The sequence below is a fragment of the Spartobacteria bacterium UBA695 genome (assembly GCA_002298145.1).
GTDB lineage: Bacteria > Verrucomicrobiota > Verrucomicrobiia > Chthoniobacterales > Chthoniobacteraceae > UBA695.
The window spans coordinates 1-55,544 of sequence record DBMP01000026.1 but is presented as its reverse complement, the minus strand read 5'-3'; the positions used below and the strand labels follow the sequence as shown (position 1 = coordinate 55,544).

General features: G+C 63.2%; 52 protein-coding genes and 1 tRNA gene (1 of these 53 running past the window's edge). 28 read left to right on the top strand and 25 right to left on the bottom strand.

Annotated features, from left to right (window positions below; all coding sequences use genetic code 11):
* From B2828_RS15495 to B2828_RS15465, 7 genes are all read left to right on the top strand, one after another.
* Positions 1-245: the 3' end of a GNAT family N-acetyltransferase gene (locus tag B2828_RS15495; RefSeq protein WP_479634677.1), read on the top strand. Its footprint begins 1,354 nt before the window's first position; the window shows 245 of its 1,599 coding nt (coding positions 1,355-1,599); the start codon falls outside the window, past its left edge; the stop codon is at positions 243-245.
* A complete protein-coding gene (locus B2828_RS15490; RefSeq protein WP_479634676.1) occupies positions 242-1,405 on the top strand; it encodes a radical SAM protein in 1,164 nt (387 codons plus the stop codon). The genes B2828_RS15495 and B2828_RS15490 overlap by 4 nt, the downstream gene beginning before the upstream one ends.
* Before the next feature lie 296 nt (positions 1,406-1,701).
* A complete protein-coding gene (ilvB, locus tag B2828_RS15485) occupies positions 1,702-3,534 on the top strand; it encodes a biosynthetic-type acetolactate synthase large subunit (RefSeq protein ID WP_479634675.1) in 1,833 nt (610 codons plus the stop codon).
* Between the two features lie 74 nt (positions 3,535-3,608).
* On the top strand, positions 3,609-4,145 hold the full coding sequence (locus B2828_RS15480) for a hypothetical protein (protein WP_479634674.1): 537 nt from the start codon (positions 3,609-3,611) through the stop codon (positions 4,143-4,145).
* Between the two features lie 29 nt (positions 4,146-4,174).
* Complete coding sequence (locus B2828_RS15475; RefSeq protein WP_479634673.1) at positions 4,175-5,866, top strand: hypothetical protein; 1,692 nt, start codon at positions 4,175-4,177, stop codon at positions 5,864-5,866.
* A gap of 4 nt (positions 5,867-5,870) precedes the next feature.
* On the top strand, positions 5,871-7,217 hold the full coding sequence (xseA, locus tag B2828_RS15470) for an exodeoxyribonuclease VII large subunit (protein ID WP_479634672.1): 1,347 nt from the start codon (positions 5,871-5,873) through the stop codon (positions 7,215-7,217).
* Positions 7,214-8,035, top strand: a complete 822-nt coding sequence (locus tag B2828_RS15465) for a pyrroline-5-carboxylate reductase family protein (protein ID WP_479634671.1) — start codon at positions 7,214-7,216, stop codon at positions 8,033-8,035. Before xseA ends, B2828_RS15465 begins: the two co-directional genes overlap by 4 nt.
* 135 nt (positions 8,036-8,170) lie before the next feature.
* Here B2828_RS15465 and B2828_RS15460 read toward each other — a convergent pair whose 3' ends face one another.
* From B2828_RS15460 to B2828_RS15440, 5 genes are all read right to left on the bottom strand, one after another.
* Positions 8,171-9,166, bottom strand: coding sequence for a dihydroorotate dehydrogenase-like protein (locus B2828_RS15460; protein ID WP_479634670.1), 996 nt, complete (start codon positions 9,164-9,166; stop codon positions 8,171-8,173).
* Between the two features lie 51 nt (positions 9,167-9,217).
* Positions 9,218-12,778 (bottom strand): pyruvate:ferredoxin (flavodoxin) oxidoreductase, encoded by a 3,561-nt coding sequence (gene nifJ / locus B2828_RS15455; protein WP_479634669.1) that lies wholly within the window; start codon positions 12,776-12,778, stop codon positions 9,218-9,220.
* Between the two features lie 196 nt (positions 12,779-12,974).
* Positions 12,975-13,550 carry a polysaccharide biosynthesis/export family protein gene (locus B2828_RS15450; RefSeq protein ID WP_479634668.1) on the bottom strand — a complete coding sequence of 192 codons (576 nt, stop codon included), beginning with the start codon at positions 13,548-13,550 and terminating at the stop codon, positions 12,975-12,977.
* A 20-nt stretch (positions 13,551-13,570) separates the two neighbouring features.
* On the bottom strand, positions 13,571-15,724 hold the full coding sequence (locus B2828_RS15445; RefSeq protein ID WP_479634667.1) for a GumC family protein: 2,154 nt from the start codon (positions 15,722-15,724) through the stop codon (positions 13,571-13,573).
* Positions 15,725-15,851: 127 nt separating this feature from the next.
* Positions 15,852-17,201 (bottom strand): hypothetical protein, encoded by a 1,350-nt coding sequence (locus B2828_RS15440; RefSeq protein WP_479634666.1) that lies wholly within the window; start codon positions 17,199-17,201, stop codon positions 15,852-15,854.
* 198 nt (positions 17,202-17,399) lie between these two features.
* On the opposite strand from B2828_RS15440, the gene B2828_RS15435 reads away from it, so the two are divergent.
* The 3 genes from B2828_RS15435 (at position 17,400) to B2828_RS15425 (ending at position 21,106) form a co-directional block, all read left to right on the top strand.
* Entirely contained in the window at positions 17,400-17,927 is a 528-nt protein-coding gene (locus B2828_RS15435) for an adenine phosphoribosyltransferase (RefSeq protein WP_479634665.1), read from the top strand.
* Positions 17,928-18,008: 81 nt separating this feature from the next.
* Positions 18,009-20,711 (top strand): hybrid sensor histidine kinase/response regulator, encoded by a 2,703-nt coding sequence (locus B2828_RS15430; RefSeq protein WP_479634664.1) that lies wholly within the window; start codon positions 18,009-18,011, stop codon positions 20,709-20,711.
* A gap of 176 nt (positions 20,712-20,887) precedes the next feature.
* Positions 20,888-21,106 carry a helix-turn-helix domain-containing protein gene (locus tag B2828_RS15425; RefSeq protein WP_479634663.1) on the top strand — a complete coding sequence of 73 codons (219 nt, stop codon included), beginning with the start codon at positions 20,888-20,890 and terminating at the stop codon, positions 21,104-21,106.
* A gap of 25 nt (positions 21,107-21,131) precedes the next feature.
* Here the strand turns inward: B2828_RS15425 and B2828_RS15420 are convergent, their stop codons facing one another.
* On the bottom strand, positions 21,132-21,740 hold the full coding sequence (locus B2828_RS15420; RefSeq protein WP_479634662.1) for a transglycosylase SLT domain-containing protein: 609 nt from the start codon (positions 21,738-21,740) through the stop codon (positions 21,132-21,134).
* A gap of 91 nt (positions 21,741-21,831) precedes the next feature.
* Here B2828_RS15420 and priA point away from each other — a divergent pair, with 91 nt between their 5' ends.
* The 5 genes from priA to B2828_RS15395 all read left to right on the top strand — a co-directional run bounded on the left by priA (position 21,832) and on the right by B2828_RS15395 (position 27,720).
* Entirely contained in the window at positions 21,832-24,048 is a 2,217-nt protein-coding gene (gene priA / locus B2828_RS15415; RefSeq protein WP_479634661.1) for a replication restart helicase PriA, read from the top strand.
* A 79-nt stretch (positions 24,049-24,127) separates the two neighbouring features.
* Positions 24,128-24,592 carry a MarR family winged helix-turn-helix transcriptional regulator gene (locus tag B2828_RS15410; protein WP_479634660.1) on the top strand — a complete coding sequence of 155 codons (465 nt, stop codon included), beginning with the start codon at positions 24,128-24,130 and terminating at the stop codon, positions 24,590-24,592.
* Complete coding sequence (locus B2828_RS15405) at positions 24,585-26,654, top strand: FUSC family protein (protein WP_479634659.1); 2,070 nt, start codon at positions 24,585-24,587, stop codon at positions 26,652-26,654. Before B2828_RS15410 ends, B2828_RS15405 begins: the two co-directional genes overlap by 8 nt.
* Positions 26,651-26,860 carry a DUF1656 domain-containing protein gene (locus B2828_RS15400; protein ID WP_479634658.1) on the top strand — a complete coding sequence of 70 codons (210 nt, stop codon included), beginning with the start codon at positions 26,651-26,653 and terminating at the stop codon, positions 26,858-26,860. Before B2828_RS15405 ends, B2828_RS15400 begins: the two co-directional genes overlap by 4 nt.
* A gap of 17 nt (positions 26,861-26,877) precedes the next feature.
* Positions 26,878-27,720 (top strand): efflux RND transporter periplasmic adaptor subunit, encoded by an 843-nt coding sequence (locus tag B2828_RS15395; RefSeq protein ID WP_479634657.1) that lies wholly within the window; start codon positions 26,878-26,880, stop codon positions 27,718-27,720.
* 12 nt (positions 27,721-27,732) lie between these two features.
* Here the strand turns inward: B2828_RS15395 and B2828_RS15390 are convergent, their stop codons facing one another.
* Positions 27,733-27,987 (bottom strand): hypothetical protein, encoded by a 255-nt coding sequence (locus tag B2828_RS15390; RefSeq protein ID WP_479634656.1) that lies wholly within the window; start codon positions 27,985-27,987, stop codon positions 27,733-27,735.
* 86 nt (positions 27,988-28,073) lie between these two features.
* Positions 28,074-29,225, bottom strand: coding sequence for a DEAD/DEAH box helicase (locus B2828_RS15385; protein WP_479634655.1), 1,152 nt, complete (start codon positions 29,223-29,225; stop codon positions 28,074-28,076).
* Positions 29,226-29,398: 173 nt separating this feature from the next.
* On the opposite strand from B2828_RS15385, the gene B2828_RS15380 reads away from it, so the two are divergent.
* Positions 29,399-29,689, top strand: coding sequence for a hypothetical protein (locus B2828_RS15380; RefSeq protein WP_479634654.1), 291 nt, complete (start codon positions 29,399-29,401; stop codon positions 29,687-29,689).
* A 265-nt stretch (positions 29,690-29,954) separates the two neighbouring features.
* On the top strand, positions 29,955-30,287 hold the full coding sequence (locus B2828_RS15375) for a hypothetical protein (protein ID WP_479634653.1): 333 nt from the start codon (positions 29,955-29,957) through the stop codon (positions 30,285-30,287).
* Positions 30,288-30,459: 172 nt separating this feature from the next.
* Here B2828_RS15375 and B2828_RS15370 read toward each other — a convergent pair whose 3' ends face one another.
* Genes B2828_RS15370 through pyrH form a run of 3 tightly spaced genes read right to left on the bottom strand, consistent with a single transcriptional unit; the run spans position 30,460 to position 32,314 of the window.
* On the bottom strand, positions 30,460-30,969 hold the full coding sequence (locus tag B2828_RS15370; RefSeq protein WP_479634652.1) for a hypothetical protein: 510 nt from the start codon (positions 30,967-30,969) through the stop codon (positions 30,460-30,462).
* 9 nt (positions 30,970-30,978) lie between these two features.
* Positions 30,979-31,539: a ribosome recycling factor gene (gene frr, locus B2828_RS15365; protein ID WP_479634651.1), complete on the bottom strand. Its 561-nt coding sequence runs from the start codon at positions 31,537-31,539 to the stop codon at positions 30,979-30,981.
* 37 nt (positions 31,540-31,576) lie between these two features.
* A complete protein-coding gene (gene pyrH, locus B2828_RS15360) occupies positions 31,577-32,314 on the bottom strand; it encodes a UMP kinase (RefSeq protein WP_479634650.1) in 738 nt (245 codons plus the stop codon).
* A gap of 168 nt (positions 32,315-32,482) precedes the next feature.
* On the opposite strand from pyrH, the gene sppA reads away from it, so the two are divergent.
* The 7 genes from sppA (at position 32,483) to B2828_RS15325 (ending at position 37,098) form a co-directional block, all read left to right on the top strand.
* Positions 32,483-33,493 (top strand): signal peptide peptidase SppA, encoded by a 1,011-nt coding sequence (gene sppA, locus B2828_RS15355; RefSeq protein WP_479634649.1) that lies wholly within the window; start codon positions 32,483-32,485, stop codon positions 33,491-33,493.
* 87 nt (positions 33,494-33,580) lie between these two features.
* Positions 33,581-34,396 carry a lysostaphin resistance A-like protein gene (locus tag B2828_RS15350; protein ID WP_479634648.1) on the top strand — a complete coding sequence of 272 codons (816 nt, stop codon included), beginning with the start codon at positions 33,581-33,583 and terminating at the stop codon, positions 34,394-34,396.
* Positions 34,393-35,283: a thiamine-phosphate kinase gene (locus tag B2828_RS15345; protein WP_479634647.1), complete on the top strand. Its 891-nt coding sequence runs from the start codon at positions 34,393-34,395 to the stop codon at positions 35,281-35,283. The genes B2828_RS15350 and B2828_RS15345 overlap by 4 nt, the downstream gene beginning before the upstream one ends.
* Complete coding sequence (gene tsaE, locus B2828_RS15340; RefSeq protein WP_479634646.1) at positions 35,243-35,653, top strand: tRNA (adenosine(37)-N6)-threonylcarbamoyltransferase complex ATPase subunit type 1 TsaE; 411 nt, start codon at positions 35,243-35,245, stop codon at positions 35,651-35,653. The genes B2828_RS15345 and tsaE overlap by 41 nt, the downstream gene beginning before the upstream one ends.
* The gene (gene tsaB, locus B2828_RS15335; RefSeq protein WP_479634645.1) at positions 35,650-36,267 is read left to right on the top strand and encodes a tRNA (adenosine(37)-N6)-threonylcarbamoyltransferase complex dimerization subunit type 1 TsaB; all 618 of its coding nucleotides are present in this window, start codon (positions 35,650-35,652) and stop codon (positions 36,265-36,267) included. Before tsaE ends, tsaB begins: the two co-directional genes overlap by 4 nt.
* Positions 36,268-36,323: 56 nt before the next feature.
* Positions 36,324-36,611 carry a hypothetical protein gene (locus B2828_RS15330; RefSeq protein WP_479634644.1) on the top strand — a complete coding sequence of 96 codons (288 nt, stop codon included), beginning with the start codon at positions 36,324-36,326 and terminating at the stop codon, positions 36,609-36,611.
* A gap of 64 nt (positions 36,612-36,675) precedes the next feature.
* Positions 36,676-37,098 (top strand): DUF5069 domain-containing protein, encoded by a 423-nt coding sequence (locus tag B2828_RS15325; RefSeq protein ID WP_479634643.1) that lies wholly within the window; start codon positions 36,676-36,678, stop codon positions 37,096-37,098.
* Between the two features lie 106 nt (positions 37,099-37,204).
* On the opposite strand, the gene B2828_RS15320 is transcribed toward B2828_RS15325, so the two are convergent.
* Positions 37,205-37,804 (bottom strand): hypothetical protein, encoded by a 600-nt coding sequence (locus B2828_RS15320; protein WP_479634642.1) that lies wholly within the window; start codon positions 37,802-37,804, stop codon positions 37,205-37,207.
* Between the two features lie 194 nt (positions 37,805-37,998).
* On the opposite strand from B2828_RS15320, the gene B2828_RS15315 reads away from it, so the two are divergent.
* Entirely contained in the window at positions 37,999-39,222 is a 1,224-nt protein-coding gene (locus B2828_RS15315) for an aspartate kinase (protein WP_479634641.1), read from the top strand.
* A 71-nt stretch (positions 39,223-39,293) separates the two neighbouring features.
* Here B2828_RS15315 and B2828_RS15310 read toward each other — a convergent pair whose 3' ends face one another.
* A complete protein-coding gene (locus B2828_RS15310; RefSeq protein WP_479634640.1) occupies positions 39,294-39,914 on the bottom strand; it encodes a LysE family translocator in 621 nt (206 codons plus the stop codon).
* Entirely contained in the window at positions 39,893-40,627 is a 735-nt protein-coding gene (locus B2828_RS15305) for an HAD family hydrolase (RefSeq protein WP_479634639.1), read from the bottom strand. Before B2828_RS15305 ends, B2828_RS15310 begins: the two co-directional genes overlap by 22 nt.
* A 110-nt stretch (positions 40,628-40,737) precedes the next feature.
* Between B2828_RS15305 and aat the strand changes: the two genes are divergently transcribed.
* Complete coding sequence (aat, locus tag B2828_RS15300) at positions 40,738-41,298, top strand: leucyl/phenylalanyl-tRNA--protein transferase (protein ID WP_479634678.1); 561 nt, start codon at positions 40,738-40,740, stop codon at positions 41,296-41,298.
* Positions 41,299-41,302: 4 nt separating this feature from the next.
* Here aat and B2828_RS15295 read toward each other — a convergent pair whose 3' ends face one another.
* The 6 genes from B2828_RS15295 to B2828_RS15270 all read right to left on the bottom strand — a co-directional run bounded on the left by B2828_RS15295 (position 41,303) and on the right by B2828_RS15270 (position 47,680).
* On the bottom strand, positions 41,303-42,085 hold the full coding sequence (locus tag B2828_RS15295) for a PP2C family protein-serine/threonine phosphatase (RefSeq protein ID WP_479634638.1): 783 nt from the start codon (positions 42,083-42,085) through the stop codon (positions 41,303-41,305).
* Between the two features lie 9 nt (positions 42,086-42,094).
* Positions 42,095-42,727: an FHA domain-containing protein gene (locus tag B2828_RS15290; RefSeq protein ID WP_479634637.1), complete on the bottom strand. Its 633-nt coding sequence runs from the start codon at positions 42,725-42,727 to the stop codon at positions 42,095-42,097.
* A 15-nt stretch (positions 42,728-42,742) separates the two neighbouring features.
* On the bottom strand, positions 42,743-44,221 hold the full coding sequence (locus B2828_RS15285) for an FHA domain-containing protein (protein ID WP_479634636.1): 1,479 nt from the start codon (positions 44,219-44,221) through the stop codon (positions 42,743-42,745).
* A gap of 54 nt (positions 44,222-44,275) precedes the next feature.
* A complete protein-coding gene (locus B2828_RS15280) occupies positions 44,276-46,243 on the bottom strand; it encodes a bifunctional serine/threonine-protein kinase/formylglycine-generating enzyme family protein (RefSeq protein WP_479634635.1) in 1,968 nt (655 codons plus the stop codon).
* 23 nt (positions 46,244-46,266) lie between these two features.
* Complete coding sequence (locus tag B2828_RS15275; protein ID WP_479634634.1) at positions 46,267-47,127, bottom strand: VanZ family protein; 861 nt, start codon at positions 47,125-47,127, stop codon at positions 46,267-46,269.
* Positions 47,128-47,281: 154 nt separating this feature from the next.
* On the bottom strand, positions 47,282-47,680 hold the full coding sequence (locus B2828_RS15270) for a hypothetical protein (RefSeq protein WP_479634633.1): 399 nt from the start codon (positions 47,678-47,680) through the stop codon (positions 47,282-47,284).
* 413 nt (positions 47,681-48,093) lie between these two features.
* On the opposite strand from B2828_RS15270, the gene B2828_RS15265 reads away from it, so the two are divergent.
* Positions 48,094-49,848 carry a hypothetical protein gene (locus tag B2828_RS15265; protein WP_479634632.1) on the top strand — a complete coding sequence of 585 codons (1,755 nt, stop codon included), beginning with the start codon at positions 48,094-48,096 and terminating at the stop codon, positions 49,846-49,848.
* A gap of 12 nt (positions 49,849-49,860) precedes the next feature.
* Here B2828_RS15265 and B2828_RS15260 read toward each other — a convergent pair.
* The 3 genes from B2828_RS15260 to B2828_RS15250 all read right to left on the bottom strand — a co-directional run bounded on the left by B2828_RS15260 (position 49,861) and on the right by B2828_RS15250 (position 52,420).
* Positions 49,861-49,932: transfer RNA gene (locus B2828_RS15260), tRNA-Lys, on the bottom strand.
* Between the two features lie 105 nt (positions 49,933-50,037).
* The gene (locus tag B2828_RS15255; protein ID WP_479634631.1) at positions 50,038-50,793 is read right to left on the bottom strand and encodes a sulfite exporter TauE/SafE family protein; all 756 of its coding nucleotides are present in this window, start codon (positions 50,791-50,793) and stop codon (positions 50,038-50,040) included.
* A 238-nt stretch (positions 50,794-51,031) separates the two neighbouring features.
* Positions 51,032-52,420 carry a sugar transferase gene (locus B2828_RS15250; RefSeq protein ID WP_479634630.1) on the bottom strand — a complete coding sequence of 463 codons (1,389 nt, stop codon included), beginning with the start codon at positions 52,418-52,420 and terminating at the stop codon, positions 51,032-51,034.
* Positions 52,421-52,459: 39 nt separating this feature from the next.
* Here B2828_RS15250 and B2828_RS15245 point away from each other — a divergent pair, with 39 nt between their 5' ends.
* Positions 52,460-53,161 (top strand): type I 3-dehydroquinate dehydratase, encoded by a 702-nt coding sequence (locus B2828_RS15245; RefSeq protein ID WP_479634629.1) that lies wholly within the window; start codon positions 52,460-52,462, stop codon positions 53,159-53,161.
* Here B2828_RS15245 and B2828_RS15240 read toward each other — a convergent pair.
* Both B2828_RS15240 and rimO read right to left on the bottom strand, forming a co-directional pair.
* A complete protein-coding gene (locus tag B2828_RS15240) occupies positions 53,130-53,786 on the bottom strand; it encodes a PAS domain-containing protein (RefSeq protein ID WP_479634628.1) in 657 nt (218 codons plus the stop codon). The two genes, B2828_RS15245 and B2828_RS15240, sit on opposite strands and share 32 nt — an antisense overlap.
* A gap of 89 nt (positions 53,787-53,875) precedes the next feature.
* Positions 53,876-55,294, bottom strand: a complete 1,419-nt coding sequence (rimO, locus tag B2828_RS15235; protein WP_479634627.1) for a 30S ribosomal protein S12 methylthiotransferase RimO — start codon at positions 55,292-55,294, stop codon at positions 53,876-53,878.
* Positions 55,295-55,544 lie beyond the last annotated feature (250 nt).

Genomic DNA, 55,544 nt, shown 5'->3' with positions numbered 1-55,544 from the left:
TCTGCTACGTGGGCCGCCTGAGCGTTATTCCGGAACACCAAAACCGAGGCCACGGCCGCGCCATGATGCAAGCGCTGCACGCGGCGTTCCCCAAATGTAAGGCGTTCGAGCTTTTCACCGGCTCGCAAAGCGCCAGAAACCTGCACCTTTACCAATCACTCGGCTACGTCCAGACGGGCACCGAGCTTTCTCCCGACGGCGTGACAGTCGTGACGCTGCGCCGCGAAAACAACCACCGCCAATGATCAACTTCACCCGCCTCCTCTGCGACGTCGCCCAACCCGCCGACGGCCTCCGTTACGGCATGGGCCACGGCGCGCCCACCAGCGCCGCCGAACGCCGCCCCATCGTCGTCTGGAACATCACCCGGCGCTGTAACTTGAAGTGCGTCCACTGTTACTCGGACTCCGACGCCCGCGACTACCCCGGCGAGCTGACCTGGGAGCAATCCAAAGCCGTGGTCGATGACCTGGCCCGCTTCGGCGTTCCCGCGCTGCTCCTTTCCGGCGGCGAACCGCTCATCCACCCCCGCTTTTTCGACCTCTCGAAATACGCCACCGAACGCGGCCTGCGGCTCACCATTTCCACCAACGGCACCCTCATCACGCCCGAAATCGCCGTCCGACTGCGCGAAATCGGCTACTCCTACGTCGGCATTTCCTTGGACGGCATCGGCGAAACGCACGACCAATTCCGGGGCAAGCCGGGGGCATTCGCCAAGGCGGTCGCGGCCTTCAAATACTGCAAAGAAGCCGGGCAAAAAGCGGGCCTGCGCCTAACCCTGACGCGCCACACCGTCACCGACATCGACCGCATTCTGGACTTCATCGAAGCCGAGGACATCCGGCGCGTCTGCTTCTACCACCTGGTCTACAGCGGCCGCGGCGTGAACCTCTCGCTACTGGAGCCGGGGGAGATCCGCACCGCGCTGGACAAAATCATGGACCGCGTGGAAACCTGGCACGCCGCCGGGCTCGACCGCGAGGTCCTCACCGTCGACCAACCCGCCGACGGCCCCTACCTCCTCGCCCGCCTGGCCCGGGACCCGGCTCGGCACGCCCTCGCGCTCAAATTGATCCAGTGGAACGGCGGCGGCAACAACAGCAGCGGCATCGGCATCGGCAACATCGACACCCAGGGGAACGTCCATCCCGATCAATTCTGGCAGGATCACACCTTGGGCAACGTCAAAGAGCAGCCGTTTTCAGAAATCTGGAGCCGCACCGACGACGCCATCTTGAACGGCCTGCGCACCCGGCCCCGGCCCGTCGGCGGGCGGTGTGCCACCTGCCGCCACCTGGACATCTGCGGCGGCGGCTTCCGCGTCCGGGCATGGCAGCGCTACGGCAACCCATGGCACGAAGACCCCGGCTGCTACCTCAGCGACGAAGAAATCGCCCAGTAAAAAAAAGAGGAAACGCAGTTTCCAGACGGGATGCAAGGGGCAAGCCCCTTGCCGGGGACTGGGGCAGAGCCCCGGAATCCAAACCCATCCGCAAGGCGGGCGCAAAAAAACCCCTCTTGCGCAGCCGCGCCCCCTCGCCCCCCGCCTTGCACACAATGGAGAGCGAAGCGACTCCGCCAAGCGCCCTGGCGCTTATCCCCAAGAGGCCCAACCTCCCGCCCCACCCCTAGCAAACGTCATTTCCCGGCAAAATTCCCCCCGCGAAGCCGCGCTTGATTGAGGGGCGTTTCCTCTCTATGCTTAGCAACCTTTTCCCTATGACCACGCCGACCAACCCATCCTCAACTTCCGAAACTCCCCTCCTCACCGGCGCGGAGATTCTGGTAAAATGTTTGGAACGCGAGGGCGTGGACACCATTTTCGCCTATCCGGGCGGTGCCAGCATGCCCGTCCACCAAGCCCTCACCCGCAGCAAGCAAATCCGGACCATCCTCCCGCGCCACGAACAAGGCGGAGCCTTCGCCGCCGAGGGCTACGCGCGCGTCACCGGCCGCGCGGGCGTCGTCATGGCCACCTCGGGCCCCGGGGCGACGAACCTGATCACCGGCATCGCCGACGCCTATCTCGACTCCGTCCCCCTGATCGCCATCACCGGCCAGGTCGCCAGCCCGTTAATCGGCAAAGGCGCCTTCCAGGAAACCGACATGTTCGGCATGTCCCTGCCCGTGGTGAAGCATAACTACCTCATCCTCGACACCGCGGATATCCCGCGCGTCATCAAAGAAGCCTTCTACATCGCCCAGAGCGGCCGCCCGGGCCCGGTCTTGATCGACCTGCCCAAGAACATCCAGGAGGCCAAGGCCCCGCTGGTATTCCCGGAATCGATCGACCTGCCCGGCTACAAACCCTTCCCCAAAGCCGACGAGGAGTCCCTCCAGGCAATGCTCGACCTCATCGCCGGAGCCAAACAGCCCGCCATCTACTGCGGCGGCGGCATCATCTCCGGCAACGCGTCCGAGGAGCTGCTGGAATTCGCCGAACGCACCGGCATCCCCGTCGCCACCACGCTCATGGGCGTCGGCGGCTTCCCGGAGAACCACCCCCTGGCCCTCAAATGGCTCGGCATGCACGGCACCGTCTACGCCAACAACGCCGTCAACGAAGCCGACGTCGTCCTAGCCATCAGCGTCCGCTTCGACGACCGCGTCACCAGCAAAGTCGAGCGCTTCTGCGAACGCTCCACCATCGTCCACCTCGACATCGACGCCTCCGAGATCAACAAAAACAAGCCCGTGCACCTGGCCATCCAGAGCGACGTCAAGTACGCCCTGACCCGGCTCAACTGCCTCTTGGAAGAGCGCGGCGTCACCCGCAAAGCCGCCCCGGCCACCTACCCGGCCTGGTACGCCAAGATCGACATGTGGAAACAGCAGTTCCCGCTGACCTACCGCAACACCGAGCGGGCCATCATGCAGCAGCACGTCGTCGAGCTCCTCTGCGAGATGACCAACGGCGAAGCGATCATCACCACCGGCGTCGGCCAGCACCAGATGTGGACCGGCCAGTTCTACCATTTCCGCAAACCGCGCACCTTCCTGACCTCCGCGGGCCTCGGCACCATGGGCTTCGGCTACCCCGCCGCCATCGGCGCGAAAGTCGCCCGGCCCGACCTCGAAGTCATCGACATCGACGGCGACGGCTCCTTTTTGATGAACATCCAGGAGCTCGCCATGGCGCACATCGAGCGCATCGCGGCCAAGGCCATCATCCTCAACAACCAGCACCTCGGCATGGTCGTGCAGTGGGAAGACCTGAAATACGGCAGCAACCGCGCCCACACCTACCTGGGCGACCCCTCCCACAAAGAGCAGATCTACCCCGACTACGTCGCCATCTGCGCCGGTTTCGGCGTCAAGTGCGAGCGGGTCGTGCGCAAAGCCGACCTCAAGCCCGCCATCGCCCGGATGCTGGAGGCCAAGGAACCGTACATCCTGGACGTCCTGGTCCCCTACACCGAGCACGTCCTGCCAATGATCCCCGGCGGAATGAGCTACAAAGACGTCATCACCAACCCCGTGAACTCCAAACTCAAGGCCGAGGACGGAGCCAAGCTCCCCACCGCACTGTAAAACCCCAAGCCACTCTTTGAGGTTTACATTCGCGCCAAACCCGCTTCTCTTTTCAGCCTCCTTTAACCAAACCCATGGATCTCATCTCCAACCTCCGCTCGCTCCTGCACCTTAAACCGAAGGAACTCATCGTTCCCGGCGACATTCCCGCCACGCTGACCAACTGCGGCGGAGGCGTCGCGGGGGCAGAGCAATTCCCGGGGGTCATGGATTACTTCGCCCGAGAGCTGATCCGCATTTTCCCAGAGCAGTTGGAAGAAGGCAAAGTGGACTGCATGGTAGCCGCCTCCTGCCCGGAGAGCATGGTCCTCACCGCCCACCTCGCCCACCTCACCGGGTCCCGGTTCGCCTCGATCCAGGTGCTCGAAGGCGTACCGAAGCTGACCCGCCACTACCTCGTGCCGAAGGAAAAAGTGGTGCTCGTCATCGACGAGTGCAAAAACTTCATCCCGCTCAACGAAGCCATGGCCGCGCTCTCCACACACAAGGTGCAGGTAGTCGCCGTGGCCTGCGTGGTGAACTCCACGGGCCGCACGGAATTCTCCTTCCTGGAGCGGGTGCCGATCCTCTCCCTCTACCACGGGACCCTCGCCTCCTCCCGGGCCCACTAAGCGCCCCCAAGCTTTTCCCCCGCAGCCTTATGGCCTCGAAACGCTCGCTGCCGGATTACGCGCTGGTATTCGCGTTCGCCCTCGTGGTGCATCTGCTGGTGCTGACGCGGTTCGCGGGGTCGCCCCTCTTCCCCCCCTTCATGGGGGAGCCGAAATTTTACGCCGACTGGGCGGAGCAGATCGCCGCCGGGCATTGGGCCGACCAGCAGGCCTTCCCCGGGATGCCCGGGTACGCTTACCCGCTGGCCGGGCTGTTTTCCCTCGGGGCCAACTACTACGCGGCAGGGCTGCTGCAAATCCTGTGTGAAGCCGCGATCGCCGCGCTGATCTTCCAAATGGCCGCCTGGCTCTACCCGGGCGCGAGGGGCCGCTGGGCGGGGATCCTTGCCGCCGTCGGCTGGACATTCTTCCAACCGGCGCAGGCCTTCTCCCTCGTCCTGACGCCCGCCATCTGGGGCGTGCTGGCCTTCTGGGGGCTCTTTTTCTGGAGCATGAAGACCGAGAGCGTCTCGCGCTGGAAGCCCTGGCTCGGCATCGGCGCGTTCGCGGGACTCGTCGCCACGGCGGTTCCGGCAGTGCTCGCTATTCTACCGCTTTCGCTGGCCGCCGCCGCTCGCCGCCTGCGCGCACCCGCCGCCATCGCCGCCGCAGCCGCCAGCCTCGGGCTCGGGGCGCTCCTGGGAACGGCCCCGTGCTGGGTCTACAACCGCGTCATTGCCAAAGAGCCCGTCTGGTTTTCCGCGCAATCGGGCTTGAACGCCTGGATCGGCCACCGCCCGCAAGCCAACGGCTACCCCGAGCTGCCGCCTGAATTCAAACGCGCCGAGAGGGCCGCGATCCTGAAAGAATCAGTCCGTATTGCCCAGGAGGCGACGGGTCGCACACTAACCCGGGGCCAAGCCTCGCAATTCTGGGCGGACAAAGCCACGGCCTTTCTGCGGGAACACCCGGGGCAGCGGATCGTCATCGCGCTGGTCAAGATGCGCAACTTCTGGAACGCCGCCCGCCATGACGACCTGGGCGTGCTCCAGCCCTTTACCGAGCAGCGCATCGTCACCCCAGGCCTCGGATTCGGGATCGTCGCCCTCTTCGCCCTCGCGGCGCTCCCTTTCTCCTGGCGGCGCTGGCCCGCTTCGCGCTGGGTGCTCGGGGCCGTCCTGTTGCAAATGCTGGCCCTCGTGACGGTGTATGTGACCGAGAGCGGCCGCCTCCTGGCCGTGCCCGGGCTGGTGCTGCTGGCCAGCGGAACCGTCGTGGGTCTGGCGCAAACACTGGCCTCCGGCGAGGTCCGGCAGGCTTGGAAATACGCCGCAGCCCTCCTTGCCGCCACAGTTTTGGTTTTTGCCACCAGCAACCAGACCAAGAGCTGGCAGGAAATCTACCAGGAAGGCCAGGCCGCTCTGCAAGGAGGCGACCTCAACGGCGCCTACAGCAAACTGGATCAGGCTTGGAGAACGCGTCCCGGCGTCGCAGATCCGCTCAATGCCCTAGGCGTTTTCTATCAAATAGGAGACAAAAAGGACCTCTCCCTGGCGGCTTTCACCGATGCCCTCAAGATCGATCCGGACTACTCCGAAGCCCTCGTCAACCTGGGCAAACTGGAATTAGCCGAAGGCAACACGGCCTCCGCCAAAGCCCGGGGCGAAGCCGCCCTAAAACTGGAGCCCTACAACACGGCGGCAAAGGAGTTCCTGAAAACCTGCCTGGAGAAGTCACAATAACCCCATGCCCGAGGAACCGCGCATTCTCTCCGTCTCCGAAGTAACCCAGCAGGTTCGCGGCCTGATTGAGGGAGGGATCGGCGACGTCTGGGTGGAGGGGGAGATCAGCAACCTGCGCAAACAGGCCTCGGGGCACCAATACTTTACCCTGAAGGACGAGCGCTCGCAGCTCTCGTGCGTCTTGTTTTTCCGGCCAGGGCTGCGCCACGCCTCCATCCCGCTCTCCGAGGGGATGCTGGTCCACGCCCGGGGGCAGATGACCGTTTACGAAGCGCGCGGGCAATACCAGCTCAACGTCCGGCTGATCCAGGCGGCGGGAGCGGGCCTGCTGGCGGCGAAGTTCGAGGCGCTCAAACGCAAGCTCGCCGCCGAGGGGCTCTTCGATACCGCCCACAAGCGGTCGATCCCGAAATTCCCCAAGGCCGTCGGCATCGTGACCTCCCCCACCGGAGCGGCCATCGCCGACATGCTCAACATTCTCCACCGGCGCGCGCCGTGGATTCAGATTTTGATCCACCCCGTGCGCGTGCAGGGGGCCGGAGCGGGCGCGGAGATCACCGCGGCGGTCGAGGAATTCAACCGCGGGGAACTCCCCCCGGTGGACGCGCTCATCGTAGCTCGCGGCGGCGGCAGCGCGGAGGATTTGTGGGAATTCAACGACGAGGCGCTTGCCCGGGCGATCTACGCCTCGGCCCTGCCGGTCATCAGCGCCGTGGGGCACGAGATCGACTTCACCATTGCCGACTTCGTGGCCGATCTGCGCGCGCCGACGCCCAGCGCCGCCGCCGAGCTGCTGGCTCCGGACGGCGCCACGCTACTGCGCCATTTTGGCCAGCTCCAGGCCTCTCTGGAGCGCTGCCTGCGCGACGAACTGCGCGACGGGGCCCGCCGCCTGGAGCTCCTGCGCGGCAGCCCGCTTTTCCGCGAGCCGCAGACCCGCCTCCGCGAGTGGATGCAGGAAAATGACGATTTTGCCGAACGCCTGGCCCGTCTGGCCGCCGAACGCCTTGCAGGCGAACACCGCCGCGTCGAGGTCCTCGGCTCGGCCCTGCGCGAACACCGGCCCGACCAGGGGATACGCCTCCGTCAGGGGCAGCTCGAAGCCCTGAGCGAACGCCTCCAGCGCGGTTGCTCCGGGGCGTTGGAGAACTTCGCCCACCGGCTGGAAAAAGGGCGCGACCTGCTCCGCGTGCTCGGGCCGCAATCCACGCTGGCCCGGGGCTACAGCATCACGCGGACGGCCTCGGGCGAAATCGTGCGTGGTGTGGCCCAGGCTCCCGCAGGAACGGAGCTGATGACGCAACTGGCCGACGGAACCCTCCGCTCGAAAGTCGAGGAGGACCCGGCATGAGCTTCGAAACCACGCTCCCTTTCCTTGGCGGCGCTCCGCTGGGGATCTTTGGCGCGGGGCATCTGGGCCGGGCTTTCGCTCGGGCGCTTTTGGCATCCGGGTTTCCCTCGGATCAGTTGGCCATCTGCCATCGGGGCTCCCCAGAGACCACCCAAGCCCTCGCCGCCGACGGACTTTCCGCCCAGGTGGCCAGCCGCGAAACCGTCACGGACCGTTCGCGCATTCTCTTTTACCTCGTTCGCCCGCAGAGTTACCTCGCGCTGGGCGACCAGGAACCGCCCAAGGAAAGCCTGCGGGTTTCTTTTCTGGCCGGGATTCCTCTCGCCAAGCTGCCGGGAGCCGCCAGCGGAGCCCAATGGGTTCGCGTGATGCCCAGCTCCCCGGACACGATCCTCGGCCGGAACGGCATTGCGGCGATCTACCCGGCGCATCCCGTGGTTGCCGAGATCCTTTCCACCCTGAAGCTGCGGCTCATTCCGCTGGCGAGGGAGGAGGATTTTCACGCCTTTACCGCTCTCGGGCCTTGCCTTCCCCTGGCGCTCACGCTGTGGGAGAGCCTCGGGAAACCGATCGACGAGCCGGAACTGGCCGCACTGGGCAAACGCCATGGGCTGCCGGATTATGGTGCGGTGATCACATGGGCCCAGGAGGTCCGTCCCCGTGATTTTTCCGATGCAGACCAGGAGACCTATCTGCGCCAAGCCGCAACGCCGGGCGGCATCACCGAGGCGATTTTCAACGCGATTCGCGCGGGAGTTTCGCTCCCGGACGCCCTGAAAAAGGGCATCGAACGCAACCGCGCGCTGGCCCAATCCTGATCCTCGGGAACCGCCCCGCCGCCTGGGGCAATCAAACGCTCTATCCGGCAAAAAAGCCGGCTTCCCAACACAGAAAACCCCAGGTCAGCCGCGGCCACCCTGGGGTTTTCTAAAAACTGCAAACTGCCGGTTAAATTACGGCTGCCAGCTCTTCAAGATGCGGAGGTAGTTTCCGCGCTCGAAAGCGGTAGCGTCCGGGCAGTGCTTGAGGTTCATCGTGCCGGTCATCTGGGCAAGCGAGTCGTACTCGTGCTCTTCGAGCCACTTGGTCAGGTCGGTCAGCACGGTGCCGAGGTAATCCGCCCCGTTCTGCAACAGCGCGGAAACCAGCTGCACGCCGTTCGCCCCGGCCATGATGGCGCGGATGGCGTCGGCTGCGGTATGGACCCCGCCGGTGACGCCGTAGGAGATCCCTTCGATCTGGGCGCTCAGAACGGCCAGCCACCGGAGGCGCAGGCGCAGTTCGGCGGAGGTCGAGAGTTCCAGCACGGAGTCCGTATCGAGGTCCTCGATGTTGATGTTCGGCTGATAGAAGCGGTTGAAAACGATGACGCCGTTGGCGCCCGCGTTCTTCAGTTCGCTAACGAAGTTCGGCAGCGAGGAGAAGAAGGGCGAAAGCTTCACCGCGATGGGAAGGGTGACTTCCTTGCGGATCGCTTTCACCAGGTCCAGCGCGCGCGCTTCCACGTCGGCTCCGGTCTTGGTGGGGTCGGAGGGCAGATCGTAGTAGTTAAGCTCCAGGGCGTCGGCTCCGGCTTCCTGAATCAGCTTGGCGTAGCTGGTCCAGCCACCGGGGGTGATGCCATTGAGGGAGGCGATCACGGGGACGCTGACGGTTTCTTTGATTTTGCCGACGAGCGAGAGGTATTCCTCGCAGGTCTCCTCGAAGTCTTCCTCGTTCGGGAAGAACGTGGTGGCTTCGGCGAAGCTTTCGGTGTGGCTCTCGACGTCCCGCTCGACGGCGAGACGTTCGAGGTTGATCTGCTCCTCAAAAAGCGAGTGCATGACAATCGCCCCCGCACCGGCGTCTTCGAGGCGCCGGATGGTGGCGAGGTCGTCCGCCAGAGGGGACGCACCGGGCATGAGCGGGTTTTTGAGCTTTAGGCCAAGGTAATCAGTTTCAAGATTCATGGAGTATATCTCCTTCTAGTGTTCTTTTAAGTTCGTCCTTGCGGTTTCTGATTACTTGCCTTCGGCGAGCTTTTGGAGCACGGCGAGGCGTTTCTCAACGAGGTCCTGCGCATAGGCTTCGAATCCGGCCACGTTTTCGGGCTTGGTGCGGAAACGAAGTTCGTTGCGGAGGTACTCGCCGACCTTGGCTTTCGGCGCGGCGCTGTCGATCTGAAGCGCGGGCAGCCCTTCGGCGGTGCGGCGTGGGTCAAAGCGGTAGAGCGGCCAAATACCGGTGTCGACGGCCAGGCGTTGCTGATCCAGGCCGCGGCTGAGCGCGTAACCGTGGGCAATGCAGTGGCTGTAGGCGATGATGAGCGAAGGTCCGGCGTAGCTTTCGGCTTCCTCGAAGACCTTGACGGTCTGGGCATCCTTGGCTCCGAAGGCGACGCGGCCGACGTAGATGTTGCCATAGCTGATGGCCATCATGCCGATGTCTTTCTTCGGGCTGTGCTTACCGGCGACGGCGAACTTGGCCGTGGCGCCGAACGGGGTCGACTTGGAGGCCTGGCCGCCGGTGTTGGAGTAGACCTCGGTGTCGAGGATGAGGATGTTAACGTCAGCCCCCGAGGCGAGGACGTGATCCACGCCGCCGTAGCCGATGTCGTAACCCCAGCCGTCGCCACCCAGGATCCAGGTGCTCTTGCGCACGAGGTAATCGGCGACGTCTTCGAGTCGGCGGGCGTCGAGGCCCTCGATTCCGGCGATCTTGGCCTTGAGGGCCGCCACGCGCTCGCGCTGGGCGGCGATGGAGGCTTCGTCACGGGCGTTGCCGTTGAGGAGGTCGGTGACGAGCGTATCGCCGATCTGCGGGGCCAGCTTGGTGATGAGCTGACGGGCGATGTCCTGCTGCTTGTCGATGGCCCAGCGGAAGCCAAGGCCGTATTCGGCGTTGTCTTCGAAGAGCGAGTTCGACCAAGCCGGGCCGCGGCCGTTGGCGTCGGTGGTGTAAGGCGTGGTGGGCAGGTTGCCGCCGTAGATGGAGGAGCAGCCCGTGGCGTTGGCGACGACCAGGCGGTCGCCGAAGAGCTGGGTCAGCAGCTTGATATAAGGCGTCTCACCGCACCCGGTGCATGCGCCGGAGTATTCGAAGAGCGGCTCTGCGAACTGGCTCGTCTTGACGTCGGCCTTGATTTCGGTGCGGCTCGGCAGCGGGAGGGTGTTAAGGAAGTAGTCGTACTGGGCGATTTCCTTCTCGCGCTCGGGGATGAACTCCATGGTCAGCGCCTTGTGGCTCGGGTCGGCCTTGGACTTGGCCGGGCAGACCTGGGAGCAGAGGGTGCAGCCGGTGCAATCCTCGGGAGCGACCTGGATGGTAAAGCTCTGGCCTTCCACACCGCGGAATTTGACCGATTTGAAGCCTTCCGGGGCGCTTTCGAGCAGGCTCGAATCGTAGTGTTTGGAGCGGATGGCAGCGTGCGGGCAAACAAAGGCGCACTTGTTGCACTGGATGCAGATGGAGGAATCCCACACCGGCAGGCGGTCGGCGATGTTGCGTTTTTCCCACTTGGTGGTGCCCACGGGCCAGGTGCCGTCCGGCAGGAAGGCGCTGCTCGGGAGCAGGTCGCCCTTGCCGTCCATGATGGTGGCGGTGACGGTCTTGACGAAGTCGGGCGCGGCGTCCGGAACGGTCGGCGGGCGGTGGTGGCCGTTAAGTTTGTCCTTGGGAACCGAAACTTCAAAGAGGCCGCCCAGGGCCTGGTCTACGGCGATGAAGTTCTTCTGCACGACGTCCTCGCCTTTGCGGCCGTAGGTCTTGCGGATGGATTTCTTGATCTGCTCGATGGCTTCCTCGCGCGGCAGGATGCCGGAGATGGCGAAGAAGCAGGTCTGCATGATGGTGTTGGTGCGCCCGCCGGTACCAGCGGCGCGGGCGACGGCGGAGGCGTCGATGACGTAGAACTTGAGTTCCTTGGCCACGATCTGCTTCTGGACTTCCAGCGGCAGGTGATCCCAAATGGTCTCCGCGGAGTGCGGGGTGTTCAGGAGGAAGGTGCCCTTCGGGGCGGCGTAGGCCAGGACGTCGAATTTCTCGACGAAGGTCGCCTGGTGGCAGGCCACGAACTGGGCGCTCTTGATGAGGTAGTGGGCCGCGATCGGGCGCGGGCCGAAGCGCAGGTGGGAGATCGTCATGGCACCGGACTTCTTCGAGTCATAAACGAAGTAGCCTTGCGCGAAGTTGGGCGTCTCGCCGCCGATGATCTTGATGGAGTTCTTGTTAGCACCCACGGTGCCGTCAGCGCCGAGGCCGAAGAAGACGGCGCGGTGAACGTCGGGGGCTTCGAGGTCGAAGGTGTGGTCCCATTCGAGCGAGGAATGGGTGAGGTCTTCGTAGATGCCGATGGTGAAGTGGTTCTTCGGCTGTTCCTTGGTGAGTTCGTCGAAGACGGCCTTGGCCATAGCCGGGTCGAATTCTTTGGAACCGAGGCCGTAGCGGCCACCGATGACGATGGGCTCGACTTCAAAGTTGCTGATGCCCCGGGAGCGGGCTTCGACGAGCGCGGTGACGACGTCGAGGTAGAGCGGTTCGCCAAGGCTGCCGGGTTCCTTGGTGCGGTCGAGGACGGCGATGCTCTTGACGGTGGCGGGGATGGCCTTGACGAAGGCGGCAACGTCGAAGGGACGGTAGAGACGGACTTTGAGGACGCCGACTTTCTGGCCTTGTTCGTTGAGCCAGTGGGCGGTCTCTTCGGCGGTTTCAGCGCCGGAGCCGATGGCGACGACGAGGCGGTCGGCCTCGGGGTGCCCGGAGTATTCGTAAATGTGATACTGGCGGCCGGTGAGCGCCGCGAATTTGTCGAAGAGCGCCTGCACTTTGGCGGGAACGGCGTCGTAGAATGGGTTGCAAGCTTCGCGGGCCTGGAAGTAAACGTCGGGATTCTGAGCGGTGCCGCGAATGGTGGGACGATCGGGGGTGAGCGAGCGGGAGCGGAAGGCGTGAATGGCTTCCTCGTCGATCATGGCGCGAAGAACGTCGTCTTCGAGCGGATGGAATTTGGCGACTTCGTGGGACGTGCGGAAGCCGTCGAAGAAATGCATGAAGGGAACGCGCGTTTCAAAGGTGGCCGCGTGGGCGACGAGCGCGATGTCCTGGGCTTCCTGGACGGAGTTGGAAGCGATCATGGCGAAACCGGTCTGGCGGCAGGCCATGACGTCGGAGTGATCGCCGAAAATGGAAAGGGCGTGCGTGGCAAGGGCGCGCGCGGTGACGTGGAAACAGTAGGGAAGGAGCTCGCCCGCGATCTTGTACATGTTCGGGATCATCAAGAGCAATCCCTGCGAGGCGGTAAACGTAGTGGTGAGGGCTCCCTGGTTCAGCATTCCGTGTACGGCTCCCGCCGCACCGGCTTCAGATTGCATTTCAACGAGGCTCGGAACGGCGCCCCAGAGGTTCGGACGCGCTTTGGCCGACCACTCATCGCACGATTCCGCCATGGGGGAGGAAGGGGTGATGGGGTAGATGGCGATGGTTTCACTCAGCCGGTAGGCCACGGAGGCCACGGCTTCATTGGCGTCGAGGGTTGATACTTTCTGGGATCGTACCGAGGAACTCGGCTCTAGATTAACGCTCATTTTCTTACTCAAGCGCAAACGGGCCCGTAAAGCTAGTCCTCAAATTGGCATTCACTCCCCCTGCTTTGCTTTGGCCAGCTCGGGCCGGAAGGAGGCGGACGGGAGGGAGGGCGTGCCGTTACGACGCAAAAACGGCGCCGCTTTTCGTGGCGCCGTTTTCTCGAAGCGAATCTGCCCAAGGCGGTTATGGCCGGCCTTACCAGGTGAAGACCCCGGCCTGCGGGATGTAAATCTGGTCCCCTGGCAGGACTTTGACGTCCAGGGAGGGGTCTTTGGAAAATTTGGTGGTGTCGTAGACGCTGACTTTCCCGCCGCGCACGAGTTTGACGTGTTTGCGGTCGGCAAAATCGCTGAACCCGCCCGCCCCGGCGATGGCCGCCATGATGTTGAGGTCGGGGGTGTACTGCAGGCGACCGCTGGACTTGACTTCGCCGGTCACGTTTACCAAGCGCATGTTGCTCTGGACGCCCACGGTCACGACCGGATGGGTGAAGATTTTCTCTGAAACCAGGCGCGATTCGATGGCCTTCTGGGCGGTGGAGGAGTCCATTCCAGATACTTTGACCTTGCCGATATAGGCGATGTTGAGCATGCCGTCTTCGTCGATGGTCTGCGAGGCGCTCACGACGCTGATTTCATCGCCGGGAATGCCCGAGACGCGAATATCGACGGTGTCGCCCGCGCGAAGCGTGGCCTGCTGGGCCTGGGCCGCGGCGCTGCTGAACGCGAGGCAGAGGCCGAGGAAAAGGGAGGCGAAAAAGGGAACTTTCATCTCTATATATAGTCTCCGGTTTAGTAATCGCCAGGCTTTTGAGGTACTGGGGCGGCTGCGGTTTCGGCTGGCTTTTTGGCCGGTTTGCGTTTCCGCCGCTCGGCATCGGGGGTGTAGTAGTCGTAGTACTGTGTGTAGTACTGGTAGCCCGAGTCGTGCTTGGTTTCAACGTTGTTGAGGACGATGCCGAGCAGGTGGCCGCCGACGTTCTCGACGGCGGATTTGACGCGCTGGAGCATGGCCCGCGGGAACCGGCGGTACTGAACGACCATGATGGCCATGTCTACTTCGCTGGCGAGCACGGAGGCGTCGCTGACGCCCAGGATAGGCGGGGAATCGAAAAAGATCAGGTCGTAGCGGGTGCGCAGCACGCTGATCAGGTCGATCATGGCCTGCGAGTTCAAGATGCCAATGGCGTCATCGGGCAGGTTGCCGCTGGGCAAAAACGAGAGGTTCGGGACGCCGGTTTTGAGGATGCACTGGTCGATCGAGCGCGCGCCGGTGAGGACGTCGGTGAGGCCGACTTCGTAGTCGACATCAAAGAAGGTGTGCTGCGAGGGACGGCGTAAGTCGGCGTCGACGATGAGGACGTTGTACCCGCCCTTGGCGCAGGTGACGGCGAGGTTGTTGAGCGTGGTCGATTTGCCTTCGCCCGGGCCGCCGGAAACGATGGTCAGGGTCTTGGCGTTCGGGTTCTTGCTGTTGAATTCGACGTTGGTGCGCAGGATGCGGTAGGCCTCGGCGTCGGGGGCGTCGTTTTGCAGTTTGATTAACGAGCTGATGTTCTTCGGGATTACCGCCAGGACGGGCAGGCCGAGGTAGCGCTCGACGTCGTCGAGGGTTTTGACGCTGGTGTCGAGGTATTCGATAAAGAAGGCCAGGACGACGCCGAAGAAGAGGCCGATGAAGATGGCCACGCCCATGATCATGAGGACGTCGGGCTTGGAGGGGTAGATGGCCGGTTCCGCTTTTTCCCAGATGTTCGCGGGAATGACGGTCATTTTCAGCTGGACGCTCTGGGTGGAGAGGCGGGTCTCGGACTGCTCCAGCACGCGCTTGGCTTTGATGTAATCGCTCTTGACGTTGATGTAGTCCTGGCTCTGGTTGGCCGTTTCGTTAAGGCTCTTTTTGTTGGCGTCCATCTTCTCCCGCAGCGAGGCGAGGTTCGCTTCGTTGACGTTCAGGCGGATGGTAAGGGAGGCGCGGACGGCCGCGACGGCGTCGGTCAGCTGTTTGGAGAAAACGGCTTTCTGCGCGCGCAGCGATTTGAGGCGGGGATGGTTCTCTCCCAGGCCGCCATTGAGCAACCGGGCTTCTTCGGACGAGGCGTCCTGGTAGAGGGGGAGGACTTTGGAGATGGTGGGGTCCTGAAGGTTCAAGGAGGTGAGCGCGGTCATCAGCTCTTCTTCTTTGAGCTTCGAGATCTGCTCGATCTGCGCTTTCATCTCGGCACTCCGGGTTTTGGTGTCGTTGAACTGCTTTTCGTCGTCGGAGAGCACCTGCTGGGTGGTGGTCTGCGTGTCGATGGACTCGGGGTTGGGATCAACGATGCCTTGCTTGGCGCGGATGCGCGCCATTTCGGCCTGGGCGGCTTCGACGGCTTTGCGCTGGGTGGCCACTTCCTCGCGCAATTGTGCGAGGGCGGCATCGCGAATTTGCATCTGGTCGTCCTGGCGCACTTTTCGGTAGACGACGGAAATCATGTTGGCGATGTTGGCCGCTTCAACGCGGTCGCCGGAGTAGACGCCGATTTCAATCAAATCCGTGTTGCGGACGGTGTCGAGCTTGAGCATGCCGCGGAGCAGGCGGCTGTAGACTTCCTCCTTGGGCAGGATGTTGCCGCCTTCCTGGGAGCTCCAGGTTTCGACCAGCTTCAGCTCGTTGATGACCGGGTAGAGGATTTCCTTGCTCTGGATGATCCGGAACTGGGTGGCTTGGAGGTTCGGGTCGCGATAGGGCTGGTAGGGGGTTCCGTTGTCGAAGACCTGGAACTGGTTGTTGTCCGCCTTCACTTCCATGATGACATGGGAGTAGTACTGCCGGGGCAGGAAGAAGCAGGTGACGCCAGCCGTGACCAGGACGAGCAGGAAGGTGATCACCAGGATCGCCCAGCGAACTCGGATAACTCGCCAATAGTCTAGAAAATGAAGGCTAACTTCGCTGCTGTCGTTCATATCAGGGATGGTGTGGAAAACGGAAACGTCCGGGACTGGAAAGCGCCCGGGAGGCATTGGGCTCCGGGCGCTTTAAAATGGGGTTCGCTAAGCTAAAGTCTAGTCACGAACCAAGAAATCTTTCACCTCAATACTGGTAGGAGGCTCCGATGGAGTAGACGTTCTTGGAGTATTGGACGTAATCAGAGGGTGAGTTCTTTTCGATGCGGTTGTAGTTGGCGAAAACGCTCAGGTCTTTAGTAACAGCATAACTCGCGCCCACCGTCCCGATAATCGAGAAATACGAGTTACTCACGGTGACGTCGTTGTCTCCCTGCAAGGCGTCCGCGTTCTCGACATTGATGCTCAAGTTGGCGCGAAGCCGGGAGGTGACCGACTGGTTCAGGGTGATGCCGGTGCGGAAGCTCTTGGAAGCGCCCGTGCTGCTGTTGGAGTCGTTGTAGCCGTAGCGAAGATTCCACCCCAGGAGCGTGGTCCGGGTCAGGATGTAGTTGGCTGTGGTTTCAACGTAAGGGGAGGTATTGGAGGTCCCGCCGTCGTTGACGCGGGTCTGCGAACCGAGCCGGATGGCGCTGGAAAGGCGACGGCTCAGGGTGAAGTCGGCACCAACCAAGGCGTAGTAGGTTTGCGAATCCGAGCCGGAGTGATCGTAGGTATCCTGGCCGACGCGACCTTCGAGAATGGCGGTCACGTTGCGCGACCAGCTGTAGCGGACCGATTCGCCGATGATCTGGTTGATGTGGTTGGAATCTTGATAATCCGAATCGGTGTAGTAAGTCCCGTAGGCGACGTAGGTCGTATCGAGGGAGATGCGGGGCGTCCAGCGGTAGAGCAAGTCGACTTTCATGTTGCCCGTCAGATACGGTTTGCCGTTGGAGTCCGTCAGGCCGTTCAGGGAGTTATAGGAGCTCTGGGTCTGGTAGACGGCACCCAACTGCACTGACAGCTGGGTTCTCGGAGAAAGCCGGTAGGCGTAGATCGTGTCCAACCCGAATACAGGGGTTAGTTTATCGCCGTCGCGGTCCCAGACATACTGTGCGCCAGCGTTGGCATCCAAGGAAAGGCCCGTGCGGCCCTGGGAGAGAAGGAGGCTGACGCCTTCGGAAAGGTTCGTCATCATGCTCCCCTTAATGGGGTTCAACCCGGAAGCGCCGCTGCTGCTATAGATGTTGTCATCGTAGCTTTGCTGGACGGTGGTATTGAACTGAACCGCGGGGCGGTCAAAGTGCCCCTGGCCAGGGGTGAAGTTTAACGGAGCGTTGCCGTAACCGCCCGGTATGGAGAAGCCTTCGGAGATATCCGCAGTTTCTTCCGGTGTGGAGGTTAAAATATTAGCCTGGGTGGTTCCGCTGGCAGCGGCCCCGGATGAACCGCCGCCGCTGGTGGTACCAGTAGCAACAGGACCAGAGGCATCCTGAGCGATAGCGTAAGTGGCGCCAAGAATCAACGCGAGAAAGGCGGGGGTTCTTTTTAACATAGGAGTAAAAAAGGGGCTAAGATGAACCAAACAGAGCTTCAATACTGGACCCGTGAGCCATAATCAAACTATTCTTTGGTTTTTATCAGGTTTTCACATGTTCTTAACCAAAGGCCGATAAAGGCCAAATGGGCCTCAGTGGCTGGAAGATGAATAAGTTCTCGCCGTTTTCCGATCCCCTCCTTATATTGCGCCCCCATGACCGAGACCCTCTCTCTCCTGAGTGCGGCAGTTCGCGACGTACACGACTTCCCAAAACCTGGCATCCTGTTCAAGGATATCACGCCTATTCTCTCTGACGGGCATTTATTTCGGCTGGCGGTGGATTGTTTTGTGGATGCCAATGCCGGGAAAAAAATCGACAAGATTGTGGGCATCGACGCCCGGGGGTTCCTTTTCGGAGCCGCGGCGGCCTACCGCATGGGGGTCGGATTTATTCCAATCCGGAAGAAAGGCAAGCTCCCCTTCGAAACCGAAGCGGTGACCTACTCGCTGGAATATGGGCAATCCGTGGTCGAAATGCACGTGGACGCCATCCGCCCCGGCGAGCAAGTGGTCTTGATCGACGACCTGCTGGCGACCGGCGGCACCGCGGCGGCCGCGGCCTGCCTGATCGCCAAGCTTGGCGGAACGTTGCTGGAAGCCCAGTTCCTGATTGAGCTGGAATTTCTGGCGGGCCGTAAAGCCCTGGGTCCGGTTCCGACCCGCTCGTTTTTGAAATATTAGTGAGATCTCCCTTCACCGGCTCTCCCTCTTACCCAATCCCCCCAAACCATTTCGGTCCCTTTTTTTTAAAGAGATCCCAGGATGCCATCCACGATCGGCCAACTGATTCACAACACCCGCGAATGGTTGCTTGAAAAGCAGGGGCTTCGCGCCAAGCTGCTTTGCTGCCTGCTGGGCAGCACGATCGCCATCGTCTGCCTCTCGATGCTCCTGACGCTGGCCTTCCGGTACATCGTCCCGGACGCGGGCGGGCGAAATTTCTGGGTCTACCTGCGGCTCGCCGGTTACTGGGTCAGCGGCATCCTGGCCATCGGCGCCTTGATCGCCTCCACTTGGTACACGCTGCACACCTTCCAGGAACAGCTGGCCCTTGCCGAGGAATCCGAGGAGCGCACCCGGTTCATCATTGAGGCGTGCCCGGATGTGATCCTGATGGTGGACAGCCAGGGGATCATCGAGAGCTGCAACCAGGCGGCGGAGATGGTCTTTGGCTACCCCCGCAGCCAGTTGATCGGCGAAAAAATCACCAAGCTCGTCCCGCAGCGCCATTTTCTGCTCGATGTGGCCGCCATGGGGCGCGAGGCCTTCATGGCCTTTGCCGAACGGCGCAATGCAGTGCGCTTCCCGGTGGAGATCGCCGTCTCGGAGGCACAATACGAGGGCAAACGGCGGTTCGTCATCCTCATCCACGACGCCTCGGAGCGGCGCTACTCGGATGAGAACGTCCACCATATTTCGCTCTCGGTCTCCTCGACCACCGGCGTGGAGTACGTGCGCACGCTGGTCCAGCAGCTTTCGCTGGCGCTCCAGAACGACTACGCCTTTATCGTTGAAAAAGACCTCCGGCCCGAAGCGGAATTCTGTTCGCTCACCCTCGCCGAGCAGGGCCGCCTTCGGAGCAAGACCAACTACGGCCTGACCGGAACCGTCTTCGCCGAGGCGCTTAAAACCGGCGGCTTCACCTCCATCCCACAGGGCGTGCGCGCCCAGTACCCGGGGGATAACCTCCTGGCGACTCTCAAGGCCGAGGCCTTCATCGCCACGCCGCTCATCGACCAGAAGGAACGCGTGGTCGGCCTGATCGGCATCATCGGCTGCATGCCCGCCACGCAGATCGGCATCGCGCGCCAGACGCTCCAAATCTTCGCAGCCCGCGCCGCCGCCGAGATCGAGCGCAAACAGGAGGTCGAGGGCCTGGCCTCCGAGAAGGACAAGCTGGAGGGGGACGTCTCGGCCATCCGCGACACGGCGGAAAAGGACCGGGAACGTTTCGAGGACGAGATCGCCGCCGAGCAGGAGCTGCTGGCCGTCACGCTGCGCTCCATCCGCGAGGGCTGCATTACCACCGACAACGACGGCCACATCGTCACCGTCAACCCGGTGGCCGAGCGCCTGACGGGCTGGACAGAACGGGAGGCGGCCGATAAGCCGCTCAACGAAGTCCTTAAACTAACCACCATCCGGGGCAGCCGCCCGCTCGACACGCTCCGGCTATCCGAAAAAGCGCTGCAAACCGAGCCGCAATCGATGGTCGTGGCCCGCGACGGCATCCAGCGTTGCGTGGAGCTGAGCGCCGCGCCGATCCGCACGCGCAAGGATCTGAAACTGGGCACCGTCCTGGTCCTGCGCGATGTGACGGAACGCCAGTTCCTGGAAGAAGAGCGCCACAAGGCGGAAAAGCTGGAGTCCATCGGCATCGCCGCCGGGGGCATCGCGCATGACTTCAACAACCTCCTCACCGCCGTCATTGGCAATCTCTCGCTTTCGCTCATGGGCGACCCCCAGGGGACGGTGAAGGACCGCATCGAGGCCTCCAAGAACGCCGCCTTGCGCGCCCAGGATCTCGCCCGGCAGCTACTGACCTTTGCCAAAGGCGGCGCACCGATCAAACGCACGGCCTCCCTGCGGCAGCTCGTTCTCGACACCATCGGGTTCTCCCTCTCCGGCACGAATATCCGTTCGGACTTCACGCTGCCGGACGACCTCTGGCCCGCCGACATCGACGCAGGGCAGATCAGCCAGGTCATCAGCAACCTGGCCGTCAACGCAGTGCAGGTCATGGAGCGGGGCGGCACGCTCTACGTGAGCGGCACCAATGTCGTCGTGGATATTCACAACGCCCCGCCGACACTGGAGCCCGGGCGGTATATCAAAATCTCCGTCCGCGACGAGGGCCCCGGCATCCCCGAGGAGATCCAGAAGAAGATTTTCGACCCCTACTTCACCACCAAACCGACCGGCAATGGCCTTGGGCTGGCCACGTCGTATTCCATCGTCAAAAACCACGACGGCTTCATCGGCGTGGAATCGCAACCCGGGCGCGGGGCCACCTTCAACGTTTACCTGCCCGCCTCGGAGAAGGAAGTCGAGCCGGAGGTCAAAAAGCCCAAGCAGATCCTTCGGCGCAACGGGCGCATCCTGGTACTGGACGACGAAGAGGTCATCTGCGAGCTGATCTCCTACACGCTTAACTCCGTGGGCTACTCGGTAACGCCCTCCTACGACGCCGAGACCACCCTGCGGCTCTACAAGGAAGCCATGGAGGCGGGGAAACCGTTTGACCTGGTCATCATGGACCTCACGATTCCCGGCGGCATGGGTGGGCGGGAAGCCATCCAGGAACTGCGCAAAATCGACCCGAACGTCAAAGCCGTCGTCTCCAGCGGCTACGCCATGGACCCGATCATGACCCAGTGCCGCGACTACGGCTTCTGCGGATCGATCCCGAAACCGTTCGACCTCAACCAGCTCGAAGCCTCGGTACAGGAAGCGATGTCCTCGTAGTTTTCTGCGGGCGGCTCAACAACACACCGGGAGAATCAGACTCCCGGTGCGCGGTCGTGTTTTGGGGGCGGGCTTATCAGGGCGGAAGCATCTTTGCAGAAATAAAAGTGCCTTTGCAATAAAAAAAGCCCGATATACCGGGCCTTGATTTCAAAAAAATAAGCCACACTCCGAGGGTGCCTGTTCCCAAACAGTTTGGTAAAAATCTAGCGCGCCTACGGGTTGAGCTTTGTTTGACACAGCTCCAACTGGCCACAGAGGCAGAGATCAGCCGCTCTTATTTACAAGACCTCGAAAAAGGACAGTTTCAGCCAACGCTTTCTGTAATCCTTCGCTTGAAGAAGGCGCTGAGATGCTCTTGGGAGAAACTAATGGAGGGTGTGGAGGAGGAGTAGCGCGGCTTCCGCCCCGTGCCTCGCCCTATTTCCGCTCCGCCTGCGCTTGGTAGTAGGCCTGGCGCTTGAGGATGGCCTCGACGTAAGCCTGAGTGCTGGGGAAGTCGATCCGCGAACGCAGGTCAGCAGCGGTCGTGGCCTCGCCAAGCTTGGTCTCGGCCACCCACCGGTCCACGCGCCGCCCCCCGGCGTTGTATTCCGCTAAAGCAAACGGCACCGGGTCATCCTTGGCCCCCCAGCGAATCAGCTTCTGTTTGAGGTACCAAGACCCGATCTCCAAATTCGTCCGAGGTGAAAAAAGGTCCGTAGGCTGGAAGGTCTCGACCTTATGCCAGCGTGCCCAATCCCGCGCGGCGGCTTCGCTCACCTGCATGAGCCCGCGTTCGCCGCTGGCACCGGTTTTGTGGGGATGAAACTGGCTCTCGCGCCAGACCAGCGCCTTCAAAAGCAGCGGATCAACCCCGTTTTTAGCCGCCGCATCGGCGATCATCGCGTCATAGCTCTCGAAACGCCCGAAACTAAGCCAGTCCGTCACACTATAAAGCGGGTCATCCGAACGCACCAGCGCCACCCCCACCGCCACGCCAACGGCGAAGAGGGCCAAAAGGATCAGTTTGAGAACGAGACGGAGCATTCGCGGAATTTTAGAGGGCTGTAAGGTGAACCAATGTAAAGCGTGTGGAAAAAACTTCACCTCAAATGACATTCACGGCAACTTTCCCGGAATGAAATTCGCGCGCGTGATCGTCGACCAGTCCGGGGGAGCCGCCCTCGACTACGCCATTCCGCCCGAATGGGAAAGCCGGGTGCAAACCGGCTCCCGCGTGACCGTCCCCGTGCGCCACCAGGAGCGCCAGGCGACGGTGGTGGAGCTGCTCGACGAATCGAACGTCCCGGGTATCCGCCCTATTTCCAAAGTCGTCGGCGACCGCCCGATCCTGAGCGCCAACCTCCTCCGGCTGGCCCGCTGGATGGCTGTCTACTACTGTTGCCCGGTGGAAACCGCCATGCGGGCGGTGCTGCCCCAGGTGATCCGCAAGGGGGCCGTCGGCTTCAAGCAGCGCCTCTCCGCGCAGCTGGCCCGCGAAATCGCTCCCGAGGTGCTCGCCGAGCTGGAACGCCGCGCGCCCAAGCAGGCCTCCATCGTCGAGACCCTCGCCGAGGCGGGCACGCCCCTGGCCGTTACAGCGCTCCTGAAAATGGCCGGAGCCGACCGCGCCGCGCTCACCGCCCTCCACCGCAAGGGCCTCGTGGCGGTGGAAAGCGAGCGAGTGGAGCGCGATCCCCACGAGGGAGAGACCTTCGTGGCCGCCGCGCCGCTGACCCTCAACGAAGAGCAGGCGGCGGTGTTCGAAAAAGTCTGCGCCTCCATCGAGAAACCGGAGAAGCCGCTCCTGCTCCACGGCGTCACCGGCAGCGGCAAGACGGAAATTTACCTCCAGGGCATCCAGCGCGTGCTCGACCGGGGCCAGAGCGCCATCATGCTCGTACCCGAAATCGCGCTTACCCCGCAGACCGTCGAGCGCTTTAAAAGCCGGTTCGCCGCGATGCAGCACGAGGTGGCGGTGCTCCACAGCCATCTTTCCGAAGGCGAACGCCACGACGAATGGCACAAGATCAACAACGGCCGGGCGCGAATCGTCATCGGGGCCCGCAGCGCCATCTTCGCCCCGCTGGAGAAGCTCGGCCTCATCGTCGTGGACGAGGAGCACGAGAACTCCTACAAACAAGAGGACCCGCCGCGCTACCATGCGCGCGACCTCGCCGTGCTGCGCGGGTCCTTCGAGCATTGCGCCGTGCTGCTCGGCAGCGCCACGCCGTCGCTGGAGAGCTTCCACAATTCCGTGATCGGCAAGTACCAGCTCCTGCGCATGGCCCAGCGCGTGGACGACCGCAAGATGCCACTCATCCGGATCATCGACCTGCGCCTCGACTCCAACGGCGGCGAGGCCCCGTCGATCATTTCCGAGAAGCTGCGCCAGTCCATCGACGAGCGCCTCGCGCGCAAAGAGCAGTCGATCCTGTTCCTCAACCGGCGCGGCTTTTCCACCTCCCTCTCCTGTCCTGCGTGCGGGTACGTGGCCGAGTGCCCAAACTGCTCCGTGGCCCTCACCTTTCACCGCTCCGAAAGCCGCCTCATCTGCCACATCTGCGGCCACACCGCCGTCGCCCCGAACCGCTGCCCGGAGTGCAAGGAGGCGGGGATCAAGTTCGCCGGGTTCGGCACCGAGCGCGTGGAAGAAATCGTCGCGAAGCTTTTCCCCAAGGCCGTGGTGCGCCGGATGGACGCCGACACGATGACCCGCAAAGAGGCCTACCGCGAAGTGCTCACGGCCTTCCGCACGGGCAAGATCGACATCCTGCTCGGCACGCAGATGATCGCCAAGGGGCTTCATTTCCCGAACGTCACGCTGGTCGGCATCGTCAACGCCGACACCGGCCTGCACATGCCCGATTTCCGCGCGGGCGAACGGACCTTCCAGCTCCTGACCCAGGTGGCCGGGCGCGCGGGCCGCGGCGACGTGGAGGGGGAGGTCTTTGTGCAAAGCTACACGCCGCACCACCCGGCCATCCAGTTCGCCCGGCATCACGATTACGACGGTTTCGCCGAGCAGGAGACCGAATGGCGCAAACAGTGGGACTACCCGCCGTTTAGCAAAATGGTGCTCATCACCTCGCGCTCGACGCACCAGGAGCGGGCCGCCTTTTCGCTCGAAACCCTCCACCGACGGCTCAAAGAAGCGCTGCCGCCCGACACCGTTCTGGGCGACCCGGCCCCCGCCCCGCTGGAGAAAAGCCACGGCACCTACCGCTTTCACCTGATCCTGCGCACCCAGACCATCCAGCGCCTGACGCGCTACCTCTCCGAAGTGCTCGCGAAGCTCCCCTTCCCCGACGACGTGACCGTCACGGTGGATGTGGACCCCTACCAGCTTTTGTAGGCGCGCCTCCCGGCTTTTCGCCCCCGGCGTTAGATAAAATACTTTTCACGCGAATAGATCACCTGTTATCTATTCACCGATGAACGAAAAGAACCGCAACCGGGCCCACTTTGGGCGCGTCGTGATCAGCATTTCCCGCCTCTGGCGGCGGCTGGCCGACCAGGCGCTGGCGGATTGCGGCATGTCTCAGGCGATGGCGCTGCCGCTGCTGGTCCTTACGCGCAACGACCATGTGCGCCAGGGAGCCATCGCCGACGAACTGGGGCTCGAAGGGCCCTCGCTCGTGCGGATCATTGATTTGCTGGTGGCCGAAAAGCTCATCACGCGCAAGGAGGACGCCAGCGACCGCCGCGCGAAGATCCTTTCGCTCACGGAAAAAGGCCGCGAACGCGGGCTGGAAATCGAGCGCGTGGTCGACGGCCTGCGCAAACAGTTCATGGCAAAGGTCCCCAAGGAGGACCTGGCTCTCACGGTCAAAACACTGGAAACGGTGGAGCAAACGTTACTGGATATTGTGTCGGAGAAGGGCCGCGCCGATGATTAAGGTGGCGGGTGCGCCGATCGGGCGCGATGAGCTGATTTTTTCGCTCAAGACGTTTTTCGCCTCGATGCTGGCGCTTTGGATCGCGTTCCGGTTTAATTTTTCGAAGCCAAGCTGGGCCATGGCGACGGTCTACATCGTTTCGCAGCCGCTCTCGGGCGCAATGACCTCCAAGGCCTTCTACCGCGTGGGCGGCACGTTCATCGGCGCGGCGGTGACGGTGCTGCTGGTGCCCAACCTCGTCAACGCGCCGGTGCTGCTCTGCCTGGCGCTAGCGGGCTGGCTGGGGCTCTGCTTTTTCGTAAGCCAGCTCGACCGCACACCGCGCTCTTATTTCTTTCTGCTGGCGGGCTATACGGCGGCCATTATCGGCTTCGTGAGCGTTGGCAACCCGGGCTCCACTTTCGATACGGCGGTATTGCGCGTGCAGGAAATCATCCTGGGTATTGTCTGCGCCGCCGTGGTCAACCGCGTGGTATTTCCCCGCCACGTGGGACCGGAGCTGACGGCGCGCATCGACGGCTGGCTGGCCGATGCGGAACGCTGGACGCTCGACGTCCTCTCCGGCCACTCGGCGGACACGGCCAGCCAGGCCGATGCGCAAAAGATGGCCGCCGATACGGTGGGCCTCGTGGCGCTGATCTCGTATTTGCCCTACGACACTTCCGTCCCGCCGCACGCCCGGGAGCAGCTCACGGTGCTGGAGCAGCACATGACGGCGCTTGTTCCGCTGCTCTCGGCGGTGGGCGACCGGATCGAGGCCTTGCAACAAAGCGCGGGCGGCATTCCGCTGCGGATGCGCTCGCTGCTGGACCGCGTTTCCGCCTGGATCGACGACGGGATGGAGGCCGAAGCCGAAACGGCGGAACGGCTGCGCTGGGAGATTTGCCGCATCGACCGGAGCGTGCGCGGAGAGGCGGACTGGCGCTCGCTTTTGGAGTTCAATCTCTGCCTGCGCCTCTGGGATCTGATGGACATGTGGGAGGATTGCCGCGTACTGCGGCGGGCCGTGGCCACGGGCAGCGACGGCATTCCCGGGCACCTCGAAACGGCGGCGCGCATCGCGGGCGAGCCGAAGCTGCACCGGGACTACGGCGCGGCGGCGGTCTCGACGTTTGCGGCGCTGGTGGGGATGCTGACGGCGTGCGCCTTCTGGATCGGGACGGGCTGGAACGACGGCTGGCTGGCCGCGCAGTTGACAGCGATTTTCTGCTGCATTTTCTCGGTAACGGATAACCCGGTGCCGATCCACAAGGCGCATGTCTGGACCATGCTCGCGACGTTTTCCGTGGGCGCGTTTTATACGTTCAGGATTCTCCCCCGGATCGACGGCTTCCCGATGCTGGTGATGGTCATGGCCCCGTATTTCCTGGTCTGCGGCGCGCTGCTGGCGACCAACAAATGGCGGCCCATTGCGCTCGACGGGATCATCAATAGCTGCATTTTTCTGAACCTGGAGGCGGCGCTCAACCCGGATGTCGATTACTACATCAACAACAACATCGGCGCGCTGGTCGCGGGCTTCATGGGAATGGCGGTCATCGCCGTGCTCCGCGTTTTCCCCGCCGAGAAGAGCGCGCGGCGCATTTTGAAGGCCGTCTGGGCCGACGTGGCGCGGCTTGCGGACCGGGGCGCGGAGAGTGGCGTCTTCGTGCGCCGGATGGTGGACCGCCTGGGGCTGCTGGTCCCGCGGCTCGCGGCGCTGCCGGAGGGCTCGGAGGCCCACGCCGCCGATCTGCTGGCTGATCTGCGCGCGGGCCTGAACATCGCCGACGCGCAACGCGAGCAGACAGGCCTCTCCGACAACGAAGCGGAAACCGCCGGGACGCTGATGGCGGCCTTGAAAGCGCACTTCCGCGCGAAGCTCTCCAATCCGCGATTGCAGCCCAGCCCGTCGCTGCTGGCGGAGATCGACGGGGCAATCGAGCGTCTCCTGGACCCCGCCCTGCGCAGCGGCGCGGGCACGACGCTGCTCCACGCAGGGATCGGCCTGCGGCGTTGCCTCTTCCCCGGTGAGGCCCCATTCCAAGCCACCGCGTGGCATAACCAGAATGATCCCGTATGATTAGCGAATTCGATTTTTTCGGCGTGCTCCTGCCCGCGCTGCTCGTCTACTCGGCCGTGGCGTTCGGGCTTAAGGAAGGCGTCTGCCGCCTGCTCGCCCGCTTCGGCGCGTACCGGTTCATCTGGCACCGGGCGCTGTTTGACTCGGCGCTCTTTCTCGTTCTCCTCGGGGCCATCGTTCTTTTCAGCCATTGCCTCTTTTCGTGAAACCTTTCCGCTATTTTATGCTCCGCATCGCTATCACACTCAGTATGGTCGTTCTTGCCACCCTCGCGGGCTGGTTCATGTGGGATTATTACATGGAGCGGCCTTGGACCCGCGACGGGCGCGTCTGCGCCGACGTGGTCCGGATCGCGCCGGATGTCTCCGGGCTCGTGAGCGAGGTGCTGGTGCGGGATAACCAAGCCGTGCACAAGGGCGACGTGCTCTTTCGCGTGGACCGTGCGCGCTTCGAGCTGGCGCTCCAACAATGCGAGGCGAACGTGGCCAACGCCGACGCCGCGCTGCAACTGGCCCGCCGCAATGTGGAGCGGTACCGCAAGCTCCAGGGCGAGGGCGTCTCGGAGCTGAAGATCGACGAGGTGACGACGTCCGCCGCTCAGTGCGAGGCCGCCAGCCGACGCGCGCTGGCGGAGCGCGACCTGGCGAGGCTCAACCTGGAGCGCTCGGAGATCAAAGCGCCGGTGAACGGGACGCTGACGAATTTTTCGCTACGCGAGGGCAACTACGTGAGCGCGGGCCAGGCGGTGACGGCGCTGGTGGACGGCGATTCGTTTTATGTGGCGGGCTATTTCGAGGAGACCAAGCTGCGGCACGTTCGCGTGGGGGCGGCGGTGAGCGTGCGGCTGATGGGCGGCGCGGTGCCGCTCGCGGGTCGCGTGGCGAGCATCGCCTCGGGCATCGAGGACCGCGAGCGCTCGGATTCCTCGCGCCTCCTGGCTAACGTCAACCCGACGTTTAGCTGGGTGCGCCTGGCGCAGCGCGTGCCGGTGCGGGTGGCGCTCGACGGGGTGCCGCAGGCGGTCCACCTCGTCGCGGGGCAGACGGCCACGGTGATCGTGCGCTGACCGGGGGGAGCCCTATTCCGCGCCCGGTTTTTGCTTCGGCTCGTTCCCCTTTTCGCGGAGGAAGGCCTTCGGGTCGTAGTTCTTAAATGCGGTGAGGCCTTGTTTTACAATGCGCATCGTGTTGCGATCCACGATCTGGTAGAAACGACCGGGCTCTTCAAGAAGATTCGCAAGCGCTTCGTGGAGACTGGAAAAAGAGTCCAAAAAGTCGTTATAGCCGCCCAAGGGACGGCCCGCATAGAACGTGAAAACAAGATATCTTCGCATCGGTGAAACCCCTCGGTTGTCATAAGGGGTTATTACTGATACGCGGCCCCGGCGGCTTGTCAACGAACCGGGGCCGAAAAATAATTTTAGCGGCGGCGGCTGGGCGCGCGGCGGCGAACGGGGCGCGGAGCGGCGCCGGGAACTTCGTCGGCAAAGAGCGCGCAGTAGAGGTAGGGGAAGCCTTCCAGCTTCTTGCGCTCGATTTTCGCGCTGATGTAGTGCTCGATGCGGGTGACGTATTCGAGGTCCTCGCCGGTGAAGATCGTGAACGCTTCGCCGGTGGCTTCGGCGCGGCCCGTGCGGCCAATGCGGTGGACGTAGTCCTCGGGGTGCTGCGGCACGTCAAAGTTGATGACGTGCGAGACGCCCGCGATGTCGATGCCGCGCGCGGCGATGTCGGTGGCGACCATGATGTCGTACTTGTCCGACTTGAACCCGGCCAGGGCGTCCATGCGTTCGCTCTGGGTGCGGTTGGAGTGAAGGGCGACGACGGAGAGCTTGTTCGTCTTGAGCTTGGCGGCGACGGAATCCGCGCCGACCTTGGTGCGGCAGAAGACGAGCACGCTGGTGTAGTTGATCTTCGTCAGGAGCGCCAGGAGGAGGTCGAATTTCTGATCCCGCGAGACGGGGTAAAGGGCGTGGGTAATGGTGTCGGCGGGGCTCGTGCTATGGCCGATCTCGACGATCACCGGGTCGCGCACGACCCACTGGGTGAGGCTCTGGAGCTCCGGCGGGATGGTGGCGGAAAAGAAGAGCGTCTGGCGCTCTTTGTTGCACTGCTCGACGATCCGGCGCACCTGCGGCAGGAAGCCCATGTCGAGCATCCGGTCGACTTCGTCCAGGACGAGGATTTCGATTTGGGAAAGATCAATGTCGCCCTGTTCCAGGTGGTCGAGGAGACGGCCCGGGGTGGCGATCACGCTATCGACGCCCCTCTTGAGGTCGTCGCGCTGTTTGCCGTAGCCGACGCCGCCGTAGAGGACGGTGCAGGTGAGGTCGTTGAAGCGGCTGAAATCACGAAAAGCGGTCTCGACCTGGGCGGCCAGCTCGCGGGTCGGCTCCAGGACCAGGCAGCGCGGTTTGCCGCCGGGGCGGTGCGCTCCAAGCTTCGTCAGGATGGGTAAGCCAAACGCTGCGGTCTTGCCGGTGCCCGTCTGGGCAGAGGCAATCATATCGCGCCCGGAGAGAACCACCGGGAAAGCGCGAAGTTGAATCGGTGACGGATCGATGTACCCCATCGACTGCACCCCATGAATAACGGACTCAGAAAGTCCAAACTCCCAAAATGACATTCCAGACAGATTAAGCGAAGAGGGCCATCCCACAAGGGAAAACCGCTTGCAAGGTGACGGGAAGGGGGCATTCTTAAAGCGTTACTTATTCACTTATCAACAACTAATTCACATCGCTTATGATACGCTCGCTTTTTGGGCACGACGAGGGGCAGGGGCGGCAGGAAGTTCCCCGGCAACCGATTCCTAGGGAAATGGGTACGGAACTGGAGGCGGTGGAGCGGCGAATCGAGGCGGGCATCCGGCGGCAGGGGCGCTACTACGTGGCCACGCGCGCAGAGATGGCGCAGATCGGCGATCCGGTGCACGCGGAGGCCTTCGCTCTCTGGCACGGCTGGGCGTTCGTCAATCACCTGAACGGGGAGAACTACGAGTTCTTCGAGGCCCGCCCCGGGCAGGAGCTTTACTGAAACGGTTGACGCCCGCGTGAGCGGATGCAATATTACTTCCTGACATCTTAATTTTATCTGCGCAGGCAGAAGTTGGACGACCGAGAACGTAGGAAATTTTCGAAACCAACACGAGCCAGCCGCACCGACAATCGGCGCGGCTCGGTCGCGTTTGGTTTCAGGCTTCCTACGGCCTTCGGTCTCACGCGATTCGGGTCGCGCCCTTCTTTTTGCCTGGGCTCCCAGGTTTATGAAAAAAGAAGGACATCTGATACGCTTCCGCCCATTGACACCCCCCGCCGACTGCCCCCTGGCCGTCACAAGTTTCGATCACTGGATTGTCTCGTTGCTCGAAATCACCAACCTCGCCTCGCCGGATTTGGAAATCCACGCCGTGCATGTGGACGCGGAGTTTCCCCTGCTCGTGACGGTGAAGAACGGGACCGAGCTTTTTACTCCGGCGAAATTTCCCCTGCGGATCGCACAGGGAACGTCGGTTTCCTTTCTGCTGCGCGCGCCCGCGGCGTCCGAACGGGTGCAGCGGTTTTGCTATGGGCAGGACCCCACGAAAATCGTCGTGACCACGCCGGGCGGGTTGCTGGTCTTTGGGGCTGAGTGAGCTCGTTACAAAGCAGAGCTTTCCTCGTTACGAATCTCCAGATTCGTAATGCAAGCTGTCCGGGAATCTCCTGATTCCCCCTCCCCTGCGAAATAGAGTTTCGCCCCCAATGGCGTTCCCAATCTGGAGATTAGGAACGAGGAGCACGAGGCCGTTCCCCCTGGCAGGAGCTCTACTGAATGACGGGGGTGAGGCGCAGGTCCTTGCGCTCGGAGGCTTGCTGCTCGGCGTTGTTGCGGATCATGTCCATGATCTTCCAGGGGGACTCCACTTTGCAACTGGAGAGGTCGAGGTTGCCGTCGCGGCCGATGACGTTCAGGCTAAAGACGCGTGTTCCGTAACGGCACGCGATTTCCGCCCCGTTGGGCGCGATGACGAAGGGGACGTTCGTGCAAAGCGAGCCGTTCTCCGCTCCCGCCTGGGTGAAGGCGGCGACGAAGATGACTTTCCGCGCGGCGAACTGCTGGTAGCCGCGCTCGATTTTCTTCGACTGCGCCCGGAATTCTTTGGAAAGCGGCGACGGGGCGATGACCAGCACGACGGGCTGCCCTCTCCAGCTTCGCAGCGTTTGCCCGGGGGCCCAGGCAAAGTCCGGGGCGGGCCGGACGACTTGCGCCTGGGCGAGCCCGGCGGGAAGCACGGCGAGGGCCGCGGCCAGGAGGAGAAGGGCGGGCTTGTTCATACGAGTCACTCAGACTTTCAAGATTTCGGCCTCTTTGGCGGCGACTGCCGTGTCGATGGCTTTGACGGCTTTGTCGGTAAGGGTCTGGACTTCTTTTTCGTTGGTCCGGAGATCGTCCTCGGTGATGTCGCCCTCTTTTTCGAGCTTTTTAAGGCCTTCCATGCCGTCGCGGCGGATGGAGCGGATGCGCACGCGGGCTTCCTCGGCCATGGTGCGGACGGTTTTACACAGGTCGCGGCGGCGTTCCTCGCTCAGCTCGGGGATGCGCAGGCGGATCAACTTGCCGTCGATGGTGGGGTTGATGCCGAGCTTGGATTCGCGGATGCCTCGGTCGATGTCCTTCATGGTGCTCATGTCGAAGGGCTGGATGACCAGCAGGCGGGGCTCGGGCGTGGTGATCAAGGCGAGCTGCTTCATCCGCATGGGGGTGCCGTAGGCCTGCACCTCGATGTTTTCCACCAGCGCGGGAGAGGCTTTGCCGGTGCGGACGCTGGAAAATTCGTGGTTCATGTATTCCACGGCTTTGTCCATGGAGTCCTCGGTTTCCAGAAGAATGTCGTCAGAGTTCATAGAGGTGCGTTTGGTTTGTGGGAAAAAAAGAGGGGGCTTATTTTGCCGAGGTGACGAGTGTGCCGACTTTCTCGCCCAGGACGACGCGCTTGATGTTGTCGTCGGCCATCATGTCGAACACGATGATCGGGACCTTGTTATCCATACAAAGCGAGAAGGCGGTGGAGTCCATGACGGCGAGGCGCTGGGTGAGGGCCTCGGTGTAGGTCAGCTTGTCGTACTTCGTGGCGGTGGGGTCTTTGGCCGGGTCGGCGGTGTAGATGCCGTCGACTTTGGTGGCTTTGAGGATGACCTCGGCCCCGATTTCGCTGGCCCGCAAGGCGGCGGTCGTGTCGGTGGAGAAGAAGGGGTTGCCGGTTCCGGCGACGAAGATGACGACCCGGCCCAGCTCCATGTGGCGCATGGCGCGGCGGCGGATGAAGGGCTCGGCGACGTTCTTCATTTCGATGGCGGTCTGGACCCGCGTGGCGACGCCCTGAGCCTCGAGGGCGCTCTGGAGGGCCATGCCGTTGATGACGGTGGCGAGCATGCCCATGTAGTCGGCCACGGTGCGCTCCATGCCGCGATGGCTGGCGGCCAGGCCGCGCCAGATATTGCCGCCGCCCACGACGACGGCGACCTGCACACCGAGTTCGTGCACTTCGCGGATCTGGCGGGCGATGTTGCCGGCGATCTTCGGCGAGATGGTGTCCCGGCTGCCGGGTTCCCTCAATGCTTCGCCGCTAATTTTCAAAACAATGCGCTTAAACTTGGGGCTCGGGCTGTGGTTTGACATCAAAGGTTGATTGAACACGAATCCCGGTATGCGCGGAAAGGATTTTTCGCAAAAAGATGCGGGGACCCCGGGGGGAATCGACCACCCCGCCGCCGGGTTTTTGCCCCGGGTCGGCCGTCTAGTTGGGCTTGCCGCCGGGGAGGAACTCCGGCAAAGTGGGGCCTTTCTATGAGCATCAAACGGTCGGGTTGTCTTTGGGTGGCGCTGATCTTGGTTCTGGGCTTCAGCTTGCTGATGAACGTGGCGCTGGTGGCCGGGAAAGGCAAAAATGTGGCCAAGGGGCTGCAGGTGAAGTCCCACGAGCCGCAGCGGCTGGAGGAGCGCGTGCTGCGGGCGGGCGAGGGCAAGGACCGGATCGTGGTGATCCCCGTGCGCGGGTTGATCAGCTCGGGCGTGTCGGGCAAGATCGGGGCCTCCATGGTCGATGACATCCGCATTCAACTGCGCCAGGCGGAGCTGGATTCCCGGGTCAAGGCCGTGGTGCTGGCCGTCGATTCCCCCGGAGGTGAGGTGACGGCCTCGGATAATCTTTACAACGCGGTGCGCCGCGTGCGGGCGGTCAAGCCGGTGGTGGTTTCCATGGGGTCGATGGCGACCTCGGGCGGCTATTACACGGCCTGCGGCGGTTCCTTCCTGATGGCCAACCCGACGACGTTCACGGGCTCCATCGGCGTGATCATTCAGTCAATGCGCTATAACGATCTCCTCAACAAGATCGGCGTGGCTCCGGTGACGTTCAAGAGCGGGGCCTTCAAGGATATGCTCAGCGGCACACGCGAAATGTCCGAGGAGGAAAAGGCTTACGTGCAAAAGCTGGTGATGCAAACGTACGGGATTTTCGTCGGCGTGGTGGCCCGCGAACGGCACCTTAAGGAGGAGACGCTGCGCTCGGGCGTGGCCGACGGCCGGGTGGTCTCGGGAACGGACGCGCTGGAGGCCAAGCTGATCGACGGCCTGGGGGAGATCGAAGACGCCTACGAGAAGGCCAAAGAACTGGCGAAAACCCCCGACGCGACCATCGTCGCCTACGAGGCACAGTTCAGCCTGAGCAAGATTTTCCAGTACCTCGGCAGCGAGGGGGAGAGCAACGGGAAGGTGGAGGTCAACCTGACGCAGAAGCTCCTCCCTGTGCTCGAACCGGGCCGCGCCTACTGGCTGCCGGGCTTTTATGCAATGTAAGGGAAGGCCACGGATGGGCTCACACGAAGAGAACCTCATGATTTTGCCTTTCCTTCGCGCCGTCGAGACGAAAGGAGCCCGCGCGTAATGCCTCCCGGCTCGGAAATCGTGCTCTGGCTGGAGGCCTCGCTGATCATCGCGCTGACGATCCTGGCCGGGCGGGCCTACCTGCAGATCTGGCGGCAGGCGCGCTTGGAGGCTAAGCTCCAGCGCACGCTCGCCCCGTTCGGCTTTCCCGACGTGCTGGTCTGCCTGGTGCTTTTCACCTGGCTGGGCGATGCGGTAGTCCAGGGGTTCGCCGCGCCGCCCCGGCGGCTTAATGAATACGCCATTATCGAAGGCGGGCTGGTGTTCGCGGTGGTGGTGAGCGGGATCCTGCTGCTGCTCCATGCCCGGGGCGTGCCGATCGTGCGCCTCTTTGGGCTGAACCCGGAGGCCCCCAAGGCGCTCCTGCGGCGGGCAGCGGGGCTCTTCGCGGCGGCGCTGCCGCTGGTGTACGTCAGCTTCGTCATCGTCACCACGATCGCGGGCGGGGAGCCGCAGCCACAGGATGTGACCGCCTATTTTCAGGAAGCCGCCGCAGCGTCGGACTGGTACCGCATGGGGCTCGTACTGGGGTTCGCCGCGCTGGTGGCCCCGGTGACGGAGGAGTTCCTCTTCCGCGGCTATTTTTACGGCGTGATCCGGCGCTACCTCGGGGTGTCGCCCGCGCTGGTGCTAACGTCGGCGCTCTTCGCGGCCATCCACTTAAACGGCGGGGTGGTGCTGCCGCTCTTCGTGCTCGCCATATGCCTTTCGCTGGCTTACGAGGCCACGGGCTCGCTGCTGACCTGCATGGTGATGCACTCGCTTTTCAACACGACGATGCTGGCCCTGATGTTCTATAGTGTGCGGCATCCATGAAGCTTTCCCAACTCGGCGAAGAGGCGCTGGTGGCCCGCCTGACTCACGGCCTGCCCCGCAACGAGGGCCTGCTCGTCGGCCCCGGGGACGATTGCGCCGTGGCGGGCCGCCGCAACGCGCCGTTCTGGACGCTGCTCAAGACGGATTGCGTCATCGAGGGCATTCACTTCACGCCGGAGACCGGTTTCGCCCGCGTGGGCTGGAAGGCGCTCGCCCGCAACGTGAGCGACATCGCCGCGATGGGAGGGCTGCCGGAGCACGCGCTCGTCACCGTGGCCTTCCCGGGCGATCTCGCGGTGGCCAAGGCCGAGGCCCTTTACGCGGGGCTGGCCCGGTGCGCCGGGGAGTTTGGCATTTCCCTGGCGGGCGGTGAGACGGCCCGCAGCCCGGGGCCGGTCTTCGTCTCGGTGGCGCTGACGGGCCGGGTGGAACGCGGGCGCTGCGTGCTCCGCTCAGGCGGCAAGCCGGGCGACGTGCTTTTCGTCACGGGGACCCTCGGCGGCTCGATTGCGGGCAAGCACCTGGACTTCATGCCCCGGGTGCAGGAGGCCCGCTGGCTTACCGAGCATTTCCGGCTCCACGCGATGATGGACCTCTCCGACGGCCTGGGAGCGGATCTCCCCCGGCTGGCGCGGGCGAGCGGGTGCGGCTTCGAGCTGAACGGCGCGCTTCCCCTCACCCCGGGCTGCTCGCACGAGGCGGGCTTGAGCGACGGCGAGGACTTCGAGCTGCTCTTCGCGGCGAGCCCCCGGCAGGCAGCGCGGATCGAGCAATCATGGCCTTTCGCAACTTTGCCATTGACGCGCGTGGGCCTTTTGACGGCCAATACCCCCCCTTCCACCCTACATGGCTTCGATCATTTCGCATCACCCCCAAGAGACGCTTGAGCTAGGCCGCGCGCTCGCCGCCGAGCTGCGCCGTGGCGACGTCCTGGCGCTGGCGGGCGACCTCGGCGCGGGCAAAACGCACTTCACCAAAGGCCTCGCCGAAGGCCTGGGCGTGGAGGCCGACGTCACGAGCCCCACCTTTACGCTCGTCCACGAGTACCCCGGCGGGCGGCTGCCGCTGGTCCACATCGACCTCTACCGCCTGGAGGAACCGACCGAGGTGCTCGGCATCGGCCTGGACGACTACCTCGCGGGCGACGGCGTAACGGTCATCGAATGGGCCGACAAATTCGAAGCCCTGATGCCGCCCGACGTGCGCTGGGTCCGCTTCCAAGTGCTGGAAGGCGACGACCGGGAAATTTCATTATGATCCTCATCGCCATTGAAACCTCCACCCACCAAGGCAGCGTGGCCGTGCTGCGGGATGGGGAGCTGATTTTCAACGAATCGTGCGGCGCGGGGCGCAGCCACAGTTCGCTTCTCTTCTCAACGCTGGAGCGAGCGCTGGCCACCCTCCCCAGCGGAGCGCAGCCGGACCAGATCGCCGTGGGCCTCGGGCCCGGGTCCTACGCCGGGGTACGCATTGCCATTTCCGCCGCCTTCGGCCTCACGCTCGCCTCCGGAGCCGAGCTGCTGGGCCTGCCGTCCATCGCCGCCCTGGCCGAGGGGGACTTCGCCGCCATCGGTGACGCCCGCCGCCAGAGCTTTTCCTTCACCCGCGTCACCGGCGGGGAGTGCGTCGAGGGGCCGCTACTGCTTTCCGCCGACGAACTGGCCGCACGGCTCGCGGAATGCCGGGTGCCGGTCTACACCTCCGAGGAGATCGGCGCTCCGCTGCCCATCGCCCCCGAACTGCGCTACCCAACAGCCGAACGCCTGGCCCGGCTCGCCGCCAAGGGCCGCTCGATCACCGCCCGGGGCGACCTGGAGCCGATGTACCTGCGCGAACCGCACATCACGCTGCCCAAAGCGCCCAAGGCGTAGTCGCCTCCGGGTAGGGCCCTTGCAACCGTGGGGGCTTAAGCCGAGATTGGCCTTGTATGAGAAACAGACTCGTCACCACGGCCCTGGCAGCCGTCACGGCATTCACCCTGATCCCCACTTCGTCCGTTCAGGCAGACCCGCCTTCCTTCGAATTACGCATCGGGCCGCAGGGCCACCGGAGAGACCCGGGAAGCGATGAACTTTTCAAAGCCCTGGAGAACCTCGAAAAAGCCAAGCGGCACATCATGCAATCCGGCCCGCCCAGCCCGCACCGGGGCGACGCCTTACGGACAATCGACGCCGCCATGGACCAGGTGCGCAGAATTCTAGACCGGGGCAGGTAATCCCGGAAACCCTTAGCATTTTGCAGTTCACCAAAGTGGGAGAGGGCGCTATTCTCCCGCTCACATGAACGTGCCCAATCTCCGCAGCCCACGCGAGACCGTCGGCGGTCTCGTCCACTTCGGGCGGATGCTCGACAAGATCCGCCTCCACGCCGCCGGGAAGCTCCCCGCCGACTACCAACCCAACCTCGGAAGCGGCTTCGATGGCCGGTGCATTGCCTTCCTACACGTGGCCTACGCCGACGTGGTCGCCCAGGTGAAAGCCGGGGCCAGCGACGAAGCCGTGCTGGAGTGGTGCTACCAGCATGGCCGCAAACCGACCGAGGACGAAATCGAAATCTGGAACGGCTTTATGTCCAAGCGCGGCTGGCGCGACGACGGCGCGGCCCACCTGGCCCAACGCATCGCCGCCGAACCGGCGCTCGCCGGGCGCACCGATATCCTGACGTCCTTCGACTTCCTCGACGCCGACGAAGGCCGTCTTTAGGCGTTAGGTTTAGAGCCACAGCCCTCGTACGCACACGCGCGCCGGTGTCAACCAAACCACCAGCGCGCGCGGCAAAACGGGCTTCGCCTCCCCTACCCCCAAGCCGTTAGGGAATCCGGAAAACACGCCGCGTAAACGGGTCCTGCACCAGGCAGCCCGAACGCAGGCCTTTGATATTAAAGCAGCCGTAATTCGGCCCAAACGGGCAGAAGACATAGCCCGGCCGTCCAGGGATCTTCGCCGCCGTCGGGATCTCAGGCGGGCCCGCCACGATGGGTGGCGCTCCAGCAGGGCCCGGATAAGGAGGCGCTGGCGGCACCGCCATGCACGGCGAATTAGCCGCCCCAGCCCCCTCGGTGGACCCGGCAAGCGTCTGCCCCTGGGCCGCCGGATTGTTATTCCAAGCCGATGCCGCCCGGATCTCGCTTTCAAACGCCAGCATCTCCCGCTGGCGGTAAATCGCCCTGCGCCGCATCTCCAAGGCAATCTCCGTATTGCTCGGATACGTCTTATTGAAGTAGCACATGCGCGGGTAGGTAATCATGTAGGGCGCGCGGTACTGGTCAGTGCAGCCCTCGGTCTTGAGCTTTGGCAAGCACACCCCGGGGTCCGGCCAGTAATCATCGGAAACGCAAACCGCGGTTCCGCCCAACGCGGGAATGACCGCCAGCGCGAACGCGCATACCGAAAGGATAATTTGATTCATACACGTGGTCTTTACTCAGCGTTTCGCAGGAGCGGCATTTTTGGCCCGGTGGTAGGAATCTTTTTCTCATCCTCACGGGTAAAATTTCCCACGAGTGTCTTGTTTTCCGACACCGCTATAAAAAAATAATCTGTCCCAAAAGCGCCCGAAGGTTGACAACCCTGGCTTCGGCAATGAGACTTCCGGGCTCTCGTATGAGTGTGATTGTCCAGAAATATGGCGGCACTTCGGTTGGCGACCCGAGCCGCATCATGAACGTCGCCCGCCGTGTTGTAGAGACCCACGAAGCCGGTCATAAGGTCGTCGTGGTGGTCTCCGCCATGTCCGGCGTCACCGACGGCCTCATCAAACTGGCCCGCGCGGTGTGCCCCGGCATTACCCCGCCCGAGCGGGAAATGGATATGCTGCTGGCCACGGGCGAGCAGACGACAATCGCGCTTACCGCCATGGCCATTCAGAACCTGGGGCACAACGCCGTCTCGTTCACAGGCGCCCAGGCGGGCATCGTCACCGACGGCGTCCATACCAAGGCGAAGATCCAGGAAATCAGCCCGCGCAAAGTGCAGCAAGCCCTTAAAGACGGCTCAATCGTCGTCGTGGCTGGCTTCCAGGGCGAGTCCGGCGACGGCCAGACGACCACGCTGGGCCGAGGCGGCTCGGACCTGACCGCCATCGCGATTGCCGCCGCCATCAAAGCCGACCTTTGCCAAATTTTCACCGACGTCGAAGGCGTCTACACCTGCGATCCGCGCGTGGTCAAGACGGCCAGCAAAATCGACGAAATCTCCTACGACGAAATGTTGGAGATGGCCAGCAGCGGGTCCAAAGTCATGCAGTCGCGCTCGGTCGAGTTCGCCAAGAAATTTGGCGTTCCCTTCGAGGTGCGCAGCTCTTTCAACAACAACCCGGGAACCCTCGTTAAAGAAGAAACCATGAGCATGGAACAAGTCGTCATTCGTGGCGTGTCCATCGAACGCAACCAAGCCAAAGTCACCCTCCGCCAAGTGGCCGACACCCCCGGGATCGCCTCCCGGGTGTTCAAAGCCATCGCCGAAGCGGGCGTGACGGTCGACATGATCGTGCAGAACGTGTCGCTGGCCGGGACGACGGACATTTCCTTCACGCTCAACAAAGACGACCTGCCCAAGGCCCGGACGACGCTCGAACCGCTCCTAAGCACCCTCGGCAAGGAGATCAGCGCTCAGGACGGCATCGCCAAACTCAGCGTGGTGGGCATCGGTATGCGTTCGCACTCGGGCGTGGCCGCGAAGGTCTTTGAAGCGCTCAGCCTAGGCGGCATCAATATCCAGATGATCTCGACCTCCGAGATCAAGATCGCCGTCGTGGTGGACGAAGCGAGGATCGCCGAAGCCGCTAACCTCGTGCACGAAGCCTTCGGGCTCAGCGCCGCCAAGTAGGCCCGTTTTTAAACTCACGCAAAGACGCAAAGGCGCAAAGGAATGAGCGCTTTTGCGTCTTTGGTTTTTTTTTATACCGCCAGGCCCACACCCAGGCAGACAAAGAGCACCCCGGCACCGCGCTGAATCCACGTGCCAATGGCGGGGGTGGTGCGCAGCCGCCGGGCCACGAGCGAGGAGAAGCCGACGATGACGAAGCACCAGAGCGTGCCAACCACGGAAAAGAAGCACCCCAGGAAGATCAGCGAACCGGTCTTGTTCACGCTCTCCGGGGCCACGAACTGCGGCAAAAACGAGAGGTAAAAGAGGATCGTCTTGGCGTTGGAGAGGTTGCAGAAAAGGCCCGCGCGATAGATGGGCCACGTTTCGGCGTGAGCCATGACGCCCGGGGTTATTTCATCCCGGGGCTTGGCAAAGGCGAGCTGCGCGCCGAGGAACACAAGGTAGCCCGCGCCGAGCCATTTCACGGCCAGGAACGCGGTGTGCGAGGCGGCGACGATGGCCGAGAGGCCAAACGCCGCGGCGAAGGTCTGGACAAAGCACCCGGTGATAATCCCGGCGACGGCCACGAGACCAGCGCGACGCCCCTGGGTGGCGCTGCGGGTGAGGATATGGAGCGTGTCCTGCCCCGGCGTCATCGTCAGCGCGATGCAGCTTAGGAGAAAGAGTCCTAGATTTTGGGTTCCAAACATGGGGCCGGGATGCCGAGGGCCGTCAGCACGGCGTCGGCATCGCTAAGATCGTCGAAAAGGAAATCCGGGGCGTGCGCGGCGAGCTGCTCACGGGTGTTGCCGCCGGTGGCGATGGCGACTGTTTTGGCCCCGATGGCCCGGCCGCACTCGATGTCGTGCGGAGTGTCGCCCAAAACGAAGGTGCGCTCGGGGGCGAAGTCAACGCCGTAGCGGCTCTTGGCGCGGGCCTGCGCGAAGGGCCCGAGGCGGTTGCGGTCGTAGTTGTCGTCGGCGTAGGCACCGAATTCAAAGAATTCCCAGATGCGGTAGTGCGAGAGCTTGATCTTGGCCCCCTGTTCGAGGTTGCCGGTCAGGAGCGCCAGGGCGACGCTCGGGGTGGTTTTCAGCTTCTGGAGCAGCGGGATGATGCCGGGAAGGAGGCGGCCGTTTTTGCGGGGCAGCTCCTCGGCCAGGTGGCGCAGGTAAAGATCGAGGAATTCCGCCGCTTTCCGGGCCGTCCAGGTGACGCCGTATTTGGCAAAGACGTTGCGGGTGATGAGGTGATCGGTGCGGCCCGCGATCTCGACTCCGGCAATGGCGGTCTCGATATCCGCGCCGAACATGTCGTTGACCGCCAGGCGCATGGAATACTCCCCCGCCCCCCCGGAGGCGATCAAGGTGCCGTCGATGTCGAAGAGGAAAAGATGAGTTTTGGCCGGAGCTTTGGCAGACATGGGAACCAATAGACTGCCAGTAAAACCGCCTCAGTGCAACCCTGACCCCGATTGGAAGCTTGCCCGGGAGGCGTAAAGGGGGCAATTTTGCGCCCGTGATCGCGCCCGATATGCTCCTTAGCGCCTATGCCCAAGGCATTTTCCCCATGGGGACGCCGGAGGGGGAAATGGCGTGGTTCTCGCCCGATCCGCGCGGGATTCTGCCGCTGGATGAGCGTTTTCATCTGCCGCACGGCCTGGAGCGGGCGCTGCGCAAGGGCCGGTTCGAGGTGCGCTGCAATACGGCGTTTGAGGAGGTCATGAAGGGGTGCGCGGAGCGGGAGGAGACGTGGATCGACGAGGAGATCGTCGCCTCGTACACGGAGCTTTACCGGCTCGGGTTCGCCCATTCGGTGGAGGCGTGGCGCGAGGGGCAGCTAGTGGGCGGGCTCTACGGCGTGGCGCTCGGCGGGGCGTTTTTTGGCGAGTCGATGTTTCACCGGGAGACGGACGCCTCGAAGGTGGCCCTCAACGCGCTGGTGGAGCGGCTGCGCGAGCGCGGCTTCAGGCTCCTGGACATCCAGTGGACGACGCCGCACCTGTGCACCTTCGGCGCGCTGGAGATTCCCCGGCGGGAGTACCTGCGGCAGCTCCGCGCGGCGCTGCGGCGGGATTGTGCGTTCGTGGATTGAACGCCTATTTCTCCTGCAACACGGCGGCGATGGTCACGTTGTCCTGCTTCGGGTTTTTGAGGTCCTCAATGGCGGTCATCAGCGAGCGGATGAGCTGCGGGGCGGTCAGCTCGGAGCCCTTGGAGAGGCGCGCGCCGAGCGTGGCTTCGTCGAGGAATTGTAAGCCGTCGGTGGCAAAGAGCAGGATGTCACCCCGCTCCATCGGATAGGCGGCGGAAGGCTCGTCGATCATCGGGATCTCCTGCCCCAGCAGCGCGGAGCGGATGACGTTGCGCTGCGGGTGGACGGAGAGGGCATCGGGGGCGAGCCGCCCGGCGGCGATCTCCTCGGCGAGGAAGGGCCGCATGGAGTGGTCGGCATTGAGCCGCCTCAGCTCGCCCCGGCGAAAGAGGAAGAGGGGCGAATCGCCAACGCTGATCCACTGGAGCGCGGTGCGCGTGACGGTGGCGGCCAGGAGCGTGGTGCCCATGCCTTCCAGGTCGCCGCCCGAATCGCGCACGGCCCGGTCGATGCACTCGTTGGCATACATGAGGCCTTCGTGCAGGGCAAAGGAGTCGTTGGACTTGGCGCTAAGCTGGTGCTGGAAGAATTCCTCGATAAACGCGTTGACGGCGATCTGGCTCGCCTTGTGGCCGCCGGAATGGCCTCCCAAGCCGTCGGCAATGACAACGAGGAGCTTTTCCACCTCGCCATCATTGTCGGCAACGATGGAGAAGGCATAGGAATCCTCCTGTAGTTGCCTGGCGCCGAGAAGCTGTCTTCCCGCGAACTCGCGGCCGATTTTCATGACAATGTTCTAAGCTGTGGGGGCGTTCTGCTGCGACCAATCGAAATCGGGGCCGCAGAGCGCGATAAATTTCAAGGTAGTCTTGCCCAGCGAGATCAATTCGCCGCCTTTGAGCAAGGTGGGCTGGAGCACGGGGATCTCGCCCAGGTAGGTCAGGTTCTGGCCGCCGCCGTGCATGAGGTAGAACTTCCGGCCCCGGGGGTCGTAGGTCAGCGTGGCGTGGCTATTACGGGAGATTTCGGTATCGCCGAAGTCGAGGCGACAGCGCTGCCCCTCGGCGCGGCCGATGCTGTTCATGCCATGGCCGAGCTTGAGGGTATTCCCCTGCCCCGGCCCGCTTACGACGACGATCCAGCCCACGACGGGGTCGGTCATTGGGTCGCCCGGAGCAGCGGCGGCCTCGCCCAGGCCCATGCGCGCGCGCATCGGCGGGGTGACGATGACGGTTTTGTCGTCGCTCGGGAGGTTGGCCTCCGACTCGGGGCGCTCGGGCTCGGCGGAGTCGGGGCGCGGCAGGATGCGCGTTTTTTCAAAATCCTCGGACGCGCCTCTGGACGCGGAGGCCGGGATGGGGGGTGGTGGCGGCGGGGGCGGCTGCGAGGAGGAGCGGCGGATCAGGCGGGTTTTGTCGTAATCTTCCATCGTGAGTTGCAGAGGTTATTGATGGTGGAACCGAAAACGGACTTCGCCCATTTCGATCAAGTCGCCCTCTTGGAGCGCGGCTTGCGAAACGGTCTGGTCATTGACTTTGAGGCCGTTGCCGGAACCAAGGTCGGTGATGAGGTAGGCGCCGTCGCGCTGAAGGTGGATCTCCGCATGGTAGCCGGAAACGCTGGTATTGCCAAAGACGATGTCGTTATCGGGGCGGCGGCCGATGCGAATGGCGCTGCCCTCCAGCGGGATGCGGCGGGACTCGGCGTCCTGCATGACGAGGAAGGCCTGGGGCGCGGCGACGGCCTGCCCGGGAACGGGCCGCAGGCGCAGGAGCACGACGGCAACGATTAGGAGGAGGACCGCCCCGCCGCTGATCAGGTTGGCGGGGGTGAAGATCGTCGGCTTGGGCGGCGCGGGTCTCGCGGCAGCGGCGGGCCGGACGGGGGGCCTGGCCACGGGCGAGGCGGCCGCCACGGCGAGCGCGGGCGTGGAGCCCACGACGGGCACGCTCTCAAACGGGGGGGGCGTAGGGCTGGCGGCGGGGGCGGCGGCTCCGGCGCGCTTGTGGACGTAGGTAAAGGTCTCCCCGACCTTGGTGGTGACGCTAAAGCTGACGTCCCCGGCGGGGTCGAGGTGATCGAGGGGGACCTGGATCTCGCCACCGGAATTGAGCTGGGCCAGGACGTTGCGAGCGAAAGCGGTATCGGTCTTGAGGCGCTCGCCGGGGTTGCCCTCGCCGATTTTTGCCTGGGCGTAGAGGCCGTGCGTTTCGGCCGCCAGTTTCTCCAGATTACCCAGCGCGGGGATGTCGACGCCGCTTTCCGGGCAGCCCATGGCGCAGATGGTGACGCCGTGGGCGCGGGCGCATTTGACGAGGTCGTCGCGGGTGAAGCCGTTGTCCTCGTCCTTACCGTCGGAGATGATCAGGAGCGTCTTGCGGACCGCCGGGGTGGCGTTGAGCATCCCCACGGCGCTGATGCCCTGGCGGTAGATGCGCGTGCCGGGGCCGTCGGCCTTGAGGCGGGTCAGCCGAGGGGGGATATCCGACGGGGGCGGCCCGAGCGGGATGATTTCGGCCAGGTCATTGGCAAAGGAGTAGACGCCGACCAGGTTCTGGCGCGGAAGCTCGGCCAGGAGGGCCTGGATGAGCGCTTTATTGGCGGCCAGGGTGCGGTCGCGCGGGAAGCGCATCGACCCGGCGCTGGCGTCGAGCATGATCAGCAGCGCGCTGGGTTTGAGGACGTCGCGCCCGAAGGCGATGTGGCGGAATTCGACGTTGCCGCCGTTCTGGCTGACCTGGACGGTCTGCACCTGGGCGTCGGGCTGGAGGCGGTATTCGAGCTTGAGGGTTTGCTCCGTCTCCGCGGAGCGCGTCGAGGAGGGGTCAAAACCAGCCCGGGCCGAAAGCGAAGCGAAAAGCGCCACCAGCGCCACGGCTAGGAACGAGCAATCCCGACGCAGGAAGGAATACATCAAGGCCATTACCTATCGGGACCGCGGGCAAAAAACAACTGTAAAAACAAGGCCTCGCCACGCCTAGGGCGCGGTGGCGGCGGTCCCGGAGGCGGGGGTGACGCAGCGGAAGCCGATGTTGTTGGCGCTGTCACCGGGGAAGGCGTAGTAGCGGAAGGAGGAAAGCATGACGTCCTGGGTGCTGCTGTTCCACGCGCCGCCCCGGAGGACCCGGCGACGGCCCGAGTCATCGTAGCTGTCCTCGCACCATTGCCAGACGTTGCCGCCCATGTCGAAGAGGCCAAAGGCGTTCTCTGGGAAGCTGCCGACGGGGGAGGTTTTCTCAAACGCATCGCCCACGATCAGGCGGGATGCGCCGTAGTTGCCGACGCTGGGAGGCGGCGGCCAGGCCGATCCCCAGGGGTAGGCCCCTTTGACGCGGCTGTCTTTGTCGTGGGGCAGCCCCCCGCCCTCGTCCTTGAGCCCGACGGCGGTGCTCCACTCGGCGTCGGTGGGCAGGCGGTACTGCCGGCCATCGCGAGCGCTGAGCCATTGGCAGAAGGCCTTGGCGTCCTCCCAGCTCACGTTGATGGCAGGGTCGTCGAGGGTCTGCGGGAAGGAGGCGGTGCGCCATTCGCGCCCGGTCTCCTGGACAAAGGCCCGATAGTCTTTGACGCGGGTGTCCCAGACGCTAAAGAGGACGCCGGTACCCGCGACGGGGGCGAATTTCATCCCGAGCGAGTTGACCAGCGGCGTGTAGGGCGCCGGTTTTTGCGGCACGGCTTTGACCGGGGCGTTCTGGGAATCTGGAACGTGCGTGGAGGTGACGCCGCTGGGGGGAAAGAATACGTTGGTGTAGAGAAACCAGCCGCCGCCCAGGATCAGCGCCCCGGCGACGAGGGTCGGCAGGAATTTCATCTTATCCCCTCCGGCATCGGCGGCGGGCGTGGCAGCCGCCGGGCCAGGCACGGGCTTGGGGGTAACGGAGGCGATGGGGGCAAGGGCCGGGGCCGGGGCGGCACCGGGAACCGGCGGGGGCGCGATCGGGCGGACCTGCGCAGTGGCAATGCGCTGCGAGAATTTCTTGGGCGCGGGCGTCGTGGCGTCCCCGCCCATGATGAGCGCGGTTTTGTCCCCGGATTCAATGACGCTCCCGAACGGCTTGCCCCGGAATGCGCCTCGCGCCTCCCAGCCGAAGCTGGTGCGCCATTCCCGGATGTTCTGGGGCCGCTCGCTCGGCTTGACGCGCAGTGCCCAGTCGAGCGCCTGCAAGAAGAGGGGGCTGAAGCCCTTCAGCTCGCGGTAGCTCAGCCAAACAAAGTCGTCATCACTCATGCGGTCGGCGGACATCGGGGGCTTTTCGCCCGTAATGGCCCGCGTGGCCACGGCGGCCAGGGCGTAGATGTCCGTCCAAGGCCCCTGCTTGGTTTTCACCTGGTACTGCTCGATGGGCGAGTAGCCGTGGGTGACGAGCGAGGTCATCACGGAGGTGCCTTCGAGCAGTTTGCGGGCGGAGCCGAAGTCGATCAAAATAGGCTGGATGCCCCGGCGCAGCAGGATGTTATCGGGCTTGATGTCCCGGTGAAGCAGCCCGGTGGAGTGGACTTCCTCCAGCCCGTCCATGAGCGGCTCGATCATCTGCCGCATGCTGTGCTCATCGGGCTCGTGGCTGATCCGGCGCAGGCGGGCCTCGTAGCTTTCGCCCTCGATGTAGTCCATGACCATGTAGACCGTGCCGTTGGCTTCGATCAACTGGTGAACTTCGACGATATTCGGATGCTGGAAACCGGCCAGCAGCCGGGCTTCCTCCAGGAAGCGCCCCTTGGCCCATTCCCAGTTGGTTTTAAGCTCCTCGCTCTGGGCCGCGACCTGCATCCCCTCGATGCGGGCGACGATGCTGTCGGGCATGAGTTCCTTGACCGCCACTTTGCGCCCGAGGTGACGATCCACGCCCAGGTAGGTAATGCCGAAGCCGCCTTTGCCCAGCACGCGCGTCAGCTCGTAGTTGGCAAGCCGGAATCCCTTCGGTAAGGCGAGGCGGTGGACTTCCATTGCAATAAAAAGAGGGGCGAATTTTACGTGGAGCGGCGGAAATGGAGCAGGACTTCGCCCACTTCGAGGCGGTCGTTATCGGTCAGCGGGGCGGGCTGAAAGGGGGAAAGGCGTCGCCCATTGAGCCGCGTCCCGTTGGAAGAGTCAAGATCCTCCACCTCAAACTGTCCGGAGCGCACGATGAGGGCCAGGTGCTGGCCGGAGATGCTCGTGTTTTTGAGCAGCAAATGGGCCGCCGCGGGGTTGCGCCCGAGGATAAGCCGACCGCCGTTTTCGCGTTGCAGCCGGTCCTGGATGGCCAGCTGGACGCGGGCGTTGTTCTCGAAGTCCTCACCCTGGAGGGTAAAGAGCACCCGGTCGGCAAACGTGGGGCGCGGCACGGGAACGGCCTGGAAAACCTGGGTCTGGGAGGCGGGGCGGGCCGCTTTGCGCGCGTCGCGCCAGCGGAGGAACCCATAATACGCCAGGAGCCCCAGCGCGGCCCCGGTGGCGTCGATTACAACGTCGCGCACACAGCCGTCGCGCCCGGGAACGAACGTCTGGTGCAGCTCATCGGCCGCCGCGTAGACTACGGCCAGAACCCACGCATGGATCATCCAACGCCGAGGGTCGCCCCGGCGGGTCGAGAGCGCGTAGAGCAGCAGCAGCCCGAGGAGGGCGAACTCGCTCATGTGGGCCCCCTTGCGCACCACGAATTGCACGTTCTCGATCTGCGCCCGGGTAATGGAAGGGTAGATCCAGCGGCAGAAGGGCTCGACGATGCGCGAGGAATGCGCCACCGACTGCCGATCAGCCGAGGCGGAAAAGATCAGGCACATCCAAAAGACGGCGGGCCCCCAGGCTTTGAGGAGCGAAAAGCAGCGTTTAAGCACGGTTGAGGTCATCGGAGCGAACAGATTAACCGCTCCGGGGGATCGGCTCAAACTTTTCCAGAGGCTGTATGAATGGAACCGGGATGGAGGCAAAAAAAAACCCGCCGGAGCGTCCAGCGGGTTTTTTAAAAGAAACAACGAGCGATAGCCCGGGAAAAGGGCCGGTTTACTTAAGGAAAAACCGGGTGCCGGGGCCCGCGCCCTGGCGTTTGAGCAGGGAAGGGTTCTCGGCAATGAACTTGCGAACGCGCATCGGGTCCTGGCCAACGAACTCGGCGATGTCCTTGGCATTCAGGCCATTAAGGCCCTTCTCGGCCATGGCCTTGAGGACCAGCGGCTTGAGCTGCTCGTTGGTAACGGACGGGCGGCGGGTGCGGCGGCGAACGGGGGCGGCGGCGCCTTCCGTCGAATTGCCGGTCACCTCGGCGAGTTGTTTTTCGAGATCGGCCACGGTACGCCGGGCTTCTGCGAGCTTTTCATGAAGCTCCGCCAGGGCTTGCTGACGGAGGCCGCGGATTTGCGCTTCGAGCTGTTCGATTTGTTGGGTAGCACTAAGGTTTGCCATAGAAGATTGTTAAAAGGGGCAACTTTGAGGAAAGCTGCTCAGATCGTCAAAACGATCTACATACATATCTTTGGCCATGCTTACTTCGCAAGCATAATTCAGCGTAAATATCAGTTTAAACAGGTGATCGCAATGTATACCTGTTTACTAAATTCAATATGCGTAAGATCACGTTCGGAGCTGGACGGCAAGGCTCCGCTTTCATCGCGGCGATAGCGGCATTGACGGTCTGCGCCGCAATTGGAGAATAAAGTTAGGCCTAAAAACGGTGATGGGAGAAAATGCGCTGCTGCGAAATGTTAAGCCGATAGGACTTGCTGCTTAAGCCGGGGTATATTAAAAAAACACACGGTTTTTAATTCATGGAACGAAAAATAAAACATCTTTTGCGTGGGGTTCTTTGTTGTTTTTTGGTGTCAGGGTCGGCTTGGGCCGACACTAATCTTGTATCATCCGGCTCTTGGAACGATTCTGGGATATGGGATAACGGCCTGCCCACGTCCACTGTCGATGCCTCCATTGACGGCAATTTCATCGTCACCGCAGGCACGGACGTTTCGGCGAATGCGGCTAATCTTTATATCGGCAATTCCGGAACGGGCACGTTGAACGTCAATGGCGGACTCGTCGACAATTCTTCTCTCTGTAACCAGACTTACATTGGCAATACTGCAGGGGCCATCGGGACGGTATCCGTCACCAGCGGGACTTTTGCAAGCCGGTTGCTTTATGTGGGAAATTCGGGCCAGGGAATATTGACTATCCAGGGAGGCCTGGTCAGCACCAAGGGCGGAGTGATCGGGACCGACGCGGGTTCCAGAGGCGAGGTAACCGTAACCGGAGGTACGATGTCCAACTCGGGGCTAACGGTAGGAGAGAGAGGCATCGGAACCTTGAACATCAATGGCGGCACCGTGGCCGACAGCAACGCTAACTTCTCCGACTACATCGGGATGCTCGGAGGGTCCAAGGGAACGGTCAACGTGACCAACGGGCAATGGTCCACGCTCCAACTTTATGTCGGCTATACTGGCACCGGAAGTTTGAATATCAACAGCGGCCTAGTCCAGGACATCACCTCGGCCGCCGACGTCGTGGGCTACGCTTCACGAGGCGCTGTCACCATCACCAGCGGCACGTGGTCCAATGCTGGGCTGATCCTCGGATACTATGATTCGGGGACGGGAACCCTGGAGATGACCGGCGGGGTCCTGAACACCGCCTCCAGTTCCTCGCAAGGGCTTTTCGTCGGCTTTCACGGTGAGGGAACGCTGACGCTAGGCGGCAGCAGCGTCATCAATGTTGCAATCGGCCCCCTCACGCTAGCCAAATACGCAGAGGGGGTGGGCACTCTGAACCTCGGCGGAAGCGATGGCAGGGTGGGAACGCTCAACGTCTCTACCATCTCGGGAGGGAGCGGCAAGGCGACGGTAAATTTCAATAATTCGGGCATTTACAATTTTTCGAAGAAACTGACCGGAAGCCTCTCCCTCAATATGCGCGGAAGCGGCACGACCACGCTTTCGGGGACCCACAGCTACACCGGGGCGACGAACGTCACCTCGGGCAAGTTGCTGGTGCAAAGCGACATCACCTCCAGCAGCATGACCACGGTAAGCACCGGCGGCGCGCTGGGCGGCACAGGGTCCGTGGGTGCACTAACGGTAGCGAACGGAGGCATCCTCGCCCCCGGAACCCAAGGTGCGGGAAAGCTGCACGCAGGCAACACCGCATTTCAAACCGGCGGCATCCTCCAACTCGACCTGAAAAAAGATGCCTCTGGGTCACCCGGAAGCGATTACGACTGCCTCTCCATCAGCGGAAGCCTTGATCTCTCGACGATCACGGCGGGCGGGTTTACCGTGGATCTCGTCGCAATGCTTGATGATTCAAGCACCTTTAATCCCCTGGACGACTACATCTGGGAGGCGATCATCGTCGCGGGCGGTTCGATCAAGGGCTTTTCCTCCGAGGCATTCTCGATCCAGTATGACAAGTTTTTCAAAGGAAGCCTGAATGGAGGGAAGTTCTCCATCGTTCTTGACGGCCAACGCCTTGATTTGATCTACCAACCGGTGCCGGAACCCCAGACGGCGGCATTGATGCTGGCAGCGGGCGGCGGTTTTCTGCTGGCCTTTTCGCGCCGCTGCCGAGTAGCGGGAGCGTAGCGATAACAGAAGTGGGTTGGGAGGGACTCGAACCCTCAACCAACGCCTTAAAAGGGCGCTGCTCTACCATTGAGCTACCAACCCGCATTGCTTTCGCGGTCCTTTCGGAAATGAAAGGGTGGCTTGTTTACGCCACGGCGGCCCAAGACGCAAGCAAAATGCATCCCAGACCCCAGAATTCCACCCGCTTTACCGAAGGATCAGGTGCAGGGCGCTGACTCCGGTGAGGACCAATAGCACTTTCTCAAAGACTTCCTGGCGCATCCGGTGCAGGAGCTGCCGCCCGCCAAAAAATCCGACGAGGACCAGCGGCAGCAAGGCGGCGTTGAAGGCCAATGAGGGGCCGCCGATGAGCCCCAGGTGGTAGCTAAAGGGGAGCTTGAAGAGGTTGACGATCAGGAAAAACAGTCCGCCGGTGGCAACGAATTCCAGTTTGGGCAGTTCCAGGGCCAGGAAGAAGAGGGTGACGATGGGCCCGGCGGCGTTGGCCATCATGGTGGTGACTCCGGCGGCGATCCCCATGCCCCAGACGAACCAGGGGCGGCGGGGGACGGCCTGGAAGGTGTCGGGGAAGGTTTGCCGCAAAAGGTGGAGGGCGAGCAGGAGCAGGACGATGCCGCCGATGAGGGGCTTGAAGCTGGTGTTGCTGACCCGGTTCATCCACAGGTAGCCGAGCGCGATGCCGATGGCTGCGGGGAGGAGCATCTGCCGCAGCTTGCCCCACTGGATGTGGCTGCGGAAGGAGCGAAAGGCCAGGAGGTCGCCACAGACGAGCATGGGCAGGACGACGCCGGTGGATTCTCGCTCGTACCCCTGCATGGCGCAGGCCATGAAGACGAGGACGAGCATGCCGACTCCGTTAAAGCCGCTCTTGGCCAGGCCGACCATGAGCGCGGCCACGGCGGCAAGCGTCCACTGGGCGGGCGTGAAATGAGCAAAATCCATCGTGCGAAGCGTCCCGTTGCCGGGAATAACGTAAGAGGAAGGGGGGGTAAAAAGATTGAGCCCCCCGCGGCCGAATGGCCGCGAAGGGCTCATGTTCCCCCCAGAACATCTTTAAAATCTGGCGATCAGCATACGAACAACGGCGCTCGTTGCAAGGAAAAAGATAAGCCATTGTGTCGATGGGCGTTTGCCGCCCCGCGCTTTGGTGGCCTTTTTATGGCGTTTTCCTTCTGAAAAATCACTTCGCTCCCAAGCCAAATAAAACGACGGGGACGGTTTTAAAAAGGATCTTTAGGTCGAGCCAGACGGACCAGTTGTCGATATACTCGAGGTCGAGCTTTACCCAGTCTTCGAACTGCTGGACGTTGTTGCGCCCGCTGATCTGCCAGAGGCAGGTGAGCCCGGGTTTGACGCTCAGGCGGCGGCGCTGGGCATGGTTCTCGAAGTTCTCGACTTCGTAAAGCGGCAGGGGCCGGGGGCCCACCAGGCTCATGTCGCCGAGGAGGACGTTGAGGAGCTGGGGCAGTTCGTCGATGCTGGTTTTGCGAATCCAGCGGCCAAAGGGGGTGATGCGCGGGTCGTTTTCGACTTTGAAGACGGGGCCGCTCATTTCGTTGCGGCTGGCCAGTTCCGCCCGGTGCATTTCGGCATCGGTGATCATGCTGCGGAATTTGTACATGGTAAACGGCTTACCGTGTTTGCCGCCGCGCTGCTGGCAGAAGATGACGGGCCCGGGCGAGGTGAACTTGATGCCCAGGAAGGCGATGAGGAAAAGCGGGCTGGTCAGGAGGATGACGATCAATGCGCCGAGGCGGTCCATGAAGCTCTTGATGAGCAGGGACCAGGAGACTGAGGGCGTGGTGCGGAAGACGAGCATCGGGACGCTCCCCATGGCGTCGAAGGTCGGCTTGGCGATGGAGGTCTTGATGAAGTTGGCTACGAGCCACGCCTCGACGCCCTCGACTTCGCATGCGGCGATGGCCTGCTGGAGCTGCTGCATGTTGGAGTGGCCTCCGGCGAAGATGACGCGGTTGACGGAGTGCTTGTGGAGGGAGTCCACCAGGGACGAGAGCGGCTGCTGCTCGATGTTGATTTCGCCGACGATGTCCATTTCAATCAACTGCAGCGGCGTCAGCATACCGCGTAGGCGCTTGATGTCGGAGGGCCGGCCGGCGAGGAGCACGGGCTCGCGATGGGAGCCGCTGCGCACCCGTTTGCGGAAAAAGGCCACCGAGGAAACTTCGCGCGCCAGGAGGAGCACCGGCGCGATGGCGGCAAAGAGGGAGAGGATGACGCGGCTGGGGGCCTGGAGGTGAAAGAAGATGACGCACCCGGCGACGATGAGCCCCAGCCAGAAGGAGGCCCCGGCCATCTGGGCCAGCGACTTGGCGAGGTTCTTCTGGAGCAGGTTGGAGTAAAAGCCCTGGAGCTCAAGCAGAATGGGCCCGAAGGGCATGGCGATAAAGACGACCCATTGGTTATCGGCAAAGGCGCTGAAGTCGCCCCACGAAAAGAATGCACCCCCGCGGACGCGCAGTACGTAAGCCAGCCAAAAGGCGAACGCGAGGAGCAGTGCGTCGACTATTTGGAAAAGCTGGAGATTAAATTCTTGTTTTCGGCCCGTCATGCGCGTGGCAGAGTATGTAACCTGTTTGTAATTACCACCATGTTTTTTTCCAAAAACACTCCTCTTTCCGGTTCCGTGGTCGGGACAATTTATAGCCAGAAATCGCTCGATGCCGCGTTGCGGCTTGCTCGGGGGGAGGTTGATTTCCTGGAAATCCGGGTGGACGAGTTCGCGTCCAAAGCGGCTCGGCTGGAAAAGGCGCTGGGCGGTTTGCAGGCGCCGCTAATTCTCACGGTGCGCCACCCAAAGGAAGGCGGCGCGGGTGAGCTCGGCACGGCGAGGCGGCGGGAGCTTTTCGAACTTTTTCTGCCGTATGCAGCGCTCATTGATGTGGAACTCCGCTCGGCGGTGGCGCTGCGCGACGTGCTCGCTATCGCGCGAGCCCGGGGGGTAAAGGTGATCCTATCACACCACGATTTTCGCCGCACGCCGCCGCTTGAAATGCTCAACGAGCTCAGGGCGAAGGCGGCGGAGCTGGGAGCCACGGTCTTTAAGCTGGCGGCGGTGGCCAGGACTCCGGCGGAGGAGGCCCGGCTGCTCGGGTTCCTCGCAGAACCGCGTGCTTCGCGCACCGGGCTGAAGCTGGCGGTGATGGGCATGGGCCGCTACGGGAAGGTGTCGCGCCTGGCGCTGGGCGCTTCCGGCTCGGTGCTCAACTACGGCTACCTGGCCGAGCCGCAGGTCTCCGGTCAATGGCCCGCGGTGCTACTTAAGGAGCGGCTTCGGGAGCTGGAGGAGTAGGGAGTTTTGCCGAGCTCTTGGTGTGGATCTGCAAGGCCTGGGCGTATTCCGGAAAAAACTTTTGTGCGCACTCGGGGCAGAGGCTGTGGGTGCAGTGGATCTCCAGGCGCGAGGCAAGGTAGCTCTCGACGCTCTGCCAGTAGTCGTCGTCGTTGCGGACCTGTTTGCAGTTGGAGCAGATGGGCAGCATCCGGCTGCTGATTTCCCGGACGTCCTCTAGAATCATCAAGACCAGCCGAAGGTTCTCGAAGTTCAGCGGGGCAACGGTCATCAAATACTGCATTTCGAGCATCTGCTCCTGGCCGCTGACCAGTAACTGCACGACCTGGCGCGAGGGGTACTCGCCCAGAAAGGCCTTGCCGATGGCCGTCCGGATGGGGCAACTCCGACAAAACGGGGTGCCCCCGCAGCCGACGCTCGTCTCGGAGGCATGGATGCAGCGGAGCACTTCGCCGGGCCGGTGCATTCGCGCCTCCTCCGCCGACATCCCGATGATCTGGTTGGCGGCATTGTTCGTATCAACGATCCTGTAGCTCTCCTCCAGCACCAGCACGGGGAAGGGCATGGCGTCGATGATGCTGCGGTGGAATTCTGAACCTGGCGAGGGTGGAACGTTGAGGTTCATTGCTCAGAGAAACCCTACGTGTTAATGCGAAGATCCATTTTGCTAGAATTAGACTCCTTTCGCCCTCGATTGGAAAGCAGGAATTTGGGCTAGGCCCGGGCCATGAGATCGTAATCCTGCGTGCCGGTGATTTCCGCCTCCACGAAGCGGCCAACGGGGGCCGGTTTCTCCAGCAGCACCCGGCAGTCGACTTCGGGCGCGTCGGCCTCGGTACGGCCCACCAGCGGCTGCTCGACGAGGACGCGGCGGGTCTGCCCAACGGCGGATTGCGCGATCTCCAGGGCGATTTTCCGCTGAAGCGTCATGGCCTTGCGGTAACGGGCTTTCTTGGTGGCGGCGGGAACCTGGCCGGGGAGCTCTGCGGCGCGCGAACCGTCTTCGCGAGAGTAGGTGAAGATGCCGAGGCGCTCGAAGCGGGTGGCGCGAATGAAGTCGAGCAGGGCCGCGAAGTGCTCCTCAGTTTCGCCCGGGAAGCCGACGATAAAGGTGGTGCGGATGGCCACGCCGGGGATGCCTTTGCGGATGCGGGCCAGGAGTTTTTCGATATGCGCGCGGGAGGTCTCGCGGTGCATAGCTTCCAGCATCTCGGGGTGGATGTGCTGGAGGGGGATGTCGATGTAGCGGGCGACCTTGGAGTTGCGCGCGATGGCGGCGATGAGTTCGTCGCTCCAGTGGGCGGGGTGGGTGTAGAGGAGGCGGATCCAGAAGTCGCCTTTGATCTTTTGCAGCGCATCGAGCAGTTGGACGAGCGTGGGGCCGCGCGAGGGGTCGATGGGCTGGTTGGCCCGGGGGCGGGTTTCCCAGAGGTCCATGCCGAAGTAGGTGGTGTCCTGGCTGATGAGGTTGATTTCCCGCACGCCCTGGGCAACGAGCCCGCGCACTTCGGCGACGACGCTTTCCACCGAACGGCTCCGGTGGCGGCCCCGCATTTTGGGGATGACGCAGAAGGTGCACGGGTGGTTACACCCCTCGGCGATCTTGACGTAGGCGGTGTGGGCCGGGGTGAGGCGAAAGCGGGGGGTGTCGTAATCCGGGATGTAAACCGGCTTGGCGCGGGCGACGAGGTCGAGCGGGGCGGCCTCCTCCCCGGCGCTCGGGGCGGCGAGGACTTGCTCGATCAGCTCCCCGGCCTGGGCGATCTGGTCGATGCCGATGAAGGCGTCCACCTCGGGCATTTCGGTGGAGAGTTCCTTGGAAAAGCGCTGGGCCATGCATCCGGCTACGATGAGCTTCTGGTGGGCGTGCTTTTTCTTGAGCCCGCGCTGTTGGTTGACTTCGAGAATGGCGTCGATGGACTCCTCCTTGGCGGAATCGATAAAGGAGCAGGTATTAACGATAAGGACGTCGGCCTGGGCCGGATCGGAGGTGATCTCCATGCCACGCGCCACGATGCCCCCGAGCATCACTTCGGCGTCAGAGAGGTTCTTCGCGCAGCCGAGGCTGACGAGGCCGACTTTGATCGGCGCGATGGTTTTGGCGGAGGAGAAGGCTGGCTTGGCGGTTTTCACAGGTAAACCGCCAGTTTAGCGCACTTCGCGCAAAGAATCTCCCAAAAAAGAGGGAACCACTCGGGACTGGCCGGGCGAAGGGGCTCAATCCCCCACGACGCTGCGCGGCACACGGTAGGTGGTGCGGGGCTGCCGGGCTTGGCTGTTGCTACGTTTGGCCCGGGACTTGGAGGGGGTCGCCTGCGGCGTGGCGGCGGCCACGGGCGGCGGAGGCGGCGGCGGGATCGGCTCGCGGCGCTGCTCGCCCACG

What these genes read in the sequence shown, in the direction of transcription:
- B2828_RS15490 (WP_479634676.1), top strand. Translation starts at nt 242, where the DNA reads ATGATCAACTTCACCCGCCTCCTCTGCGACGTCGCCCAACCCGCCGAC.
- ilvB (WP_479634675.1), top strand. Translation starts at nt 1,702, where the DNA reads ATGCTTAGCAACCTTTTCCCTATGACCACGCCGACCAACCCATCCTCA.
- B2828_RS15480 (WP_479634674.1), top strand. Translation starts at nt 3,609, where the DNA reads ATGGATCTCATCTCCAACCTCCGCTCGCTCCTGCACCTTAAACCGAAG.
- B2828_RS15475 (WP_479634673.1), top strand. Translation starts at nt 4,175, where the DNA reads ATGGCCTCGAAACGCTCGCTGCCGGATTACGCGCTGGTATTCGCGTTC.
- xseA (WP_479634672.1), top strand. Translation starts at nt 5,871, where the DNA reads ATGCCCGAGGAACCGCGCATTCTCTCCGTCTCCGAAGTAACCCAGCAG.
- B2828_RS15465 (WP_479634671.1), top strand. Translation starts at nt 7,214, where the DNA reads ATGAGCTTCGAAACCACGCTCCCTTTCCTTGGCGGCGCTCCGCTGGGG.
- B2828_RS15460 (WP_479634670.1), bottom strand. Translation starts at nt 9,166, where the DNA reads ATGAATCTTGAAACTGATTACCTTGGCCTAAAGCTCAAAAACCCGCTC.
- nifJ (WP_479634669.1), bottom strand. Translation starts at nt 12,778, where the DNA reads ATGAGCGTTAATCTAGAGCCGAGTTCCTCGGTACGATCCCAGAAAGTA.
- B2828_RS15450 (WP_479634668.1), bottom strand. Translation starts at nt 13,550, where the DNA reads ATGAAAGTTCCCTTTTTCGCCTCCCTTTTCCTCGGCCTCTGCCTCGCG.
- B2828_RS15445 (WP_479634667.1), bottom strand. Translation starts at nt 15,724, where the DNA reads ATGAACGACAGCAGCGAAGTTAGCCTTCATTTTCTAGACTATTGGCGA.
- B2828_RS15440 (WP_479634666.1), bottom strand. Translation starts at nt 17,201, where the DNA reads ATGTTAAAAAGAACCCCCGCCTTTCTCGCGTTGATTCTTGGCGCCACT.
- B2828_RS15435 (WP_479634665.1), top strand. Translation starts at nt 17,400, where the DNA reads ATGACCGAGACCCTCTCTCTCCTGAGTGCGGCAGTTCGCGACGTACAC.
- B2828_RS15430 (WP_479634664.1), top strand. Translation starts at nt 18,009, where the DNA reads ATGCCATCCACGATCGGCCAACTGATTCACAACACCCGCGAATGGTTG.
- B2828_RS15420 (WP_479634662.1), bottom strand. Translation starts at nt 21,740, where the DNA reads ATGCTCCGTCTCGTTCTCAAACTGATCCTTTTGGCCCTCTTCGCCGTT.
- priA (WP_479634661.1), top strand. Translation starts at nt 21,832, where the DNA reads ATGAAATTCGCGCGCGTGATCGTCGACCAGTCCGGGGGAGCCGCCCTC.
- B2828_RS15410 (WP_479634660.1), top strand. Translation starts at nt 24,128, where the DNA reads ATGAACGAAAAGAACCGCAACCGGGCCCACTTTGGGCGCGTCGTGATC.
- B2828_RS15405 (WP_479634659.1), top strand. Translation starts at nt 24,585, where the DNA reads ATGATTAAGGTGGCGGGTGCGCCGATCGGGCGCGATGAGCTGATTTTT.
- B2828_RS15400 (WP_479634658.1), top strand. Translation starts at nt 26,651, where the DNA reads ATGATTAGCGAATTCGATTTTTTCGGCGTGCTCCTGCCCGCGCTGCTC.
- B2828_RS15395 (WP_479634657.1), top strand. Translation starts at nt 26,878, where the DNA reads ATGCTCCGCATCGCTATCACACTCAGTATGGTCGTTCTTGCCACCCTC.
- B2828_RS15390 (WP_479634656.1), bottom strand. Translation starts at nt 27,987, where the DNA reads ATGCGAAGATATCTTGTTTTCACGTTCTATGCGGGCCGTCCCTTGGGC.
- B2828_RS15385 (WP_479634655.1), bottom strand. Translation starts at nt 29,225, where the DNA reads ATGGGGTACATCGATCCGTCACCGATTCAACTTCGCGCTTTCCCGGTG.
- B2828_RS15380 (WP_479634654.1), top strand. Translation starts at nt 29,399, where the DNA reads ATGATACGCTCGCTTTTTGGGCACGACGAGGGGCAGGGGCGGCAGGAA.
- B2828_RS15370 (WP_479634652.1), bottom strand. Translation starts at nt 30,969, where the DNA reads ATGAACAAGCCCGCCCTTCTCCTCCTGGCCGCGGCCCTCGCCGTGCTT.
- frr (WP_479634651.1), bottom strand. Translation starts at nt 31,539, where the DNA reads ATGAACTCTGACGACATTCTTCTGGAAACCGAGGACTCCATGGACAAA.
- pyrH (WP_479634650.1), bottom strand. Translation starts at nt 32,314, where the DNA reads ATGTCAAACCACAGCCCGAGCCCCAAGTTTAAGCGCATTGTTTTGAAA.
- sppA (WP_479634649.1), top strand. Translation starts at nt 32,483, where the DNA reads ATGAGCATCAAACGGTCGGGTTGTCTTTGGGTGGCGCTGATCTTGGTT.
- B2828_RS15350 (WP_479634648.1), top strand. Translation starts at nt 33,581, where the DNA reads ATGCCTCCCGGCTCGGAAATCGTGCTCTGGCTGGAGGCCTCGCTGATC.
- B2828_RS15345 (WP_479634647.1), top strand. Translation starts at nt 34,393, where the DNA reads ATGAAGCTTTCCCAACTCGGCGAAGAGGCGCTGGTGGCCCGCCTGACT.
- tsaE (WP_479634646.1), top strand. Translation starts at nt 35,243, where the DNA reads ATGGCTTCGATCATTTCGCATCACCCCCAAGAGACGCTTGAGCTAGGC.
- tsaB (WP_479634645.1), top strand. Translation starts at nt 35,650, where the DNA reads ATGATCCTCATCGCCATTGAAACCTCCACCCACCAAGGCAGCGTGGCC.
- B2828_RS15330 (WP_479634644.1), top strand. Translation starts at nt 36,324, where the DNA reads ATGAGAAACAGACTCGTCACCACGGCCCTGGCAGCCGTCACGGCATTC.
- B2828_RS15325 (WP_479634643.1), top strand. Translation starts at nt 36,676, where the DNA reads ATGAACGTGCCCAATCTCCGCAGCCCACGCGAGACCGTCGGCGGTCTC.
- B2828_RS15320 (WP_479634642.1), bottom strand. Translation starts at nt 37,804, where the DNA reads ATGAATCAAATTATCCTTTCGGTATGCGCGTTCGCGCTGGCGGTCATT.
- B2828_RS15315 (WP_479634641.1), top strand. Translation starts at nt 37,999, where the DNA reads ATGAGTGTGATTGTCCAGAAATATGGCGGCACTTCGGTTGGCGACCCG.
- B2828_RS15310 (WP_479634640.1), bottom strand. Translation starts at nt 39,914, where the DNA reads ATGTTTGGAACCCAAAATCTAGGACTCTTTCTCCTAAGCTGCATCGCG.
- B2828_RS15305 (WP_479634639.1), bottom strand. Translation starts at nt 40,627, where the DNA reads ATGTCTGCCAAAGCTCCGGCCAAAACTCATCTTTTCCTCTTCGACATC.
- aat (WP_479634678.1), top strand. Translation starts at nt 40,738, where the DNA reads ATGCTCCTTAGCGCCTATGCCCAAGGCATTTTCCCCATGGGGACGCCG.
- B2828_RS15295 (WP_479634638.1), bottom strand. Translation starts at nt 42,085, where the DNA reads ATGAAAATCGGCCGCGAGTTCGCGGGAAGACAGCTTCTCGGCGCCAGG.
- B2828_RS15290 (WP_479634637.1), bottom strand. Translation starts at nt 42,727, where the DNA reads ATGGAAGATTACGACAAAACCCGCCTGATCCGCCGCTCCTCCTCGCAG.
- B2828_RS15285 (WP_479634636.1), bottom strand. Translation starts at nt 44,221, where the DNA reads ATGGCCTTGATGTATTCCTTCCTGCGTCGGGATTGCTCGTTCCTAGCC.
- B2828_RS15280 (WP_479634635.1), bottom strand. Translation starts at nt 46,243, where the DNA reads ATGGAAGTCCACCGCCTCGCCTTACCGAAGGGATTCCGGCTTGCCAAC.
- B2828_RS15275 (WP_479634634.1), bottom strand. Translation starts at nt 47,127, where the DNA reads ATGACCTCAACCGTGCTTAAACGCTGCTTTTCGCTCCTCAAAGCCTGG.
- B2828_RS15270 (WP_479634633.1), bottom strand. Translation starts at nt 47,680, where the DNA reads ATGGCAAACCTTAGTGCTACCCAACAAATCGAACAGCTCGAAGCGCAA.
- B2828_RS15255 (WP_479634631.1), bottom strand. Translation starts at nt 50,793, where the DNA reads ATGGATTTTGCTCATTTCACGCCCGCCCAGTGGACGCTTGCCGCCGTG.
- B2828_RS15250 (WP_479634630.1), bottom strand. Translation starts at nt 52,420, where the DNA reads ATGACGGGCCGAAAACAAGAATTTAATCTCCAGCTTTTCCAAATAGTC.
- B2828_RS15245 (WP_479634629.1), top strand. Translation starts at nt 52,460, where the DNA reads ATGTTTTTTTCCAAAAACACTCCTCTTTCCGGTTCCGTGGTCGGGACA.
- B2828_RS15240 (WP_479634628.1), bottom strand. Translation starts at nt 53,786, where the DNA reads ATGAACCTCAACGTTCCACCCTCGCCAGGTTCAGAATTCCACCGCAGC.